The organism is Secundilactobacillus collinoides DSM 20515 = JCM 1123 (genome assembly GCF_001435975.1).
GTDB lineage: Bacteria > Bacillota > Bacilli > Lactobacillales > Lactobacillaceae > Secundilactobacillus > Secundilactobacillus collinoides.
Genome location: NZ_AYYR01000043.1, coordinates 57,672 through 115,342, shown reverse-complemented (window position 1 = coordinate 115,342; position 57,671 = coordinate 57,672). Strand labels below are relative to the sequence as shown.

Annotated in this window: 45 protein-coding genes (2 of these 45 cut by a window edge); 19 read left to right on the top strand and 26 right to left on the bottom strand. The window is 47.5% G+C overall.

What is annotated here, in order from left to right:
- The 6 genes from cas9 to ilvD all read right to left on the bottom strand — a co-directional run.
- Positions 1-2,027 carry the 5' portion of a type II CRISPR RNA-guided endonuclease Cas9 gene (gene cas9 / locus FC82_RS07850; protein ID WP_054758819.1) on the bottom strand. The gene continues 1,282 nt to the left of window position 1, outside the view, so 2,027 of the gene's 3,309 nt are visible here — the first part of the coding sequence; its start codon is at positions 2,025-2,027; the stop codon falls past the left edge of the window.
- 597 nt (positions 2,028-2,624) lie between these two features.
- Positions 2,625-2,939, bottom strand: coding sequence for a metal-sulfur cluster assembly factor (locus FC82_RS07845; protein WP_054758821.1), 315 nt, complete (start codon positions 2,937-2,939; stop codon positions 2,625-2,627).
- Between the two features lie 30 nt (positions 2,940-2,969).
- Positions 2,970-4,244 carry a multidrug efflux MFS transporter gene (locus FC82_RS07840; protein WP_056996669.1) on the bottom strand — a complete coding sequence of 425 codons (1,275 nt, stop codon included), beginning with the start codon at positions 4,242-4,244 and terminating at the stop codon, positions 2,970-2,972.
- Between the two features lie 404 nt (positions 4,245-4,648).
- Positions 4,649-5,632 (bottom strand): bile acid:sodium symporter family protein, encoded by a 984-nt coding sequence (locus tag FC82_RS07835; protein WP_054758823.1) that lies wholly within the window; start codon positions 5,630-5,632, stop codon positions 4,649-4,651.
- 162 nt (positions 5,633-5,794) lie between these two features.
- Entirely contained in the window at positions 5,795-6,136 is a 342-nt protein-coding gene (locus FC82_RS07830) for a metal-sulfur cluster assembly factor (RefSeq protein WP_082620263.1), read from the bottom strand.
- 23 nt (positions 6,137-6,159) lie between these two features.
- A complete protein-coding gene (ilvD, locus tag FC82_RS07825; RefSeq protein ID WP_056996668.1) occupies positions 6,160-7,917 on the bottom strand; it encodes a dihydroxy-acid dehydratase in 1,758 nt (585 codons plus the stop codon).
- Between the two features lie 705 nt (positions 7,918-8,622).
- Between ilvD and FC82_RS07820 the strand changes: the two genes are divergently transcribed.
- Positions 8,623-9,966 (top strand): MFS transporter, encoded by a 1,344-nt coding sequence (locus FC82_RS07820; protein WP_054758825.1) that lies wholly within the window; start codon positions 8,623-8,625, stop codon positions 9,964-9,966.
- An 834-nt stretch (positions 9,967-10,800) separates the two neighbouring features.
- Here FC82_RS07820 and FC82_RS07815 read toward each other — a convergent pair.
- The 4 genes from FC82_RS07815 to ilvB all read right to left on the bottom strand — a co-directional run bounded on the left by FC82_RS07815 (position 10,801) and on the right by ilvB (position 15,779).
- Positions 10,801-11,448 (bottom strand): LuxR C-terminal-related transcriptional regulator, encoded by a 648-nt coding sequence (locus tag FC82_RS07815; protein WP_054758827.1) that lies wholly within the window; start codon positions 11,446-11,448, stop codon positions 10,801-10,803.
- A 55-nt stretch (positions 11,449-11,503) separates the two neighbouring features.
- The gene (locus FC82_RS07810; protein WP_054758828.1) at positions 11,504-12,286 is read right to left on the bottom strand and encodes an ABC transporter ATP-binding protein; all 783 of its coding nucleotides are present in this window, start codon (positions 12,284-12,286) and stop codon (positions 11,504-11,506) included.
- 630 nt (positions 12,287-12,916) lie between these two features.
- Positions 12,917-13,939, bottom strand: a complete 1,023-nt coding sequence (gene ilvC / locus FC82_RS07805) for a ketol-acid reductoisomerase (protein ID WP_056996667.1) — start codon at positions 13,937-13,939, stop codon at positions 12,917-12,919.
- Between the two features lie 139 nt (positions 13,940-14,078).
- Entirely contained in the window at positions 14,079-15,779 is a 1,701-nt protein-coding gene (ilvB, locus tag FC82_RS07800; RefSeq protein WP_054758829.1) for a biosynthetic-type acetolactate synthase large subunit, read from the bottom strand.
- Positions 15,780-16,516: 737 nt separating this feature from the next.
- On the opposite strand from ilvB, the gene FC82_RS07795 reads away from it, so the two are divergent.
- Both FC82_RS07795 and FC82_RS07790 read left to right on the top strand, forming a co-directional pair.
- Entirely contained in the window at positions 16,517-17,218 is a 702-nt protein-coding gene (locus FC82_RS07795) for a hypothetical protein (protein ID WP_056996666.1), read from the top strand.
- Between the two features lie 341 nt (positions 17,219-17,559).
- Positions 17,560-18,747 carry a multidrug effflux MFS transporter gene (locus FC82_RS07790; RefSeq protein ID WP_056996665.1) on the top strand — a complete coding sequence of 396 codons (1,188 nt, stop codon included), beginning with the start codon at positions 17,560-17,562 and terminating at the stop codon, positions 18,745-18,747.
- Positions 18,748-18,799: 52 nt separating this feature from the next.
- Here FC82_RS07790 and FC82_RS07785 read toward each other — a convergent pair whose 3' ends face one another.
- The 5 genes from FC82_RS07785 to FC82_RS07765 all read right to left on the bottom strand — a co-directional run bounded on the left by FC82_RS07785 (position 18,800) and on the right by FC82_RS07765 (position 23,845).
- Positions 18,800-20,128: a replication-associated recombination protein A gene (locus FC82_RS07785; protein ID WP_054758831.1), complete on the bottom strand. Its 1,329-nt coding sequence runs from the start codon at positions 20,126-20,128 to the stop codon at positions 18,800-18,802.
- A gap of 97 nt (positions 20,129-20,225) precedes the next feature.
- The gene (locus FC82_RS07780) at positions 20,226-20,408 is read right to left on the bottom strand and encodes a hypothetical protein (protein WP_054758832.1); all 183 of its coding nucleotides are present in this window, start codon (positions 20,406-20,408) and stop codon (positions 20,226-20,228) included.
- A 178-nt stretch (positions 20,409-20,586) separates the two neighbouring features.
- Positions 20,587-21,006 (bottom strand): arsenate reductase (thioredoxin), encoded by a 420-nt coding sequence (gene arsC / locus FC82_RS07775; RefSeq protein WP_054758833.1) that lies wholly within the window; start codon positions 21,004-21,006, stop codon positions 20,587-20,589.
- A 242-nt stretch (positions 21,007-21,248) separates the two neighbouring features.
- Positions 21,249-23,009, bottom strand: a complete 1,761-nt coding sequence (locus FC82_RS07770; RefSeq protein ID WP_056996664.1) for a thiamine pyrophosphate-binding protein — start codon at positions 23,007-23,009, stop codon at positions 21,249-21,251.
- A 476-nt stretch (positions 23,010-23,485) separates the two neighbouring features.
- Entirely contained in the window at positions 23,486-23,845 is a 360-nt protein-coding gene (locus FC82_RS07765) for an iron-sulfur cluster biosynthesis family protein (protein ID WP_054758836.1), read from the bottom strand.
- Positions 23,846-24,190: 345 nt separating this feature from the next.
- On the opposite strand from FC82_RS07765, the gene FC82_RS07760 reads away from it, so the two are divergent.
- Positions 24,191-24,712 (top strand): acyl-CoA thioesterase, encoded by a 522-nt coding sequence (locus FC82_RS07760; RefSeq protein WP_056996663.1) that lies wholly within the window; start codon positions 24,191-24,193, stop codon positions 24,710-24,712.
- A gap of 237 nt (positions 24,713-24,949) precedes the next feature.
- Here FC82_RS07760 and mnmG read toward each other — a convergent pair whose 3' ends face one another.
- From mnmG to rpmH, 6 genes are all read right to left on the bottom strand, one after another.
- Positions 24,950-26,860, bottom strand: a complete 1,911-nt coding sequence (gene mnmG, locus FC82_RS07755) for a tRNA uridine-5-carboxymethylaminomethyl(34) synthesis enzyme MnmG (RefSeq protein WP_054758839.1) — start codon at positions 26,858-26,860, stop codon at positions 24,950-24,952.
- A 163-nt stretch (positions 26,861-27,023) separates the two neighbouring features.
- Positions 27,024-28,415, bottom strand: coding sequence for a tRNA uridine-5-carboxymethylaminomethyl(34) synthesis GTPase MnmE (gene mnmE, locus FC82_RS07750; RefSeq protein WP_056996662.1), 1,392 nt, complete (start codon positions 28,413-28,415; stop codon positions 27,024-27,026).
- Between the two features lie 563 nt (positions 28,416-28,978).
- Positions 28,979-29,755, bottom strand: coding sequence for an RNA-binding cell elongation regulator Jag/EloR (jag, locus tag FC82_RS07745; RefSeq protein ID WP_054758841.1), 777 nt, complete (start codon positions 29,753-29,755; stop codon positions 28,979-28,981).
- Positions 29,756-30,588: 833 nt separating this feature from the next.
- The gene (gene yidC / locus FC82_RS07740; RefSeq protein WP_056996697.1) at positions 30,589-31,395 is read right to left on the bottom strand and encodes a membrane protein insertase YidC; all 807 of its coding nucleotides are present in this window, start codon (positions 31,393-31,395) and stop codon (positions 30,589-30,591) included.
- A gap of 26 nt (positions 31,396-31,421) precedes the next feature.
- The gene (gene rnpA, locus FC82_RS07735; RefSeq protein ID WP_054758842.1) at positions 31,422-31,781 is read right to left on the bottom strand and encodes a ribonuclease P protein component; all 360 of its coding nucleotides are present in this window, start codon (positions 31,779-31,781) and stop codon (positions 31,422-31,424) included.
- A gap of 63 nt (positions 31,782-31,844) precedes the next feature.
- Positions 31,845-31,979: a 50S ribosomal protein L34 gene (gene rpmH, locus FC82_RS16485; RefSeq protein ID WP_054702263.1), complete on the bottom strand. Its 135-nt coding sequence runs from the start codon at positions 31,977-31,979 to the stop codon at positions 31,845-31,847.
- 478 nt (positions 31,980-32,457) lie between these two features.
- Between rpmH and dnaA the strand changes: the two genes are divergently transcribed.
- Together dnaA and dnaN are read left to right on the top strand one after the other, a co-directional pair.
- Positions 32,458-33,786 carry a chromosomal replication initiator protein DnaA gene (gene dnaA / locus FC82_RS07730; protein ID WP_056996661.1) on the top strand — a complete coding sequence of 443 codons (1,329 nt, stop codon included), beginning with the start codon at positions 32,458-32,460 and terminating at the stop codon, positions 33,784-33,786.
- A gap of 333 nt (positions 33,787-34,119) precedes the next feature.
- Entirely contained in the window at positions 34,120-35,259 is a 1,140-nt protein-coding gene (dnaN, locus tag FC82_RS07725) for a DNA polymerase III subunit beta (protein WP_054758844.1), read from the top strand.
- A 728-nt stretch (positions 35,260-35,987) separates the two neighbouring features.
- Here the strand turns inward: dnaN and FC82_RS07720 are convergent.
- Complete coding sequence (locus FC82_RS07720; RefSeq protein ID WP_162260937.1) at positions 35,988-36,242, bottom strand: hypothetical protein; 255 nt, start codon at positions 36,240-36,242, stop codon at positions 35,988-35,990.
- A gap of 213 nt (positions 36,243-36,455) precedes the next feature.
- Between FC82_RS07720 and yaaA the strand changes: the two genes are divergently transcribed.
- The 8 genes from yaaA to FC82_RS07680 all read left to right on the top strand — a co-directional run bounded on the left by yaaA (position 36,456) and on the right by FC82_RS07680 (position 45,555).
- Positions 36,456-36,701, top strand: coding sequence for a S4 domain-containing protein YaaA (yaaA, locus tag FC82_RS07715; protein WP_169790574.1), 246 nt, complete (start codon positions 36,456-36,458; stop codon positions 36,699-36,701).
- Between the two features lie 2 nt (positions 36,702-36,703).
- The gene (gene recF, locus FC82_RS07710; protein ID WP_054758847.1) at positions 36,704-37,879 is read left to right on the top strand and encodes a DNA replication/repair protein RecF; all 1,176 of its coding nucleotides are present in this window, start codon (positions 36,704-36,706) and stop codon (positions 37,877-37,879) included.
- Positions 37,880-37,897: 18 nt separating this feature from the next.
- The gene (gene gyrB / locus FC82_RS07705) at positions 37,898-39,844 is read left to right on the top strand and encodes a DNA topoisomerase (ATP-hydrolyzing) subunit B (protein WP_056996659.1); all 1,947 of its coding nucleotides are present in this window, start codon (positions 37,898-37,900) and stop codon (positions 39,842-39,844) included.
- A gap of 204 nt (positions 39,845-40,048) precedes the next feature.
- On the top strand, positions 40,049-42,721 hold the full coding sequence (gene gyrA / locus FC82_RS07700) for a DNA gyrase subunit A (protein ID WP_056996658.1): 2,673 nt from the start codon (positions 40,049-40,051) through the stop codon (positions 42,719-42,721).
- A 405-nt stretch (positions 42,722-43,126) separates the two neighbouring features.
- A complete protein-coding gene (gene rpsF, locus FC82_RS07695; RefSeq protein WP_054758849.1) occupies positions 43,127-43,414 on the top strand; it encodes a 30S ribosomal protein S6 in 288 nt (95 codons plus the stop codon).
- A 38-nt stretch (positions 43,415-43,452) separates the two neighbouring features.
- Positions 43,453-44,016, top strand: a complete 564-nt coding sequence (ssb, locus tag FC82_RS07690; RefSeq protein ID WP_054758851.1) for a single-stranded DNA-binding protein — start codon at positions 43,453-43,455, stop codon at positions 44,014-44,016.
- 25 nt (positions 44,017-44,041) lie between these two features.
- The gene (gene rpsR, locus FC82_RS07685; RefSeq protein ID WP_054710713.1) at positions 44,042-44,278 is read left to right on the top strand and encodes a 30S ribosomal protein S18; all 237 of its coding nucleotides are present in this window, start codon (positions 44,042-44,044) and stop codon (positions 44,276-44,278) included.
- Between the two features lie 806 nt (positions 44,279-45,084).
- Positions 45,085-45,555: a YbaK/EbsC family protein gene (locus FC82_RS07680; RefSeq protein WP_054758853.1), complete on the top strand. Its 471-nt coding sequence runs from the start codon at positions 45,085-45,087 to the stop codon at positions 45,553-45,555.
- A gap of 383 nt (positions 45,556-45,938) precedes the next feature.
- Here the strand turns inward: FC82_RS07680 and FC82_RS07675 are convergent, their stop codons facing one another.
- Positions 45,939-47,357 (bottom strand): DHA2 family efflux MFS transporter permease subunit, encoded by a 1,419-nt coding sequence (locus FC82_RS07675; RefSeq protein WP_054758855.1) that lies wholly within the window; start codon positions 47,355-47,357, stop codon positions 45,939-45,941.
- Between the two features lie 189 nt (positions 47,358-47,546).
- Between FC82_RS07675 and FC82_RS07670 the strand changes: the two genes are divergently transcribed.
- The 3 genes from FC82_RS07670 to dnaB all read left to right on the top strand — a co-directional run bounded on the left by FC82_RS07670 (position 47,547) and on the right by dnaB (position 51,736).
- Positions 47,547-49,571 (top strand): DHH family phosphoesterase, encoded by a 2,025-nt coding sequence (locus FC82_RS07670; protein WP_082620261.1) that lies wholly within the window; start codon positions 47,547-47,549, stop codon positions 49,569-49,571.
- Between the two features lie 100 nt (positions 49,572-49,671).
- Positions 49,672-50,124 (top strand): 50S ribosomal protein L9, encoded by a 453-nt coding sequence (gene rplI / locus FC82_RS07665; protein ID WP_056996657.1) that lies wholly within the window; start codon positions 49,672-49,674, stop codon positions 50,122-50,124.
- Between the two features lie 223 nt (positions 50,125-50,347).
- Positions 50,348-51,736: a replicative DNA helicase gene (dnaB, locus tag FC82_RS07660; RefSeq protein ID WP_054758857.1), complete on the top strand. Its 1,389-nt coding sequence runs from the start codon at positions 50,348-50,350 to the stop codon at positions 51,734-51,736.
- A gap of 1,328 nt (positions 51,737-53,064) precedes the next feature.
- Here the strand turns inward: dnaB and FC82_RS07655 are convergent.
- Entirely contained in the window at positions 53,065-53,760 is a 696-nt protein-coding gene (locus FC82_RS07655; protein ID WP_235809196.1) for a YczE/YyaS/YitT family protein, read from the bottom strand.
- Between the two features lie 39 nt (positions 53,761-53,799).
- Positions 53,800-54,228, bottom strand: coding sequence for a MarR family winged helix-turn-helix transcriptional regulator (locus tag FC82_RS07650; protein WP_235809195.1), 429 nt, complete (start codon positions 54,226-54,228; stop codon positions 53,800-53,802).
- A 686-nt stretch (positions 54,229-54,914) separates the two neighbouring features.
- Here FC82_RS07650 and FC82_RS07645 point away from each other — a divergent pair.
- Positions 54,915-55,928: a ketopantoate reductase family protein gene (locus FC82_RS07645; protein WP_056996656.1), complete on the top strand. Its 1,014-nt coding sequence runs from the start codon at positions 54,915-54,917 to the stop codon at positions 55,926-55,928.
- Entirely contained in the window at positions 55,925-57,151 is a 1,227-nt protein-coding gene (locus FC82_RS07640; protein ID WP_054758861.1) for an aminotransferase-like domain-containing protein, read from the top strand. Before FC82_RS07645 ends, FC82_RS07640 begins: the two co-directional genes overlap by 4 nt.
- A gap of 318 nt (positions 57,152-57,469) precedes the next feature.
- Here FC82_RS07640 and FC82_RS07635 read toward each other — a convergent pair whose 3' ends face one another.
- Positions 57,470-57,671: the end of a TMEM175 family protein gene (locus tag FC82_RS07635; protein WP_056996655.1), read on the bottom strand. It continues 641 nt past the right edge of the window; only the last 202 of its 843 coding nucleotides appear in the window; the start codon falls outside the window, past its right edge — the gene reads right to left on this strand; the stop codon is at positions 57,470-57,472.

Here is a 57,671-nt window from a genome sequence, read left to right as displayed (position 1 = left end):
ATATTTTGTGTAAAGTAGCGCTCCAGCAACTGGCATAAATCGCGTTGATCGCCAAGATGCCGAGCCCGCCAGCGTTCCCGGTCGCGAGCAGTCACTTCAGCCTTAAGGAGGTGCTGGCGTTTGCGGTAAGACGTAATTGTGTCGGTGACCCAAGTCACAAAGCGCTGGTGTTGATCTGTATGTAGAAATGCGAGCGGCAGTTGGTTACCCTTCTGCTGGTTACTATTGGTTGCCGTGACTACCTTGTTGCAATAGCGGTCATCAAAACTTACGGAATACGGCAAGATGTGATCGATCTGGTAGAACGCATCATTAAACAATTTCTCCGGGTCGATTGGCAGACCTGTGTAGGGATCAACACCCTGTTGCTCGGTGAACAGTTGTTGTTTCAAAATAGTTTCACCACTGGCAGGAATCCCCAATTGATGCAGGGTTGCAGTCAATTTCGCATGGGCCTTCGTAGTCTGTTGCTGGCGTTTACTGGCATCGACCCGTTTTTGAAACGGCAGGGTCATTGCAGGCGTCACACTGAAACGCAGTGCATCCGGGTGACCGTACTGATTTCGAATTGCCCTGACCACCTTCAAAGCCATGACAACCGCACGTTTGGCCACCGGATTTGTTAACCGGCCATAGAGGTAGTCCCGGTCGATCTGCTGGTCATTCAGTGAATAGCCGGCCGTTTCCAATGAAATCGCAAAGCTGCGACCTCGCCACAGAAATGGCCACAGTTGCCGCATAGTCTTCAGCGAATACTGGCTGTAAGACGTGTAGTTCAACGCTTCTAACCGTGTGATCTCTTGGTCGGACAACACGTCAAGATCTTCCAGTGCCTGCCGCTTGGACAAATCACTGGAGTAGTTGGTGAGAATAGTCCCCACCCGGTCGATGAGGTCGGTATCATCGGCGTAAAGACTGCTGCCGAGAGCCGTTTGAATCTCGTTGACCGGTTTGAAATCAACGATGACGGTTCGTTTTTCGGCTTTTTTTAGGCTGTTATTTTGGTAAGAGACCTGGTTGAACCGTACGTCTGCCGGGAGTTTGAGTGCTTGGCGTGCTTGGTAGAAGTCAAGTCGCTGCTGTTGTCTGGCCAGCGCCAAGAGACAGTGCCGCTGCCCGACATTCAATGTCGTCAGGCCATGGTATTCGCCGCCAATCAGCTGGATATCGTTTACCGTCTTCATTAGCCTAAATTCACAGTAGGTTCGGGTAGCCTTCGCCGCCCGCTTTTCCCGAGTATCCAGCGGGTCATTACCAACCATTTTTTCAATTAAATTGCCGCCAAAACGGCTCGGGGCACTCGGTCCAGTATCAAAGTCGCGTTGGCTCTTAAGTAGTGCTATGTAGTCTTTCTGAAATGTCCGGGTCAGGCGTGGATCAAATTGGCGCTGGTGGTTAATGATCAATCGCGCTTCCGATTCGATCCATTCGCGCAACGGGTGTACCAGATACCCCGCCATGTAATCCTTATTATGTTTACAGTCCCTAAACTGCGGGTCGCGAACCAGCATTTCACCGAACGTCCGGTAGTGCCCAGATTGGAACACCTGCTTAGTTTCCTGGATTGACTGCAATAGCCGCCCCAATTCTGCCGGTGACTGACTCGTCGTATCCGTGCGTGCATTGGATTTAAACCCCCGGTGCCCAGCCAGATAGTAGAGTACCGCAAACAGTTCCTGACTGGTCAGTTCACCATCCAGTCCCTGCACCCGCAACTGCCAAATATCTTCAGGCTGTGTCTGCTGTTTAAAGTAGGCCGTGACGTCGTCTTGAGTCAGCAACCCGTATTTCAAGAACAGCTGCCTAACCCGCTGTTTCCGGAATTTGGTGCGCCGATAACAGCGCCGCGAATGCCGTCGTTGCCTTGCTGGCAGTGCAAGCGACGCACCGTCCTTTGGATTTTCCGCCGGGTTGAACTGCACCGTGTTGAGAGCCAGAATTCGATTGGGTTTACCCCGATCATCTGTCTGCAACACCGCATAGCCCACCGCCGCGATATCAATAGTCAAACTTAGTAAATAACCCATATGCCACCTCTTTCATTTTGAAGCGGGCACGTCAATTAGGCTGGACAGATTCGTGCGGGAAATCCGCTGCGTGCCATAAATTGCGCACTGGAAACGCAGATAATTCCTGCCCAAATCATCGCGCACCTCTGCTATTGCTGACAAGTAATAACCTTAACTCAGCCTCTCATTAGTGCCAGTGCGCAGATGATCCACCCTGGACTGCCTTTATGGTTCCCATCTAAGTAACACTGTTACGTTTCATTGTGCTGTCTATTCAAAACTGTTTAACTTGCTTTGAATTTCTGTATCTTCATATACCGGTTGTTGCTATGTAATATACCTAAGTTGACCCGAGTTGTACCTAAATGATGCCTTTGTTGACTCGCAAGGATCCCGTCTTAAACAGATAGCCCCCACCTTCGATTATAAAGGAATAGGGGCTAGAGCTGTACGGCAGATATAAAATCGCCTTATCATGGTATCCTTACTAATCCTACAAAGTAAGTTTTCACGCTAATAAAAGCGCTTTTGCTTATTATACGAAAGATAGATTAGAAAGTCATCCTGTTTTGTTCATTTTTTAATTGTTTTTTAACTTTTGTTGCTAAAGCGTATCTAGCCATGAATTCCCAGCTCTAGTTTTGCCTGACGGGACATTTTATTGACCGACCAAGCCGGTTCCCAAACCAAGTTAATACTAACACTGGTGACTTCTGGTAGTTTATTCAGCACCATTTTGATGGCCTGATTCAAATATTCTGTGAGCGGACAGCCGGCAATCGTCAGCGTCATGGTGACCACACAATCGCCCTTGGTCAGTGATACGTCATAGATCAGCCCCAGCGCCACAATGTCGACACCCAGCTCAGGGTCGGTCACAGTTGCCAACGCAGTATAGGCTTTTTCATTAAAGGGATTCGTAGTCGTCATTCGCCTGCCTCCAGTCGGTATAGTCGTTGGTTAATTATGTGCAGTTTTCGGTGCCAGTTGACCCTGTTTGGCCTGTTCAGCTCGTTGCTGTTCGCGAATCGTGCCACCGTTTTTCACCAGCGCCCAGGTTGCAGGGACCAGGAAAACCAGATTGAAACCTTCGAGGATCGCCGTCATCATAAACACGCCCTGGTAGCTGAATGCATTAGCAACCAGTGACCCCAGCATGGGGCCACTAACGCTGCCCATGGCTTGAAACGACTGGTTGTAACTGAAGACACGACCGAACGCCTCTTTTGGTACATAGTGAGTCATCAGGGTTTGAATAGCCGGTAGCATCGCGGCATCCGAGAAGCCAAGCAACGTTCGCCAGATACCCAGTTGCCAAACGTTTTGTGCAAAACTCATGGGAACGAAACACACAATTGCCGCAACTAGGCCAACACCCAGCACTTTTTCGGGACCAATGTGGTCACTGAGACTGCCCAAAATCGGCGAGAAGATCAGCGTCACAACCCCGGGAAGTGATGAAATGATCCCACTGACCATCGCAACTTGCCCGCCATGGTGCATCAGCTGTTTGATCAGCAGACTAATGATTGGTGTAATCGACATATTGGCCGCCTGAATGACTAGCGTCGTCACAAACAAACCCCAAATCAACATCGGGTATTTCAAGGTATGGAAAACCTGTTTCATGGGTTGGAGCTGGACCTTGTCCACCGGGGTAAATTCCTCGTGAACAAAGAACATCGTCAATAGGAAGACGACCAGCATCATTGCACCAGCAACAAAGAACGAGCCGCGGTACCCAAATGAACTGGCCAGTGCCCCGCCTAACAGTGGGCCGACCAAGGTACCGACAACGTTCCCCGTTGCCAACGTTCCCAGTGCTTTCCCACTTCGGTCGACAGGCACACTAGCCGCCACGATGGCGTTCGCGTTGTTAATGTAACCAGAAAAACAACCCTGAATCGCCCGCAACACAATCAAAATGGCAACGTTCGGCGCGAACCCGCAAGCCGTAATCGTAATCGTCATCCCAAGTGACGCACGCAAACACATCAGTTTTCGACCATACTGGTCAGCCAATTTACCCCAGTACGGCGACACAATTGCCTTTGCCAAAAAGGTAATCGCAAACGCGAACCCGGAAAGTAAGTTCAACTGCGACGTTGTAAAGTGCCCCAACGTTGCCACGTACAGGGAAATGAACGGCATGGTCATTGAAAACCCCATCCCGGTCATGAAATTACCGACCCACAGAAAATACAAATTATGCTGCCAACTACTACTCTTTTTCACGTGTCCACCTGCTTTATATGTATGGCATCCTTGCCGTTATTGCTATTCTATGTGGTATTGCCTGGTTTGGATGCGATGATTACCTTTCATTTTACGCTTGTCGTTTCTGAAAACAATATTGGATTTTTGCATTAGTGATAGAAACACGGTTATGAGATTGATTTTCCTTTTTGCTGCACACCACTGACATTGAGCACAAAGAACGCTGAGCATCATCCCCATATGAGAAGCGCTTGGCGTTCTTTGTCCGTTGGACGTTGCATCCAACGCTACGTCATATTAATCAACAATCTTGTCAGTTACGCAAGTCTAATTCATCACGGTCTAACCGGTAGTCAAAGATGGTTAAGTCCGCGAGCTTCAGGTGTTTCTCAAGCATCGTAACGACCAATTAACTGCGCAAACTACCGACCAGCAGGTGCAGTCGAACTGCTCTGGTGTGCAGTAGCGCCGGCTTTGCGTTCGGTGCGGCCGCGCCAGTATGAAGACAGGATCGAACCGGAAATGTTGTGCCAAATACTGAAGATAGTTGATGGGATAGCAGCAGCTGGGGCGAAGTACTTCATCGCTAACGTTGCACCCAGACTGGAATCTTGCATCCCAACTTCAAAGGTGATGGCCTTACGTTGCGGATCCTTCAAACGAATCAGTTTGGAGAATAGGAACCCTAAGCCGTAACCAGAAAGGTTGTGCAGCATCACTACAGGGATAACCAAAGCAGTCGCAGCCGTGAACAAGCCGTCGTGGTTTGCTGAAACAACGGCGCCGATAATCAAGAGAATAGCCAATTGTGAAACAGTCGGCAGTGCCCGGGTGATGGTATCGATTCGTTTGCCGAAAATGGAGTGAATAACGACCCCAAGGATGATTGGTACCAAAACGATTTGAATGGTGCTAATAAACAGTGACTGCGTCGGGATCGTCACGTACTTGCCGGCGTAGAGCAGCAACAGTCCTGGCAAAGCAAGTGGGGCCAGCAACGTGGATAACGTTTCAATGGAAACATCCAACGCAACGTCACCACCGGCTAAGTATGCCATAACACTGGATGAGGTCCCGCTTGGGCATGACCCAACTAAGATAACCCCAACGGCCGTGGCGCCGGAAAGCTGGAAGATCTGGCACAGCGCCCACGCGATAAACGGCATAATGACGTAATGCGCAACTGTCCCTAGGATAACGGGTACTGGGCGTTTAACGATTCGGGCAAAATCTTCGCCCTTCAGCGTCAGTCCCATCCCAAACAGGATAATCCCCAGCAGGTACGAGGTATTTGGAACGACCCAGGTACTTGTTGCTGGCAATAAGTAGTTAAACGCGGCCCAAATAATAACGATAACGGTGAAGTATTTCCCCAGCCATTTACCGAAAGCTTCGATTTTATTCATATTGTAAACCCCTTTTTATGTAGTTCAGAGGCGGTGATGGACGCCTCTTTTTGTTTCTGATGCACAAACTATGTCTGATACTGATGTTGTTTAATTTGAAATCATGATGATTATGAATATCTGCTGCTGCGTTGGCTAGCCCAGCAAAGATAACCATAATTTCTAACCCATATGGTACCCAAGCGCCACGCGAGCGTACCGGCTCATTTTGCTGGGCGACCAAACGGGTTCCCAAACGATGTCGATCTTGACTTCGTCGATCTCGGGAAGCTTTTCAAGCGCGGTGCCAATCATGTTTTCAAGGACTTGGGAGATGGGGCAGCCGACCGTCGTCAACGTCATGGTGACCGTGGCAACACCGTCTGTCAGGCTCATGCCGTAGATCAGCCCGAGGTTGACCAGGTCAATGCCCAGTTCCGGGTCGATGACGGATTGGAGCGCTTCGATCATCCGGTCCTGCAAACTTGCGGCTGTGCCCATAGCGGTACTTGCATTTTCTGCCATCATCAACGCCACCTTTCATTGCGTTAGTCCGCGTCGTTTTCGTCTTCTTTACCGAAGAGTTCGTCGGCGCCTAACATAACGCCACCGGTGTTAGCTGACGTTACCAAATATTGATAACGTGCCAGGTAACCGAAACGAACCTTTGGCTTGAATGGTTTGAGTTCCTTGCGACGTTCTGCGAATTCCGCATCGGAAACGGCAACATCCAGGGTTCGGTTGGTCAAATCAATGGTGATCTGATCGCCGTCGTGGATGAGCGCAATTTCACCGCCGGAAGCGGCTTCTGGTGAAACGTGACCCACACAGATCCCGTGGGTGGCACCGGAGAAACGCCCGTCAGTAATGAGGGCAACGGTGCGACCTAAACCCCGACCGATAATGTCGGAGGTTGGGTTCAGCATTTCTGGCATACCGGGACCACCCTTAGGTCCTTCATAGCGGATAACCACGACGTTACCAGCCTTAACACTGCCATTATCGATGCCTTCAACAGCGGCATCGTGGGAATCAAAGCAGATCGCCGTGCCGACGAACTTGTGAATGTCGGGATCGACCCCAGCAACTTTGATAACGGACCCATCTTTGGCAATGTTGCCGTAGAGCACGGACAGCCCACCTTGTTCAGAGTATGGATTATCCAGTGGTCGAATGACCTCCGGATTGAGGGTGTGAGCGCCAGCAACGTTTTCACGAATGGTCTTTCCGGTAACGGTCATGCGGTCGGGATGTAAGCAACCCTTGGTGATAAGTTCGTTCATGATTGCGGGAATCCCACCAGCGGCGTGGACGTCTTCCATGTTCCAAACGGAGGATGGCGCGATTTTTGCTAAGTGCGGTGTGCGCTTGGCGATTTCGTTGATGTGTTCTTCACTGTAGTCAATACCGGCTTCGTGTGCGATTGCCAGCCCGTGTAAAACAGTATTGGTGGAACCGCCCATGGCCATGTCCAACGCAAACGCATCGTCCAAGGCGTCCTTCGTGATGATGTCGCGCGGCTTCAAGTCGTTCTTGACGTTTTCCATAACGCGGCGGGCAGCTTGGCGAACTAGGTCGCGACGTTGGTCGGAGATAGCTAATGCGGTCCCGTTGTATGGCAACGCGATCCCGAGAGCTTCCATCAGTGAGTTCATTGAGTTAGCGGTGTACATACCGGCACATGACCCACACGATGGACAGGCATTTTGTTCGAGCTTTAAGAAATCTTCCTTGCTCATCTTGCCATCCTTGAACGCCCCAACGGCTTCAAAAACGGATGACAGGTTAGCGGCTTTACCGTCTGGGGCTAAGCCGGCCTTCATTGGCCCACCGGAAACAAACGTACATGGCACGTTGGTCCGTAGTGAAGCCATCAACATTCCGGGCGTGATCTTGTCACAGTTTGGCATGTAGAGCACACCATCAAACCAGTGCGCGTTGATTACTGTTTCAGCTGAATCAGCAATTAAATCCCGGCTTGGTAAGGAATACCGCATCCCGATGTGACCCATGGCGATCCCATCGTCGACCCCGATGGTGTTAAATTCAAATGGAATTCCGCCGGCCTTACGAATTTCTTCCTTGGCAATATCGGCTAATTCTCTTAAGTGCACGTGCCCAGGCACGATTTCTATGTATGAGTTACAAATTGCGATGAATGGTTTTTTCATATCCTCCGGGTTTTTAACCATCCCAGTGGCATATAGCAAGCTTCGACCTGGCGCGCGATCAACCCCAACTGTGATTTCATCGCTGCGCTTCTGCATATCGTCGCCGCTTACGGTAAAGTTTAATGTATCGCTCATTTCCATACCTCCAATAACAAATTATTTGAATGTGGGAAATTATGTATATTCAAATTATTATGAATTTTATCATGAGATTTTAATTTGTCAATGGACGGCCTGACATCTTGACGGTAATTTAGCGTCGGTTATTTGACCGAAAACGCTAGCCATCAACGTATGACACGCGCCCCATTGGTTGCCAATTAAATTTTGATTTTTAGTAAAATCCGAATGATTTCTTCATTCTAAAGCAAAAAAAAGTGAAAAATAGGACAATAACACGATTGTGTGATGAATGATATGGATGAGACCGCAATCTATTTAAAATAATTCAAAAAATTTTTAGAGTTATTTTAAACGGGTTTGTACCACTTATGCCGAAAATTTGTGAGTGAGTAAAACTGCCTTTGTTCAAAATTTCTCATTTACTTTTAATTTTATCTCTGCTAAGCTAACAATCATTCTAGGAATTCGAGGACAGACAAATGCCAAACCAAACAGTTTTTGCCATTCAAATTATTATTAACGCCCACATTATTATTATTTAATATGCGGGACATTTTGAGTGCCCGCACACCGCGGGCCCTGTTTGGTACAGCCAAGGGCCGTTAGAGCTCTTGGCTTTTTTGTTTGATCCGGAACGATTCAGTCGGAGGTGACTGCTGCAACTATTCAGAACCATCGTTTCAAAAAAACTAAACAATCGTTAGGAAGGCGATAACTATGCAAGATACTGATGTTTCATCTGTCGAATCCGTTGCGCCCGTTGCCAAAGCGAATCCAGCTGCTACGCTGGCGCGCGATTCTGTTAAAACCGTTATTTTCGCGTCCATGATCGGGACCGCCATTGAGTTTTACGACTTTTATGCGTATGGGACCGCAGCTGCGGCCTACTTCCCCAAGGTCTTTTTCCCGGAAGTCACGCCAACCATTGCCGTTATTCTCAGTCTGTTAACCTTCGGGGTAGCTTTCGTTGCCCGCCCATTAGGGTCGCTGGTCTTTGGTCACTTCGGTGATAAGATCGGTCGGAAAAACACGTTGATCGTTTCGCTGTTACTGATGGGCTGTTCCACCGTTTTAATTGGTGTCCTACCAGGTTATTCCACCCTTGGCCTTGGATCGGTTATTTTACTGTGTGCATGCCGGTTCATTCAAGGTGTCGGGCTGGGTGGTGAATGGTCCGGTGCGGCCTTAGTCGCAACCGAAAACGCCCCCGAAAATAAACGGGCTTTATATGGTGCCTTTCCTGAATTAGGTGCACCGCTTGGTTTCTTCTTAAGCAACGGTCTCTTTTTCATTCTTGAATCTGTCTTGACCCCCGCCCAAATGATCAGTTTCGGCTGGCGGATCCCATTCCTTGCCTCAGCGCTGCTCGTCATCGTTGGCTTCTGGGTACGGGAACGGATGCAAGAAACCCCACTGTTCCGTTTGGCACAGGAAAAGAAAAACGTCACTAAGTCCCCACTGACCACAGTGTTCAAGACCAGCTGGCGTCAACTGCTTCAAGGAACCTTCATCGTTTCTGTTACATACACCCTGTTCTACACCCTAGCAACCTGGTCATTGTCATACGCCACGACCACGCTTGGGTTCTCGAATAAGGAATACCTGCTCATGCTGATGGCCGCCATCGTGGTCTTCGCCGTGATGATCGTGGTTGCTTCCCAGTTTGCTGACAAATTAGGCCGGCGCCGGGTTCTGATCACCGCTTCATCACTGTTGGTCGTTTTCGCCTTTGCTTTCCCTTACCTGTTACAAGGTCAACACAACGTCGCTGGCGCCATGACCTTCTTGATCGTTGGGTTCATCCTGATGGGCACGGCCTTTGGTCCCGTTGGTGCAGTCTTACCCGAATTGTTCTCCACTAAGGTTCGATACTCCGGCGCCGGGATCTCCTACAACGTCGCCGCTATCGTCGGTGCCGCTTTCGCCCCAACCATTGCCACTTGGCTATCAACCAACTGGGGCATTCAATCCGTTGGTGCCTACCTTGGCGTCATGGCCATTGCCGCTTTGATTTCATTATTGACTACTAAAGAAACCAAAGAAGTCGATTTTACTAAGTAACAGTGTTTCTTCTGCGTCACTGGATATCATTCCGGTGGCGTTTTTGTTTTCGGTGGGTTTTGTGCACTGTCAGCTGGATGTGTCCAAGTGTGGTGTGGGCGATTGTCCGCTCTCGACTGCTTGATTTCCGTCATTAGCGTAACCTTCCTTATTAAAAGGAGAGGAAAAAAAACTGTGAGGGTCCTGTTTTCGTATATATAGGCAGGTACGAATGCACAATCATCCTTTTGCGCCAAAACTCAAATTTAGCAGTGTTTTCTTCTACTACTCACAATAGAAAAAAGGACTGCCGGTTTGCTTCCGTACTTATAGGGTAGATGCAAATACACAATCAATGGTACTCTATGGCAGCTCCCTGGGTCTTAATGTCTCTTCCTGGTGCTTAAAAGTCAGTACATTAGCCCTATTTCAGGTTCAGGTACCCGCCATGGCTCACATTTTAGTGGGAATATTATGATTCAACTGGCCGCTATTCGTTTATCGATAAATATCCCTAGTAAAATAACCAATGCTAATCCAAAGGTCAGCGTTCATCAAATTTTGAATGAGTCCCAATTATAGGAAGACTTTTATCAAAATTTCGTCAAAAAAACGTCCTACAGTCACTTATATCGTGGCTGTAGAACGTTCACCGCAACTGCATCGCAAATTTCACTGCTGAAGACAGGCATTCGATCAGTGATAAACACTTGTCATTGCGTATTACCCATATAAATAGGGAGAAAGAAATCAAAAGTAGTCAAAACTATGTACCCTTATCGCTTTAACAGCGGGATTTTACACACAAAAGGACTTGGACTTGTTTCTTATTCAAATCCCCAGTAAAACACATTTCTAAAACGTCATCAAATGATGCTGCATCGCGTACTTAATCAGTTCACAATGACAGTCCAATGACAGTTTGCGCATGATGCTGGATTTATGTGCCTCTACCGTTTTGACCGAGATACAAAGTCGTTCACCAATTTGTTTGTTGCTGTGGCCCAGAATAATCAGCGGCAGGACTTCGCGCTCCCGGTCTGATAAGTTGTCATAGCCACAGTTAGTTACTGGGCGATACGCGTCCAATTGGCTGGCTTCCCGCTTGTTCAACAGCAGGTTGGCGTCCAAATATAGGCGGCCCTTCGCCACCGCATCCAAAGCCTGGTGAAATTCATTAGCGGGCGAATCACTCAGTAAAAACGCCAAGGCACCTTTCCGCACAGCTTCAGCAGGATCTGACTGGGCGCCCAAAGCACTCAGTGTTAAAATACCAACTTCTGGGAACTGCTTATGAAGCCGTTCCAACAGTAGCAAACCGTTTTCACCCCGAATGGTTAGGTCGATCAGTACCATATCAAGATTTTGTTGCTCAATATAGCTGAAGGCTGCCGCACCATCAGACACTTGTTCAACCACCTGAAACTCGGGCTGCTGATTAATCAGACAACTCACCCCAGCGCTGGTAATCGCACTATCTGCAATGACTAGAACGTTTTTCATCGACCTCATTCCTTTCTTTTAGTGAGATTTTTTTAAGTATTTTCTCATCATACACTTATTTTGGATAAACTGCCAGTCTATTTCCACGCATTGAAACAGTTTGAATCGGTTTACCGTAAAATTCCGAGAGCGTATCAGCCGTCAACATCTCTTCTCGTCTGCCCTTCTGCACAATTTCACCATGCCGCAGTAAAAGTACGTGCTTGAAACAGGGCAGCATTTCCTCAGTATAGTGCGATACCAGCAGTAAAGCGGGATGATTGGGCATCTCAGCGATCCCCGCCACGCGATTAAGCAGTTCCTCACGCGCAAATAAATCCAACCCGTTGCAAGGTTCATCCAAAATGAGCAGCTGCGGTTTGGCCATCATGGCCCGGGCAATCAAAACTAATTGCCGTTCCCCTTGAGATAAAACGGCATAGGGCTTCCCAAGCAATTTTTCACCACCAAGATCAATCAGTGTCTGCCGGGCCTCTTGCAGGTCGCGTTTAGTAAATTCCTGGTACACGCCAATACTGGCAAATTTCCCAGAGAGCACAATACTGTCGACAACATCACCGGCATGCAGCTGATCCTGCAAGGCAGTACTGACCCAGCCCACCTTCGTCTTCAATTCTGGAATACTAATGTGCCCGAAAACGCCGCCAAGCACTTCCAATTTCCCGCTAGTGGGCCAAAGATCTCCCTGGATCATCTTCAGCATAGTCGTTTTCCCAGCACCATTCAACCCAAGAATAGCCCAATTTTCGCCGTTATGGACCTCCCAGTCCAGGTGCTTGAGAATCTGTTTCTTCCCCCGAGTAACGGAGACATCGTCAAATTTTAAGATCCGGTTCATGTGATCATTTCCTTTCGTGGTGACTAAACTTTTATGTAGTGACGTTAGCACATTCAATTAAGAAGCACACACTAACGCCGAACGAAACAATGACTATCGTTATCAAAAAGCAACCAATTACCATCAATGGCGGCAACCCAGCCATCATTCAAAAGGTCACCCTAATAACAGAACAATTGGTTAAATATTAATTCTAACCATCAACAAATACCAATTGGTAACATCTTTATCAAACAACTGCAGTCGAGGGCAGATAATCTACGAACTAGGGCTAACGCTGGTGGGATACTTAAATCATGAATGCTGAGAATTGTCCCGTAAGTGACGTGATTTGGTGCGGAGTCGTGGTGTCGATGTCACTAAATGGCCGTCTTTTGGTCATTTAATGACATGTGAGACGAATGAGATTTACTCGAGAGCTGCGCAGCAGAAATCGAGTTAGCTCATTCGCGAGCCACTACGGCGGAGTGCCAAATCGCGGAACAGAACGGCCCGTTGTACAACGATCACAAATTCCTTCTGATACAAAAGAACAGCCCTAGCCCCCCAGACTGGAGGGACTGGGGACCTAGGCTGTTCTCATATGTTGTTGTTAGTGTTGTTGGTTGTTACTCAAGAGTAACGGGTTAACTAGTCAGCAGTTGGTGTGCTGTACTTGTCAGCTTCAGTAACGAATGGCATGTGAGCACGCAATTCGGCACCGACTTCTGACAATTGTGAGTGTGCAGAACGTTCGCGCATCTTGTAAAGATCCTTGAAGCCGTTCCGGTAGTCTGCCATGAATTCCTTAGCAAAGCTGCCGTCTTGGATCCGGGTCAAAGCATCCTTCATAGCTTGCTTAGATTCGGCACCAACGACCTTAGGCCCAACGACGTATGAACCGTATTCTGAAGTGTTTGAGCAATCTTGATACATCTTGTTGAAGCCGCCTTCGTAGATCAGGTCACAGATCAGTTTCATTTCATGTTCAACTTCGAAGTAAGCTAATTGTGGTGAGTACCCAGCCTCAGTCAAGACTTGGAAACCAGTTTCGATAAGGGCAGTAACGCCACCCATCAAGACGTTTTGTTCACCAAACAAATCTTCTTCAGTTTCTTCACGGAAGGAGGTCTTCAGCAAACCGGCACGAGCGGCACCGTTGCCCTTGGCGAATTCTTTGGATAAGTCTTCGGCGTGGCCAGAGAAGTCTTGGTCGAAACCGTATAATGCAGGAACACCAAAGCCTTCCTTGTATGTACGACGACAGAGGTTACCTGGACCTTTAGGGGCCATCATGATAACGTCAACGTTCTTAGGTGCAACGATTTCTTTGTAGTAAACGTTAAAGCCATGTGAGAAACCTAATACGTTACCTTCTTCAAGGTTTGGTTCGATAGATTCTTTATAAACGTCTGACATCACTTCATCAGGAGTTAACATTTGGATCCAGTCAGCTTGCTTGGCAGCTTCGGCTGGGGTGAAAACATCAAAGCCATCGGTCTTAGCGGCATCAAATGACTTCCCTGGGCGAACACCGACGACAACGTCGTAGCCTGAGTCACGTAAGTTGTTAGCTTGGGCATGACCTTGAGAACCATAGCCGATAAATGCAATTTTCTTACCTTGAAGATAGTTAGTGGTGACATCCTTTTCGTACAACATTTCTACGCTCATATAAATTTCCTCCGATATACTATGTTTTATATTAATATTTTAAAATCGAGTAACGCCTAAATATGTGGTTCGTAAATCTGTTCCTTGTCGTGACGTTCTGGCCTTATCAGCCCCACCTCCCTTAAGGTTATGAGTAGGGTTACATGCCAAACATATCATCGTTGGTGTGACCAGGTGCAACCATTGGGTAGGCCTGTTCATCAACGGGGACGGTCACTTCGATCAGGGTAGCGTGGGTGTCGGCAAAGATCTTGGTCATTTGCTCATCCAGGTCCTCATCAGGTGAGAGTTTTTGATACTGTAAATCATAGGCAGCCATTAACTTGTCGAAGTTTGGCTGACGGTCAAACAGGGACTTGTAACGGTGTTGACTGTAAAATTGATCCTGCCATTGGCGGATCATCCCAAGGGCGTGGTTGTTGAGTAAGAAGATCTTGATGTTCAAGTCCTCGTTAGCGATGACTTCCAGTTCTTCACTGGTCATCTGGAACCCGCCATCCCCAACGAATAAGATGACGTCCTTATCAGGGTTTGCAAACTTAGCACCGATTGCTGCTGGTAAGCCGTAGCCCATTGTTCCGAGACCGCCAGACGTAATAATCTGCTTGGTTCGGGTAAACGGATAGGCCTGGGCGACCCACATTTGGTGCTGACCGACATCGGTAACGACTGTTGCATCGCCATTGGTGGCCTTCCCGGCTGCGGCAATCACCGCTTGGGGATCAAATCCTGGTGCATTCTGTGCTGATTCGGCGCGATTCGGATGAGTGGTTGCCCATTCCTCGGTGCGTGCCCGCCAATCGGTCGTGTCCGGCTTTGCAGCTGAGCTGGCCGTCATTGCGGTTAACGCTGCCTTCGCATCCGCCTGTACAGCGAACTGTGTTGCGAACGTTTTGTTTAATTCTTTCGTATCAATGTCAATATGTAGAATTGTCTTATCGTCCGCGTACCCTGCTGGCTTAGGGACTAACCGGTCATCGAAACGTGAACCCACGTTAACGATAAAGTCGGTTTCGGCAAGGGCCATGTTCGCGGCGTATGTGCCGTGCATGCCGCCCATGCCTAAGAATAACGGATCGCTGTCCGTTACCGTTCCTAACCCTAAGAGGGTAGAAACTACTGGTAACTGCCAATTATGTATAAACTCGTTGAATTTTTCGGCACCGCCTGATGCAGCCGTCCCAGCACCAACAATGGCGATTGGGCGTTTTGCCTTACTCAGGGCTTGCATGCCGTCTTCCAAGGTCGCAGTATCGAAACTCTGGTCTGGCGCGGCGTGCGGTTCAGGTGTCGGTTGAAATTCAGCCGTCTCATCCAGGACATCCTTTGGTAAATCAATTACCACCGGTCCTTTGCGTCCTGATTGCGCTAATTCAAACGCATCGTTGATGGTTGTCTGCAAGTCGTTAACATCCATGATTTGGAAGTTGGCTTTAACAATTGGTTTGGTAACGTCCATGGTATTGAGCTCTTGGAAAGCTTCGGTACCGAGGACCTTGCGACCAACCTGACCAGTGAAAACGACCATGGGCACTGAATCCATCATGGCATCGGCAATCCCTGTAACCGCGTTACTGGCACCGGGACCACTGGTGACACTCACGACGCCCGTCTTACCTGTCGCTTTCGCGTATCCTTCAGCTGCGTGCGTTGCACCCTGTTCGTGACGAACGATCGTGATATTAAAAGCCCGGTCATACATCGCGTCAAACAAGGAGAGGATCGTACCGCCTGGATAACCAAACAACTGGGTTACACCCTGCTGTCTTAACGTGTCGACTAAAATGCGAGCACCTGTCTCTGTTGTCGTCGTTGCTGGTGGTGTGATTTCTGCATCCATCTATTGAGTCACATCCTTTCGGTAAATTCAGTTTTCAATGTCTTACGAAGACTATTGCTTGGATGAGGATTTGCCGCCTCAGCCTTGCTTGGTGCTTCGTAATGGTTAATACAATATCAACTCAGTTTTAAATTGTCAACAGGAATTCTAATTATTTTTTAATCGAAATCCAAGTTTAAAAAAGACATACTACTTTATAGGCGCAGTCAATTTTTTTGAATTAATTTTGATAAATCTGCGTTATACCGCCGATTATAACATCAACCCAAATCAAGGCATCATTTTTCCTTGATTTTATCCCCAGTAAAATAGCTTTTTGTTTGGTCATTTTAAAAGTTGCTCTCATTCTAATTTAATTTTCTAAAAAGCTAGGTTTTTCATTTTTATTGTGATATAGTTAGCAAAACTAACGTATAGCACAAAAGAAGCCACTTAGAAAAAGTAGCCTGCCAGTTCGGCTCAGAGAGGTCCGGATTGCTGCAACGGATCCCAACTGTCAGGTGAAAGTAGCTCTAAGGCACCCCGCTTCCTGGTACTGGCCATTATCCAGAGGATATGTGATTGCATATCCATAAGACACAGGCAACTGTAATCTAAGGTGGTACCGCGCGAAAACGCCCTTTGAGAATTAAATTCTCAAGGGGCGTTTTTTCTATACTAGGCTTTTACATATCGTTTAACTCGAAATTACACACATATGGCAACAGATCCGCATCATATCGGAAAGGAATGATTTTATGACATCACACATTATCCTCGCAACGTCCAATGCCCCCATGGCAGAATACTTCGAATCCCAAGGCTTCGACACTTTATACTTAGGCCAACGCTCGGTGGCCGCGCAATTATTAGGCACAGGCAGTGACAAGGTGTTAAGTCTGCCCGAATATGCCCAGTACCTTAAGTGTATGCGAACGACCACAGATGTGAAGTTGTTAGCTGAGGCGTCCTATGATCTAACCGAAGCCGACAGTATTGCCGACATGGTCAGCATGCTTGCGGAATGTGGTGCCAACAAAGTCCTGATCGACGACTCTGACCGCAACGGCCACCCCCTGACCCTGGCCAACCTTAGCCGCACACTGGATGACGTGATGCAGCGGGTCGCCGGTAAGGGCACGGGTATCATTTTAAATCTCTGTCACTACGATGATTACGGCACTGCCGGCATCAAGGAACGCGTTGCGCTGGCACACAAAGCTCAAATCGATAGCATCGCACTCAGCCGGCTGACCACGTCGACCCTCAGTTCATTGGCACCTCTATTGAAGGAAAATAACGATATTGGCCTGACACTGGACACAAAGGATCTCAATTTTAGTTTAATTCAAGCATTGAAACCGGCCTTCGTCCTGGATACATACCACCCGCAAGAAGCCTCGAACCAGTGGGTGCAAAAGACTGGGGCGTCGGTGATTACGAAGTTGTTTATGGGGTAGCGTGCGGAACACATTTCGGCACGGTAAATTCGAAGTGTCTCCATATAATACTTAACCAAAGCACGTAAAACAAAAGCCAACACCAAAGACCCAACTGTCCAGCAGATGGGTCTTTTTAAATGTCAGAATTCCTAACACATATAATAGGAAGAAACAGGTTCAAAAAAACAAAATCCCTGCCCTTTTATCCCTCGTAAAACAAGATTTCATCCGTCCGAACCCAATCGCAAAAAATAGTGAAACTTTTTTTTAAAACCGCCCTTTTTCAAAAAATTTTCGCCAATCTTTAACTTCGCTTACGTAGTATAGAGATAGAACGATAATTAGAAAGGACGGCTCTCATGACCAATTCCGCCAACCACCACCGGTTGCGATTCCTGCTCATTCTCGGCACTCTCAGCGCAACCGGACCACTTTCCATTGACCTCTATCTGCCAGCGCTCCCACAAATGGTCAGTCAATTTCATACCACCACTGCCATGATGCAGTTAAGCATTACTGCCTGTTTACTGGGCCTGGCTGTCGGACAACTGATCAGTGGCCCGCTTAGCGACCATTACGGCCGCCGCATGCCGTTGTTTGCCGGGTTCATTGTTTTTGGGTTAGCTTCACTCGCCATTGCATTCACACATTCTGTCAGCCTGTTGATTGGCTTGCGGTTCATCCAAGGCCTCGCAGGCGCTGCCGGGCAGGTGCTATCGCGCGCTGTTGCTCGCGACTTGTTCAGTGGCAAGGCCCTAACACAGTTTTACGCGTTGCTTAATTCAGTAAACGGACTGTTCCCAATTATCGCGCCCATCATCGGCGGTTACATGATCAAATTCGTACCGTGGACAGGTATCTTTATCCTTTTGGGCGCCATCGGCCTCCTATTGGCTGGTTTGATCCTCCTCGGGATTCCGGAAACACTGAAACCTGAGCACCGCTTGACCGGTCCAGTTTTTCAAAGTTTTCTGTCATTCGGAACGCTGCTCAAACAGCCTGGTTTCTTCGGTGAACTGCTGATCACCGGCGTTGTTTACGGCAGCCTCTTCAGTTATATCGCCGCATCGACCTTCATTTATCAGCAACTCTTCCACCTATCCGCACAAAGTTTCAGTCTCATCTATGCGTTAAACGGCCTCGGAATCGTCATCGGCAGCGCACTACCTGGACGCTTAACGGGCGTCAGTACCTACCGTCAGCTGATCAGCGGGCTCGGTTTCTGCATTGTCGATAGCGTAGCCCTCCTACTGGGTGCTTACCTGCAGTGGCGCTTAGTAACCATTGCAACGTTAATTTTCCTGCTAGTTATTGGTGTGGGACTGCTGCTGACACTGACCACGGCCATCATCATGGGCAAGACTAGTGAAAACGCTGGTGGTGCTTCGGCGCTTATTGGCTTATCACAAAACGCATTTGGCGGAATATCATCACCGCTGGTCGGTCTGTTCGGTACCAGCAGCTTGGCACCAATGGCGGGCTTGGTGCTCGTCTATAACCTCATCGCCGGTGGGGTCGCCTATCACATTCATCACCAAAATCGTTAATATAACGTTATATATAAAAAACACGTTGCATTTAAAAATATGCAACGTGTTTTTAGTTATCTTGATGGGTTGCCCGCCATTCTTTCAAATAGGCGAGCCGCTGTTTAAATCGTTTTTCATTTCCTTGTTCGGTAGGGTCGTAATACTCATGCCCCGCCAATTCATCCGGCATTGTGGTCATGGTCGTTAACTTATCCGCTGAATCGTGGGCGTATTGATAGCCTTCACCATACCCCAAGTCCTTCATGAGTTTGGTCGGGGCGTTACGGATCTGCATCGGCACCGGCACGTTGCCGGTCTGTTTAACATCCGCCTTGGCTCGGTTACGAGCAGCGTACACGGCGTTTGACTTGGGCGCCAGCGCCAGGTAGATCACCGCTTCCGTCAGGTGCACGTCACACTCCGGCATCCCAAGGAATTGGCAGGCCTGAAACACGTTCACGGCAAGGTTCAGCGCGTTGGTGTCTGCCAGACCAATGTCCTCACTGGCGAATCGCACCAGTCGCCGAGCAATGTACAGCGGGTCCTCACCGCCCTCCAGCATCCGTGACAGCCAGTAAATGGCTGCGTCAGCATCACTATTACGCATGGATTTATGAAGGGCAGAAATAATATTGTAGTGTTCTTCACCATGCTTGTCGTACCGCAGCGACTTGGTATTCAGCAGTGAGTTCAGGTCGGCAACCGTGATCGTGACAGACTTATTTTCCCGGTGACCGTTCAGAACCGCCATTTCAAGCGTGTTCAGCGCAATTCGGGCATCGCCATTCGCAAACTCTGCCATCATTTTGAGCGCATCCGCATCAATATTGACAGTCAAATCAGGAAACCCTGCCGGATTCTTCAGCGCATTATCCAAGAGGTGTTCAATATCGTTTACCGTCAGCTTCTTTAGCACGAAGACTTTGCATCGCGACAACAACGCTGCGTTGATCTCAAACGAGGGGTTCTCCGTCGTGGCACCGATAAGAATGATGCTGCCACGCTCAACAAAGGGCAGAAATGCGTCCTGCTGAGCCTTGTTGAACCGGTGAATTTCGTCGATAAACACAATGGTGCGCTGCCCGATCTTTCGGTTGCCCTCGGCCTCTTCCATAATTTTTCGAATTTCCTTGATGCCGCTGGTGACCGCGCTAAACGTGATAAAATGCGATTTCGTTTGGTGGGCAATGATCTGCGCCAGGGTCGTTTTACCAACACCAGGCGGCCCCCAGAAAATCATCGATGACAGTTGATCATTCGCGATAATTTCCTGCAAAATCTGACCGTCGCCGAGAATTTGCTGCTGACCGATAAAATCAGCCAGCGTTTCTGGCCGCACCCGGTTCGCCAGCGGACTGTTTTGTTGCTGCTGATCATCAAAAAGTGAGCCCTGCTGCATGGTGATGCCTTCTTTCTTATCGTATTAGGAACACGCCACCGTCTAAAAAAGGCACAGACTAAGCCCCTAAGTTTAGTCTGTGCCGATTATCAATTGATTACTTCTTTTGATCTCGGCGCATCTGCTCCGAAACTTTTTGTGCTTGCTCCCGTTGACGACTCAGATGGTTCGCTTTGTCGAGCGCGTACGCGTGGTACAACGCCCCATAGTCTAACTCATGACTGCTCAGCGAACCATCCCCCGCGTCAAACTTATTTGCGTGATTAAACCAATGTGCCATAGTAAACTCCCCCAATGTCCGTTTACCTGTATGATACCAAAGTTAGCGCTTAATTAAAGGGTTTCAGCGGAATTTAACCAGGAAACTTTAGATTTCAGGCAAAGTCTCTCCTTTTGTCGGGTGTTCAGGGTGCACTGGCGGGATTAGTTCCTGCGAGTTAACAAAAATGCGCACATCGCTATGCACGTTCCATCGTTTTTTTCAGTTCGATCAGACGTTGTTTGATCTCATCGCGAACTTGTCGAAAGACCGCCAATTGTTCGGCCTCGGATCCGCCCGCCTGCGCCGGATCCGGTAACGGCCAATGAACTTTCTTGACGCTAGCGGGTGTCACCGGACACCGGTCACGGGCGTCGCCGCAGAGCGTCACCACCAAATCAGAGGTGTTGAGATAGTCGGTATCGATCAGTTTTGACCGTTGCGTGGAAATATCTATGCCTACCTCTGCCATCACCTGAACCGCTTTGGGATTCAGCCCGTGGGTCTCAATGCCCGCGCTGGCAACCCGCCACTGCGGATCAAAGAGTGCTTTCGCAAAACCTTCTGCCATCTGACTGCGGCAGGAATTGCCTGTACATAGAAAGTAAAGTTGGGTCATTTTAGTTACCTCGCTTAATGGACGGATGCCCGTTTTAATAAGATGAAATGCCCTCTTGGCAGGTCAAATGCTGGTTTGGAAAAGATGCACCTTTATTTTGTTCTCTAACCATACAACTGGCAAGCAAAAACAACCACGAAATGATGAGGGCATCATTAATAGTATCAGGCCACGTTTCAAAAAAAGAAAGCGAGTAAGACAAAATACCGTTTTGTCTCACTTGCTTTCTTTTAAAATTACAGTTACAGTTCATCGCCCTCGGCGCGCAGCAGTTCTCCTAAAGCTGGTTGCTGCTTTGTATCGATGTGGTACTGTTCAGCAAACGCATCAACAGCTTCCTTGCCGTACAGTTTTTCATCTAACGGCATATAGGCAGTCGCCACCGGATCATCCGGTTTAATAATAGCATTGATGACGATCGGTTTCTTGTTGCCGTTGGCCTGCAGCTCCTTGACCTTAGCAAACACGTCGTCCAATTCGGCAATGGATTTGGCAGTAAAGCCAATGCCGCCGAGGCCGTCCGCCACTTTGGCCCAGTCAGCAGGTGTCAGATCAACGCCGTAGAAATGTTGTTTCGTTTCGGCTTGTTCATAGTAGATAAAGCCGTAACGGTCGTTTGAAAAGACCACGTTGATTACTGGCAGCTCATACCGATTTTCGGTGATGATGTCTTGTTCTACCATAGAAAAGCCGCCATCACCGGACAATGACCAAGCCTGCGCATCCGGCACACTCAACGCACCGGCTAATCCGCCAGGTACCCCAAAGCCCATTGTCGCAAACAGGCCGGAGATCGCGAAACGCTGGTTCTTGTTCATTGGCAACCCGCGCACGCCCCATTCGGAAACGTTCCCGGTATCCACGGCGAAGGTGTCGTTCGGCCCAGCAAGTTTAGTAATCTCAGCCGTGACCGATTCAGGGTTGAGACCCTGGCTGTCGTCCTTGGCCAGTTGATCCAGCCATGCATCCCAGTTCTTCTTGTTTTCTTGGTTAGCCTTTAACCAAGTACCAGCAGGCAGCGTTTCACCGGTATCGATCAAAGCCTGCAGATAAGTTTTCACATCCGCAATCACAGCGTAGTCAACATCAACGGTCTTGCCGATATCAAAAGCGTTTGTGTTCACTTCGATGATTTTCAGGTCCTTTGGCCAGAAGTTTGCAAACGGAAATTCGGACCCGAGAAACAGAATCAAATCGGTGTGCTGCAAGGCTTCAAATCCGGATTTAGTGCCCAATCGGCCAAACGTTCCAATAAAGTTTGGGTGGTCGGTGCTGATAACACCCGTTGCTGGTACGGTATTCATGACTGGTAAGTTGAACTGTTCTGAAAATTGAGTCAAAACGTCACGTGCGCCCAGCAACCCACGACCCGCATAGATTAACGGATGTTTAGCTTCCTTCAATAACTTCAGGGAATCGGTGATTGCTTGTGGATCGACCGTTTGGGTGAAGTTGTCAGCGACCACCTTAGGCGTCTTGCTCGGGACATAGTCGATCTCTTTTGTGGTGAGATCTTCTGGTAAAATCACAACGGCAACGCCGCTCTGACGGTACGCTTCACGAATGGCTTCATTGAAGACGTAAGGAATCTGTTCCGCGGTCGTTACAGTCCGGTTATAGACAGCAACATCGCCGAACATCGGCGTTTCGTCCATTTCCTGGAAGTAGTTGGTGTTCATTGAATCCTGTCCAACTTGGCCAACGATTGCCAGTAATGGCACGTGGTCCATCTTAGCATCGTACAACCCGTTAAACAGGTGGGTCGCACCAGGGCCAGCTGAGCCAAAGGCAACACCGATCTTGCCGGTAAACTTGGCGTCTGCGGATGCAGCGACTGCGCCGACCTCTTCGTGACGCACCTGAATATACTTGACATTTTCTTGTTCAAGATAGAGGCCTTCGACAGTGTGGTTAATGGACCCTCCAGGAATCCCATACACGTGATCGACTCCCCAATCAGCCAACGTTTTTACTAATGCTTGACCTGCCATCATTTTAGTCATGTGCTTCGCTCCCTAATCTACTGATCTCACTAGATAAAGGCTAGTGGTAACCTGAATCTGATTTACTGTGCACATTGTAAAACTTGGAAATTAAAAGGTCACGTATTTTGACTTACTTTTTGTAAGAATCTTGAACAGCTGTTTTTAATAAAACGCACTGTGCTAATAATATGAGACGGGTGTCGAAAATGTCGTCAAAGACATCCGAATTTCAGAACACAACGCCGAATAAACGACTTTTGTTTCTTTTGAAACGGTCATTCTAAATCAGTATAGCCGTCCAACATGTTCCACGTGAAACATGTGACCCGAACTGTCTGCAGTCATGACCCAGGTTGTCGGTAATGTCTTTAAAATCTGCAACGACTCTCTTACTTTTGTTTCTAATCTGAACAATAACAAAAGGCTTCAGCAGCGCGTCTTTACATGCGTTGCTGAAGCCTTCTCCAAGTCATTGTTTCACGTGAAACATCTAATCAATGCGTGCGTTCGTCAACAATTTCCACGTTCTCATCAATTTCATCATTATCATCCGCCAAAACCAGCGTATTATAGCGCGGCTGCAGTGTTAGTTTCATGTTATCGCCGAGGAATTTTTCTGAATAACCCTTGAAGTAAATGGTGCCAAGGTTGGAGTCCAATTCCTTATCATAATCGTTGTATGGCATATCCTTATTGATCAAAACCAATTGGAAAGACACTTGCAGTGCAACGAGGCCGTGGTGCGAATATGGTCCCACCCCATCGTCGTAACTGAGCAACAATCTAGTATCATCCGTTAAATGTGACTTGATCTTGTCGATAGCGCCCTGAGTTAATTCTAGATGCTTTGTCATTTTTTATACCCCTCTCTATTGTGCATTTTTAATAACTGTTTGGTCCTCATTATACAGCTTTCTACGTAACAATCGTCTTCAGGCAATAGTTTGGTTATAGCCCGCCATCTACCAGTTTTATCCACGCAATGCCACTTTCTAGCATGATTATGGGCTAGTTTTCACCTTTCTGAAGGTCGCATGTCGGCACCGGTTGTCGGTTTAACGGTTACGCGAACCACCTGAATACGAAAAGCATGTTGTTACTATTTGTCACACACTGATTTTCTCCCCTCAATCAAGAAAGCGCAACCAATTAGCCTTTAAACTATGCTACACTAGAAGTATTAGTTTGGAGGTCAGCTCATGACAACAGAAAAAATGACATGTCGCGCTACACGTTCCCTTATCAACCACCGGGTCTTTCTGGCAGATATTAACGAACACGGTACCGTTTTTGGCGGCCGAACACTTGCTTTGATCGATGATAGCTCATCCGTCTCAGCCGCCCGGGTCTCAAAACAGATTCAAGTCACCGCCGCTATGGATCACATGCAGTTTGTCAAACCCTTTGCAGTACCAGAAACCATGATCATCGATTCCTACGTGACCGGGACTAGTAAACGGTCGATGGAAGTCTTTGTGAAAGCTGTCGGTGAAGACTTGACCACTGGCAAGCGTTTCTTAGGTTTTACCTGTTTTGTGACCTTCGTAACGGCGGCCAGTCCAGCTGACCCAACGTTGCCGATCATCGTGCCGGAAACCGCGGAAGAAAAATTTCTCTGTGCTGGATATGAGGCGCGCGTACAAGAACGCAAAGCTGGCCGCGCAACTGAAAAAGAAACCTTAAGCCACATTGAACTTGGCGCACCTGAATTCAAGAAATAACCCGCGTTACTCATGGCATAAAGGCCGGTTTAGCCCAATCTCAGTTTGAAACAACGCGCTTTCTCAAACTTGTTATTGTATTTTTATACACGTATATACACTTAACATGATACAAGCAATATTATAACGTTTTATATCAGGCTTTTATTGCATAATAAAAAGGCAGTTCATCTTTCAACACGAAAGTGAACTGCCTTTTATATTACTCATTATTTCATAGAACTATCACTAATAATCCTACTTAACCTTCGCAATCTTTCCTTGTTCGATGTAAACGTCAAGGATCGCAATGTCAGCTGGGTTGACCCCGCTGATTCGCGTTGCTTGTGCCACCGTTTCCGGTCGGATCTTGTTTAGTTTCTGGTGGGCTTCAGTTGCCAAGCCATCAATGGCATCGTAGTCGATATTGTTAGGAATCTTCTTGGCTTCCATCTTCTTCATCTTAGCCACGTTGTCTTCGGCCTTCTTGATGTAGCCGGCGTACTTGATCTGTACCTCAACCTCTTCCATTTCCCGACGGTCCAAAGGTTCGTCCGGTGCTGGAATAAATTGCAACAAGTCCTTATAGGTCACCTGCGGCCGCCGCAAGAAATCAGTCGCCAGGACACCATCCTTCAATGGTTTCTCATTGTGTGACTGAACATAGGCGTTGACCGTGTCAGAAGGCTTGACCCGCACCGTATTCAACCGGGCGATTTCGTCTTCAATGATTTGGCGCTTCTTATTAAAAGCGTCATACCGTTCTTGCGAGATCAGACCCAGTTCGTAGCCCTTGTCTGTCAACCGCAGATCAGCGTTGTCGTGACGCAGGATCAACCGGTATTCGGCCCGGCTGGTCAGCAAACGGTAAGGTTCGTTGGTGCCCTTGGTGACCAAGTCATCGATCATCACGCCGATGTAGCCCTCAGAACGCTTCATGATGAATTCACCCTTGTTCAGCGCCCGCAGACCAGCGTTGATGCCGGCCATAATGCCCTGTCCAGCAGCCTCTTCATAGCCGGAAGTTCCGTTGGTTTGACCAGCAGTAAACAGATTCTTGACCTGCTTAGTTTCCAGTGTCGGCCGTAGTTGGTAAGGGGAAACGACATCGTATTCGATGGCGTATCCTGGTCGCATCATTTCGGCGTGCTCGAGTCCCTTGATGGAGTGGAGGATCTTTTGCTGAACCTCTTCCGGCATTGATGTGGAGAGTCCCTGAACGTACCATTCATCCGTGTTACGGCCCTCTGGCTCCAAGAACAGCTGGTGGCGGCTCTTGTCAGCAAACCGGACGATCTTATCCTCGATGGATGGGCAGTAACGGGGCCCGACACCTTCGATAACACCGGTAAACATTGGTGCCCGGTCAAGGTTATCGCGAATGATTTTGTGGGTCGTCTCGTTGGTGTACGTTAACCAGCATGATAGTTGATTTTTCAGCGCCAAATAGTTTTCATCCGGTGTTTCGTAACTAAAGTGGTTTGGTTCAACGTCACCCGGCTGTTCTTCGGTCTCATCATACTTGATGGTGTTACCATCGACTCGCGGCGGAGTCCCAGTCTTGAAGCGCTTGAGTTCCAACCCATACTTTTCCAGATTCTTGGTCAGTTTCATCGCAGGCTGGGAGTTGTTTGGACCAGAAGAATACATCAGTTCACCGATGATGATCTTACCCCGGGCAGCTGTTCCAGCCGCAATAACTACGGCCTTCGCACTGTACCGAGCACCGGTGTTGGTAATGACCCCTTCACAGACGCCATCTTCAACAATCAGGTCATCCACGATACCCTGACGCAACGTTAAGTTTGGTTCTTTTTCCAACGTGTGCTTCATTTCGGCATGGTAGGCGTGCTTGTCAGCTTGAGCCCGTAATGCGCGGACAGCCGGGCCTTTCCCAGTATTTAACATCCGCATCTGAACGTAGGTCTTGTCAATGTTGCGGCCCATTTCGCCGCCCAGTGCGTCAATTTCACGCACAACAATTCCCTTTGCCGGACCGCCCACTGATGGGTTACATGGCATAAAAGCGACCATGTCTAAATTAATGGTCATCAGCAGGGTCTTGTTTCCCATGCGCGCAGCTGCCAGCGCTGCTTCAACACCGGCATGGCCGGCACCCACGACAATGACGTCGTAGTCTTTTCCTTGGTATGGTTGAATCTCAGGCATGTCTTTCTCTCCTTGAATGTTTCGTTTTTAAACTCATAATCGTTATTAAATGACCATGGCGCTTTTTAAGACAGCATGGTCGTGACACTGCAACCGTGAATGCTACGCCGTTACTATCATTTAGTCAACGGATTTAGCTTCTGCTCAAACCTGCAGTGGTGTGCTACTTGCCGACACAGAACTGACTGAATAACTGGTCCAGCAGTTCATCTTGATAACTGTCCCCGGTGATTTCACCAAGGTAGTTCCAGCAACGGGTCATGTCGATCTGAACGAGGTCCACCGGCATCCCCGCTGCGATTCCTGTCATCACGTCATCCAGCGCCTTGCTGGCCTGGTGCAGCAAGCCAATGTGGCGCGCGTTCGTGACCATGACGTTACCCTGACCGCTCTCGATACCTTCATCAAAGAACAGGTGGGCAATTTCTTCCTGCAGCTCACTGACGCCCTGATTTTGCAGCATCGAAGTCTTGATCAGCTTGGTATCGCCGGCCAGATGCTGCAACTCGGTCATATCAAGCTTCAATGGCAGGTCTGTTTTATTTAAAATAATGATCCGCTTTTCATCAGCTGTATCCGCTAATAATTGCCGGTCACCGTCCGTTAGCGGCTCACTGGTGTCCAATACAAGGAGCACCAGATCTGCGGCACCGATAGCTTTTCTGGAGCGCTCAACACCGATTTTTTCCACCGTGTCATCCGTTTTGCGAATACCGGCAGTGTCGATCAATTTTAGCGGGACCCCAGCCACATTGACGTACTCTTCAATCACGTCCCGGGTCGTCCCGGCAACGTCCGTCACAATGGCTTTATCTTCGTTTAACAACTGATTTAACAGGCTGGACTTTCCGACGTTCGGGCGGCCAACGATGGCCGTTGCCAGACCTTCACGGAGAACTTTCCCCTGCTTAGCCGTCTTCAGTAACTGCTGGATCGACGCTTTAACTTCCTGCGCTTTTTCCAATAATAGCTTTGTCGTCATTGTCTCCACGTCATCGTATTCCGGATAGTCGATGTTGACCTCAACTTGGGCTAACACCTCCAAAATATCTTGGCGCAGGTTCTTGATCAACCGCGATAAGCTGCCATCCAACTGATTCAGGGCAACCTTCATCGACTTATCCGTTTTCGCACGGATCAGATCCATGACCGCCTCGGCCTGCGACAGGTCAATTCGGCCGTTCAGAAAGGCTCGTTTGGTAAACTCACCTGGTTCGGCCAGCCGGGCGCCGTTACTGAGCACCAGTTGCAGGATCTCATTGGTGGCCATTAGACCACCATGGCAGTTGATCTCCAGCACGTCTTCACGGGTGTAAGTCTTTGGTGCCCGCATCACGGACACCATGACCTCATCAACTTCAGACTGGGTCTCGGGGTCAATAATGTGGCCGTAATTAATCGTGTGCGTTTTCACGTTCTTTAAGTTTTTACCCTTAAATAGCGGTTCAACGACGTCAAAAACATCGTCGCCGCTCACCCGAATAATCGATATGCCACCCTCTCCAGGCGGCGTTGCAACGGCCGCAATCGTATCAAATTCACTTGTCGCTGTCATAGCGTTATCCCTCCTCATTGGATTTGTGACGAATTTCACGCACAAAAAAAGTGCGCACCCATGCCCCTAACAGCATGGATAAAGCACTTTGACTACTTTATCTATTTAAGATAAGAATGATTGTCTACAATATTAATGTGCTTCCACCCTTTTGTCAAGACGAACAGACAAAAACAAGTGTTTGTTTTTTGGATTTTGGTGGTCTTAATTTACTCATGAATGCGGGGGCAACGCTGTGCCATCATGTGCGTCAGCACACACTGTCATGACTCCTAAACGACCCTGAATCGACTTGCATTATTGCTGCAAGATTGAATCTCGTTTGTTGCGCATGGCAATAATCAAAATACGGCCGCTGACTACTTACTATTCCACGCCTCATATCAATATCAGCAATATCGGCAATATCGGCAAAACCGTAACGACTGTACTACAAAAAGCGGCATTATTTAGGTGCAAATGCCACCATTTCTGTCCTATTCACTTTAAAAAATTTGCTGACGTCCATGTGTTTTTAAGTCAGCACAAAATAAGCATCCGTCTGATGCGTTAAAATTTTGCTGTTACCGTGGCGAAATGACGACAGCACGTTTTGGTTCGCTGCCTGCTGAATACGTCATGACGTGGTCGTTATTGGCCAAAACGGCATGAATTTGCTTGCGTTCAAAAGATGGCATCGGGTCCAGGTAGACTGGTTTGCCCGTTGCGACAACCTCACGTGCCATGTTTTCTGCTAACCGGGTCAGCGTATCGATCCGGCGGCTCCGATAGTTCGCCACGTCCAATGTGACAACCAATTTAGAGAAGCGCTTATGGTTCAGATAAACTTGTGCTAAGCTTTGCATCGCGTTGATGGTCCGGCCATGCTTGCCGATCAGTAACCCTTCAGCCTCCGTGTTGAAGTTAACAGTGATTTGACGGTGTTTGATTTCAGTGGTGCTGGTAGCATCGATGCCTAATTGCGCAACAATTTCATCCAAATAAGTCTTTAATTCAGCAACAACTTCAGCGTAGCTTTCCTTGTTGGTGAGTTCAGTTTCAATTTCAATATGTGGTACGTTGGTTTCAGTAGTTTCTTTAACGTTCGTTTCGGTTTTTGTCCGGTTCACGGGTTGTGCTTGCGGCTGGGTTGCCGTTGCAGCGGTCGCCTGGACGTCTGAGTGCGCAGTTTCGGTTTGTTTTGGCTTAACGTCAACTTCTGCTTGACGAGCACCAATGCCGAAAAATCCGCGACGAGGCGTTACTTGAACCGTGGTTTCGATGTCAGTTCTGGTTAAGCTCAATGCTTTTAAGCCGGTTTCAATAGCGGCTTCCACGGTATCGCCTTTAAATACAGTCATGGTAAGTTCTCCCTTCAGGGGTATAACCCCATTAGATATAGTATATCATGGTCCCCGTCAATAATAGCGCAAAATTACGTGTTAGCGCTTTAAACTGGCCGTTTGTAATATTTTTTCGGTATTTTGTCCCGAAATGACCGGATTGCGTATGTATTTGTCCTGTAAAGGGCGGTTTTGTATGTCCATTCTATGACTTTCTGTTGCGGCAGTTGGTGTTCAGGTTATGCTTTTTATTCGATATTTCAGTGAATCGCTTTTGTTGATTGAAACAGTAGTGCGCCACGGTGTTTTTTCCTTGAACGCGTTTCTCAGGGTTAAGAGCTCCTGCGTATTTGACCTTGGCCCAAAAATCAGGCACGACTTTGCGGGTGTATTTGCCTGAGTGGGACTTGCGACACTCTTCTTGGCAACATAGCCTAAACGAGTTTCGCAAGGCACGGGGCTCCTGCAGAAGGGACTCTGGGCCAAAAAGTCAGGCCCGGACTTTTGGGGGAATTTGCCTGAGTGGGGTTTGCGACGTTCTTTTTGGCGACATAGCATAAACGAGTTTCGCAAGGCACGGGGCTTCTGCAGAAGGGGCTCTGGGCCAAAAAGTCAGGCCCGGACTTTTGGGGGAATTTGCCTGAGTGGGGTTTGCGACGTTCTTTTTGGCGACATAGCATAAACGAGTTTCGCAAGGCACGGGGCTCCTGCAGAAGGGACTCTGGGCCAAAAAGTCAGACCCGGACTTTTCGGCCCAGAGTCCCTTCTGCTCCGCCCCTAAACGCCTTGCGCCACTCTCTCCACAAAAAAACGCGCCATCGGGAATCACACCCAATGACACGATTTTTTAGTTACTTACGACGACTTTGCTTGGCACGCTTAACGGCTTTTTTGACCTTGCGATCATGTTCAAGCTTTTCACGTTCCTGGACTTCACGTTCACGCCGGATCTTCCAAGGGTTTTGAATGACCAAGGTCTGACCCACTTGGAAAGCGTTCGTCACAACCCAGTAAAGGGAAACGGCACTTGGCAAGCTTAAGGCGGTGATGAAAATGATAATTGGTGTCGTGACCGTCATCATGGTGGTCATCCCGTTTGATTCGGGTTGGCCTTTCATCATGAGCCACGAACTAAAGAACGTAAAGACGGCGGCTAAAATCGGTAAGATAAAGTAAGGATCTCGAGACCCTAATTGCAGCCATAAGAAACTCCCTGTCCGCAACACGTGCGTTCGAAAGATCGCCTGATACAGGGCCCAAATGATTGGTAATTGCACCAACATAGGCAAACATCCGGCCACGGGGTTAACCCCGGCTTCGCTATAGAGCTTTTGTTGCTCCTCACGCAGTTTGGCCATTGTTTCTTGATCTTTAGAAGAGTATTTCTTCTGCAGTGCTTTCAACTGCGGCTGAATCTCTTGGGTCTTGCGCATACTTCTGGTTTGGAAAATCATCAATGGCAGGATAATGATCCGGACGATGATCGTGAAGACGATGATCCCGACACCATAACTCCCATTAAAGAGGTTCGATAACCAGATAATTGCTCTCGAGAAGTTTAGTAAAACAACGCCATCCCAAAAACCGGTACTGTGACTTGTAATCGGCTGATTACCACAGGCGGTCAATAAAACGGCTAGCGCGACAATGCTACCCATTGTCGCAAAGCGTTTTAATTTTTTCACTAGTCTTCCTCGCTGTACTCAGTATCAAGCAATTTTGCAAGTTTTAAAACGTGAATCAAGTGCGCCTTGATGTCCGGCATGGACATCTCTGACGTGGTTGGCCGAGCGATGACGAGAATATCAACGTCCTGCTTCAAGAACGGTTTCAGTTCCAATAAGGACTGCCGAATCCGCCGCTTGACCCAGTTACGATGAACCGCGTTGCCGATCTTCTTACCAACGGAGATACCTACCCGGAAATGCTTCTGGTTAGGTTTCTCCATTTTATATAGAACGAATTGCCGATTAGCAACTGATTGGCGCGCTTCAAAGACTTCTTGAAACTCGGTCTCCTTTTTAACGCGGTAAGATTTTCGCATAGTGCATCTCCAAAGGTAGAATCTCTGGTCATAAAAATAAAAGACCACTGACGGTCAGTGGTCTTATGCAGACAATACTTTTCTACCTTTTTGACGTCTACGTGCTAAAACCTTACGGCCGTTACTCGTACTCATCCGCTTACGGAAACCATGTACCCGTGAACGATGACGCTTCTTAGGTTGATATGTGCGCTTCATTAGAACTAACACCTCCTGCGCTTTGTGGCGAAGAACCACTATATTTACATCGTAAAATGCATTTCTAAAATATAGTACCATACTCTCGACAAAATACAAAGACTGAATTTAAATTTCTCGTGTAATCAAAATTTGTTTCATGAATTCGGCCTGTGGATAACCAGTGGATTTGAATTTATAATTCACATCTTTTTAACTGAGTTATCCACCAATCCACAGCCTGTGGTTTCGCAAACATTTTCGGGTGTTCTTTCTGGGGACGAACGTGTGAAACACTTGTCATCACTGGTTTTGTTTTGCACACCCGCTTGTGGATAAAAATGTTTCACACACATTTATCCACAGTTATCCACACCCCTGTTAATAACTTCCAAACACCCTGTGAAACAATTATCCACAACTAAAAAAGGCTGTGGAAAACTTTTTTGTGGCATGCTAAACTGAATTTATCATTTCATATTGGGGAGGTAACAAAACAGTGCTTGATTTAGACACCCTGTGGGGAGATATCAAGGATGGTTTTCGTAGTGAAGTCGCACCAACGGCTTACACAACCTGGATCGATACAGCTGATCCAATCAAACTAACGAACCATCGTCTTACAATCAAGCTGCCATCTGAGCTGCATCGTGATTATTGGAAACGCAATTTAACCCAACCGTTAGTTGAGTTTGCCTACGAAGCAACCCATGAAGACATCCAGCCTGTCTTTGTCGTTGAAGATGAAGCGACTAACGCCACGGTGCCGCGAGAACCGGCCACCAATGCCCACAGCGTTAGCCAAGACGCCAAGTTGAACCCGAAATATACCTTTGACACGTTCGTTATAGGTAAGGGAAATCAAATGGCGCATGCCGCCGCCCTCGTCGTTTCAGAAGAACCCGGATCCATGTATAATCCACTCTTCTTCTACGGCGGCGTTGGTCTTGGAAAGACACACTTGATGCACGCGATTGGCAACAAGATGTTAAAAGATGATCCGAACACAAAAGTGAAGTACGTGACCAGCGAGGCCTTTACAAACGACTTCATCACTGCGATTCAATCCAAAACTCAAGAACAGTTCCGAGAAGAATATCGCAACGTCGACCTGCTCCTCGTTGATGATATTCAATTTTTTGCCGATAAAGAAGGTACCCAGGAAGAATTCTTCCATACCTTCAATGCTTTATACGATGATGGCAAACAGATCGTGCTCACGTCCGACCGTTTGCCGCACGAAATTCCGAAATTGCAGGACCGCTTAGTTTCTCGGTTCGCATGGGGCTTGTCCGTGGACATTACCCCGCCGGATCTTGAAACACGAATTGCCATTCTCCGCAACAAAGCCACCGCTGATGAAATTGATATCCCTGACGAAACATTAAGTTACATCGCCAGCCACATCGACTCCAACGTGCGTGAACTCGAAGGTGCTTTATCCCGGGTTCACGCTTATTCGAAGCTGATGCACCAACCCATTTCTACTGAGCTGGTGGCCACTTCGTTAAAGAGTCTCAAACTCGATAAGCACAGCAGTGAAGTCACGATTCCTTCAATTCAAGAAAAAGTGGCCAAGTACTACCACGTCTCACTAGCCGATTTGAAGGGTAAAAAACGGATGAAGTCCATCGTGATGCCGCGACAGATTGCCATGTATCTCTCGCGCGAACTTACTGACAGCTCATTGCCAAAGATTGGGAACGAATTCGGCGGCAAAGACCACACCACGGTCATTCATGCCTATGACAAAATTGCCGAAGCCCTTAAAACCGATAGTGACTTACAAAGTGAAATCAGCAACCTCAAAACGGAAATCGACCGGTAAGTCATTTCTTAAACGCATTGATCTAGAACCGAATTGCAGTTTGTTGCGCACCAATACAACAGGCTGTTAGATAAAAAGTAATCGATTGACAAGAATAGGAAGTCGACTACTTTTTTTAATGCGGTAAGTAAGCTATTATTAAACTAACAACCACTATTATAGAAGAAGATCACATGTGGGCTTGGGGATAAGTCCAAAAGTTTTCCACAAGTTATCCACAGGTGGAAAACCTAGTAACACGTTATCTTGAGGAAACTTATCCACAGTATCAACCGCCCTACTACGGCTATCTTTTATTATTTATATTATGGATATTAAGGAGTGTCACTCAAAATGAAATTTACGATCAATCGTGCTGCGTTTCTAAAAGAGCTCAATAACGTCTCACGGGCCATTTCATCAAAGACCACAATTCCAATTCTCACTGGGTTGAAATTAGTTGCCGATGACAGCGGCCTGACCCTAACTGGTTCCGATGCGGATATTTCCATTGAAGCCTTAATCCATGCTGATGATCCGGACAATCAGTTAGCAATCGAATCAACTGGTGCTATTGTATTACCCGCCCGATTCTTTGGCGATATCGTCAAACGATTACCAGAAGACAACATGACGTTAGATGTGACTGAAGGCTTTCAAACTGAAATCACTTCTGGTTCGGCTTCGTTTACCATCAACGGCTTGGATGCCAACAATTATCCACGGTTGCCAGAAATTGATGCCACCGATGCCATCACCCTTTCCGGAGATGTTTTTCGTGAACTGATCAATCAGACCGTTATCGCTGTTTCGACTCAGGAAAGTCGCCCAATCTTAACCGGGGTCCACTTTACTTTAGTTGACGACCAGTTGCTGGCCGTTGCTACGGATAGTCACCGGTTGTCGCAACGAAAAATCACGCTGCCCAAATCGGCATCGGCTACCTATGACGTCATTATTCCTGGGAAGAGTTTGACGGAACTCTCACGGATGATCAGCGACGATAACCCGGATGTTGAAATGCGGTTATCCGACAACCAAGTATTGTTCACGATCGGTGACAGTCTGTTTTACTCACGACTGCTGGAAGGCAACTATCCTGACACATCGCGCTTGATTCCAAAAGAAGCAACGACCAGCGCAGAATTTGATGCCAAGAGTTTATTGGCTTCAGTCGAACGTGCCTCACTGTTGTCTCATGAATCGCGCAACAATGTGGTAAAGCTGACCTTGAATTCAGCTGATGCTAAGGCAACGATCTTCGGTAATTCTCCAGATGTTGGGAACGTCGAAGAAGACCTGACGCCAAAGGAATTAACTGGCGACGAACTGGAAATTTCCTTTAACCCGGATTACATGAAGGACGCCCTGCGTTCCTTCGGTCAAACGGAGATCCGCATCGCCTTCACGTCACCACTGCGACCATTTACATTGGTCCCAACAGAAGACAGCGAGAACTTTATTCAGTTGATTACACCGGTTAGAACATTTTAGAGTGTGGAAGAAGGCGTTTAAGGAGTGGAGCCTAAGGGACTTTGGTCATAAATTCCCGACTCTGGAATTTGTGGCCGAAGTCCCTTAGGTGCAACTCCTTGCCTTCTGGAACACGTTTCGGCTTGAGGACAGTAGAAAGCCAACTTTGGTCATAAATTCCCGACTCTGGAATTTGTGACCGAAGTCCCTTAGGTGCAACTTCTTGCCTTCTGGAACACATTTTGGCTTGAGGACAGTAGAAAGCCAACTTTGGTCATAAATTCCCGACTCTGGAATTTGTGACCGAAGTCCCTTAGGTGCAACTCCTTACCTTCTGGAACACGTTTTGGCTTGAGGACAATAGAAAAACAAAAATGCGTAACCTCTAAACCAACTATCGGAAAAATGCCAAAAACCGCATAATAAAGGTCTTAAACCCAACAAATAAAACTAATTTGTTTCGAACTGAGCAAACAAATCACCAGTAAAAAGCGAGTTATTCCATTTTTGGAATAACTCGCTTTTTGACGCCGCTAAAGGCTTGTGAAATAGTTCAAGCCCTTTTCAGAAACATGGCGCAATCGGCGCTTGACTAACTACACGGACTAACAAAAACGCGCTCATCCTAACTGTGACTCACGTGATTAAGTGCTGCTGAACTCAAAAAAAACAAGCTATCTTTCGATTGGGCAGGATCCGAAGCGCAAAATAAGGATTGAAATAAAAACGTGGGACAACAGAGCGTTACTTCAAAACTTATCGTGATCTGGCCTGCCGGAAGCATACCGCTTCAAAAGCAACTTATCTTCGGCGGAAGTTTTCAAAAAAGACAACTTAGCCGGCAAAAATACATCGTTAGCATGTGGTTGATTAATTTGGCGAGAAAGTATAAATAACAAATAATCGCAACGTACCTGCCAAGTTTTCAGTTCCGTTTCAAAAAAGTCCGTTTTTGCCCCTGAATTACCGCGAAAAATATCAAAATTTGCCTCTTTTTTTAACACATCTCTCAACGTTTCGTTACATCCGTTCAAATTGAAGCGCCGAAAATCCAAAAACAGGGGTAATTTCGCCGGAAAGCATGGATTTTTAAATTCTAAGCGCATTTTGGCTGATTTTGATAAAAGACACAATCAAGTCAAAAAATCGCTCACATTGCTTGTACGTGATTGAAAGGTATACTTTTACCCTCAAAAAGCGTATAATTAGTAGAGAAAATGAAGGTGGGTGAAGCTGTGAAAAAGGAAGTTTTCATTGAGCCGCCATACATCACCTTGGGCCAATTGCTCAAAGAAGAAGCAATCGTTGGTTCCGGTGGTCAAGCAAAGTGGTATCTCAAAGAGCATGCCGTAGATGTCAATGGCGAACCGGACGATCGCCGGGGACGTAAGTTATATCCGGGTGATACGGTTGACGTCAAAGATGTCGGGCTATTTTTTATACGCTTAAATCAGGCTGAATAGTCATGAAATTACAGGCATTAGCGTTACACAATTTCCGCAATTATGACGACGTGACGGTGGCGTTTGGCGACGGGGTCAATGTCCTGCTGGGCGAAAATGCGCAGGGCAAGACGAACCTGCTGGAGGCCATTTATTTTTTGGCCTTAGCGCGCAGTCACCGAACGAGCAGTGACCGCGACCTGATCAATTGGCAAGCAGAAACCGCTCAGGTAAAAGGCCGGATCCAAAAAGCCAGCGGGAATACGCCACTGGAACTTGATTTGTCAAAGCATGGCAAACGCGCCAAGGTCAATCACTTGGAGCAGGCTAAATTGTCCCGGTATGTCGGTCAGCTTAACGTGATCTTGTTTGCACCAGAGGATCTGTCGTTAGTCAAAGGGGCGCCCCAGATTCGACGTCGGTTTATGGATATGGAATTCGGCCAGATGAGCCAGAAATATTTGTACAACCTGTCCCAGTATCGGACGATTTTAAAACAACGTAACAAATACTTGAAAGAGCTGGGCGCTAAGCAGCAAAAGGACCTGGTGTTGCTGGATGTGCTCTCAGATCAACTGGCCAACTATGGGTCGCAGATCATGTTTCAACGACTCACGTTTCTCAAACAGCTTGAGACCTGGGCAGCGCAGATTCACCAGGAAATTTCGCAGCACCGCGAAACGTTGAAGTTTCACTATGCGACCAGTATCGTTGACGATGCATTAGTGGACACGGCGCACATCTATGAGGCGTTAAAAGCCGGTTACGCGGCCAAGCGAGATAAGGAATTGTTTCAACGGACGACGTTACTGGGACCCCATCGCGACGATTTGAAATTTATCGTCAATGATAAGGATGTAGCCAGTTTCGGCTCTCAGGGGCAACAACGGACTACGGCGCTCAGCGTGAAATTAGCGGAAATTGATTTAATGCATGAACAGACCGGCGAGTATCCTGTCCTGTTATTGGACGACGTGCTGTCGGAGCTTGATGATATGCGGCAGACTCACCTACTGACTGCCATTCAAGATAAGGTCCAAACGTTTTTGACCACCACGAGTTTAAGCGGGGTGGCCCGGAAGTTGATTCACCAACCAAAAATCTTCACCATCAACAACGGTCAGATTATTTCTGAGTCGGATGAGACCGGCGGAGACACATCTGCGGATGCAGCTGATGACGAAACTAACGGTATTTAGCAAAAGGAGGAAAATCACTTGGCTGATAAGGAAGAAAGCAAGCAGGAAAAGGCCCGCGAATATGATGCCAGCCAGATCCAAGTGTTGGAAGGACTTGAAGCGGTTCGGAAACGGCCCGGGATGTACATTGGGACGACGAGTTCACAAGGTCTGCACCATTTGGTCTGGGAAATCGTGGATAACGGGATCGATGAAGCCTTGGCAGGGTTCGCCGATGCCATCCATGTGACCGTTCACAAGGACAACAGTGTGACCGTTGTTGATAACGGTCGTGGGATTCCCGTGGACACCCAAAAGAAGACTGGTAAATCCGCCTTGGAAACTGTCTTTACGATCCTGCACGCCGGCGGTAAATTTGGCGGTGGCGGGTACAAAGTTTCCGGTGGTCTGCACGGTGTTGGGGCCTCCGTTGTTAACGCGCTGTCATCTGAACTAGACGTTAAAGTCGTTCGGGACGGCAAGCGCTACTACATGGATTTTGCGTACGGCCATGTTAAGACGCCAATGAAGGTTATTGACGAGGGCTTACCTGAAAACATCCATGGGACGACGGTGCACTTCCAACCAGACCCAGACATTTTCCGTGAAACCACCACGTATGACATTAAGATCCTGACTACCCGAATCCGCGAGCTGGCTTTCTTGAATAAGGGCTTACGCATCACTATTCGTGACGAGCGTCCTGATGAGCCAACTGAACAATCCCTTATGTACGAAGGCGGGATTCGCCATTACGTCGAATACTTAAATAAAAACAAGGATGTCGTTTTTCCTGAACCAATCTACGTTGAAGGCGAGGAAAAGGGCATCACGGTGGAAGTTGCGCTGCAATACACCGACGACTATCACTCCAATCTATTAACGTTTACCAACAACATTCACACCTACGAAGGTGGGACCCACGAAGAAGGGTTCAAACGTGCGTTGACGCGGATCATCAACGATTACGCGCGGAAACACAACCTCATGAAAGACAACGAAGACAATCTGAGCGGGGAAGATGTGCGTGAAGGTCTGACCGCCGTTGTTTCCGTGAAGCATCCGGACCCGCAGTTTGAGGGTCAAACCAAGACTAAACTTGGGAACTCGGATGCGCGGACGGCCACTGATCATATTTTCAGCGAACGGTTCTCGAAGTTTCTGTTGGAAAATCCCGACGAAGCCAAAAAAATCGTCGACAAGGGGACTTTGGCTTCCAAAGCGCGGGTCGCTGCCAAGCGTGCCCGGGAAGTTACCCGGAAGAAGAGCGGTTTGGAAATCAGCAACCTGCCTGGGAAGTTAGCTGATAACACCAGTAAGGATCCTGAAATTTCCGAATTGTTCATCGTCGAAGGGGATTCCGCCGGCGGTTCTGCTAAGCAGGGTCGGTCGCGATTGACGCAGGCCATCCTGCCTATTCGTGGGAAGATTTTAAACGTTGAAAAGGCCAGCATGGACCGCATCTTAGCCAACGAAGAAATTCGGTCACTATTTACGGCCATGGGAACCGGCTTTGGCGAAGACTTTGATGTCAGCCAGGCCAACTACCACAAGCTGATCATTATGACCGATGCCGATGTCGATGGTGCTCATATTCGGACACTGTTGCTAACGCTGATCTACCGCTACATGCGGCCATTGCTTGAAGCAGGCTACGTCTACATTGCTCAGCCACCGCTGTACCAAGTGCGCCAAGGTAAGATGCACCGTTATATTGACTCCGATGAAGAATTAAAGGACTTTGTCGGCCAGCTGCCACCATCACCAAAACCCGCCATTCAACGCTACAAAGGGCTTGGTGAAATGGATGCTGAACAACTGTGGGAAACGACCATGGATCCAGAAAATCGTCGTTTGCTGCGGGTCGATGCCAGCGATGCCATGGATTCAAACGATGCCTTCACCACCTTGATGGGGGATAAAGTTGAACCGCGGCGTGAATTTATTGAGAAGAATGCGAAGTACGTTGAGAACTTGGATGCTTAGTTGAGCGTTTGAACCTGAGTGCGGTTGACGTTTTGAGTCCGGTATGTGCGACAGAGCGGCACGCCGTTGTCGTCTTCTCCATGAAACCGGACGGACCGGCACTTCTAACTTCAAAAACACACTAAATTATCAACACAACGTAGATACTTACAAGCCAGAGGTTCAGACTTTATGTCGCGGCCTCATTGATTGGAGGTTACTGATTTGGCTGATCAAGATTTACCAAATCGAATTCAAGATGTCGACTTGGCTAAGACCATGCGGACATCATTTCTAGATTACGCCATGAGTGTTATCGTGGCGCGGGCCCTGCCCGACGTTCGTGACGGGTTGAAACCCGTTCACCGGCGGATCTTGTACGATATGCACGAACTGGGTGTTACGCCAGACAAGCCGTACAAGAAGTCGGCCAGAATGGTGGGGGATGTTTTAGGGAAGTATCACCCCCATGGTGACACGGCGGTGTACGAGTCGATGGTCCGGATGGCCCAGGACTTTAGTTACCGCTACCCACTCGTTGACGGTCACGGAAACTTCGGGTCTGTCGATGGTGACGGTGCCGCTGCCATGCGGTATACCGAAGCCCGGTTAAGTAAAATCGCGTTGGAAATGCTGCGTGATATCAACAAAGATACCATCGATTTCCAGCCCAACTACGATGATACTGAAAAAGAACCGACCGTCTTACCAGCACGCTTCCCGAACCTGTTAGTGAACGGGGCTTCAGGAATCGCCGTTGGGATGGCGACTAACATTCCACCGCACAACTTAGCCGAAGTTATCAGTGCCATTCACATCCTGATGAAAAACCCGGATGCAACGACGGCTGATTTGATGGAGGCACTGCCAGGACCTGACTTCCCAACCGGGGGTGTGGTTATGGGCAAATCCGGAATTCGGAAAGCCTATGAAACTGGTAAGGGCAGCATCACCCTGCGTGCGAAAGTCGAAATCGAATCTGATAAGAGCGGCAAGCAACGTATCGTTGCCACTGAAATTCCATACATGGTCAACAAGGCTAAGCTAATTGAACGTATTGCTGACTTGGCGCGTGAAAAACGGATCGAAGGCATCACGGATGTTAACGATGAGTCTGACCGTGAAGGTATGCGGATCGTGGTGGATGTTCGCCGCGATGCAAGCGCCGAAGTTATTTTGAACAATTTGTACAAAATGACTTTGATGCAGACTTCGTTTGGATTCAACATGCTGGCCATTGTCAACGGGTCGCCGAAAGTACTCAGTCTCAAAGAAATTCTGCAGTACTATCTGGCGCACCAGTTGGAAGTCATCCAACGCCGGACTGCTTTTGAATTAAAGAAGGCGGAAGCGCGGGCGCACATTCTGGAAGGGTTAAAAATTGCCCTGGACCACATTGATGAGATCATCTCGATCATCCGTGGTTCGCAAACAGCCGATGTCGCTAAGACTGAATTAATGTCACGGTTCCCACTGTCTGACAAACAAGCGCAAGCCATTTTGGACATGCGGCTCGTTCGTTTGACCGGTTTGGAACGTGACAAGGTTGAGCACGAATTTGATGAGTTGCAAAAATCGATCACTGACTACAAAGCAATTTTGGCAAGTCGTGACCGTCAAAACCAAATCATCTACGAGGAACTGCTTGAAATTCAAGAGAAGTTCGGCGATGCTCGGCGGACCGAATTAATGGTCGGTGAAGTCCTAAGTCTCGAAGACGAAGACTTGATTGAAGAGGAAAACGTCATGGTTTCCCTCACCCACAACGGGTACATCAAACGGCTGCCAACGACCGAATTCAAAGCACAAAATCGTGGTGGACGCGGTATTCAGGGAATGGGCATCCATGATGATGATTTCATTGAACACCTGATTTCCACTTCGACCCATGATGTTCTGTTATTCTTTACCAACGCAGGTAAGGTTTACCGGATGAAGGGGTACGAAATTCCTGAATACGGCCGGTCCGCTAAGGGAATTCCAATTATTAACTTGCTGAACATCGATTCCAAGGAACGTATTCAGGCTGTGATCAACGTGTCGGATGCTGCTGGCGATCAAGCGAAGTTCCTGTTCTTCACTACCTTGAAGGGAACGGTTAAGCGGACACCTGTTGACGAGTTTTCAAACATTCGCAGCAATGGTCTGAAAGCCTTGAACTTAAAAGATGATGATGAGCTGATCAACGTTTCCATCGTGGACAGTACACAGAACATGATCATCGGGACCCATTCCGGGTATGCAGTCAGCTTCCAAGCAAGCGACGTGCGGTCGATGGGTCGTTCCGCTACCGGTGTCCGCGGGGTTCGTCTCCGGGATGACGATTATGTGGTCGGTTCCGCCATTCTTGGCCCGACCAGCAATGTATTTGTCATTTCTGAAAAGGGATATGGCAAACAGACCCCAGCTGACGAATACGCCATTAAAGGCCGTGGTGGTAAGGGTATCAAGACCATCAACATTACTGAAAAGAACGGCCCATTAGCCGGTCTGACCACCGTTAACGGTGAAGAAGACATTATGTTGATCACCGATAAGGGTGTGATGATCCGGTTCGGTGTGGAGAACGTCTCACAAACGGGTCGGGCAACCTTAGGGGTTCACTTGATTCGGTTGGACGATGATTCCAAGGTCGCAACGATGGCGGTTGTCGAAAAGGAAGAGCCGGATGATGGTGACGACGCTGAAGGTGCCACACCAACGGATGGCGGCGGCTCTGACGGTGATGCTTCGACGATCACTAACGAAACCACTTCCGGCACTGACACCTCGCTTGACCGGTTACTGAACGCCGCTGATGCAGATGACGATGATGACACCACGAACGATAGTGATGACACTAACGATTCTGATTCAGGGATGCTTGGTAATCCAGACGATACGGATGATGATGAATAACATTTGAAACGACTAAAACGTCACTGGTTTCTTCGGTGACGTTTTTGTTTTGCCATTAATCATTATAATAGAACAATCATTCTGTTTTAAGATGGCCTACACGCCGGCCAATAAAACCGCGGTTTATTTCGTTGACTAGAACTGGTTGGGTAGGATTATTTTCGGGTGGTTGCCGGGGAATAAGCATGCTCATTTTCGTAAAAAAAATTAAAAACAAAAAAACTGCGCTCGTTTTGAAATCGTATATATAGGGTATACGACATCTCTTGTCTAAATTAAGCGTTGCATCTTAGCCCAAAATTTGCTAAAATACTAATTTGTGAGTATTCCGTTCTCGGATAACTCTCCTTGCTCTCTTAAATCTAAATCAAGAGGGCCTGAAGTCCATAAGGAGGTGCAAATTTCATGAAGTATGAAATTACTTACATCATTCGCCCAGACCTTGACGACGCAGCTAAGACTGCCTTAGTTGAACGTTTCGACAAGGTTCTGGCTGACAATGGTGCAGAATTAATTGATTCAAAAGACTGGAAGAAGCTTCGTTTCGCTTACGAAATCGGCGGCTACAGTGAAGGTGTTTACCACATCGTTAACTTGAACGCCAATGACGACGCAGCTTTAAACGAATTCGACCGTCTTTCAAAAATCAGTGACGATATCTTACGTCATATGATCGTTAAACGCGAAGACTAATTTAGACATTCAACTATAACTAGAGAGGAGCAATTCCTATGATCAACCGAGCATTGCTAACTGGACGCTTGACAAGAGATGTTGATTTACGGTACACCCCAAGTGGGGCGGCAGTTGGAAACTTTACGTTAGCTGTTGATCGGCAATTTACCAATCAAAACAACGAACGTGAAGCAGACTTTATCAACTGTGTGATTTGGCGGAAATCTGCTGAAAATTTCGCTAACTTTACCCATAAGGGTGCGTTAGTCGGAATCGACGGTCGGATTCAAACCAGAAACTACGAAAACCAACAGGGTCAGCGTGTTTACGTTACCGAAGTGGTTGTTGATAACTTCGCACTGTTAGAACCGCGTTCTGCGAATAATAACAGTAACAGCAACAACGGAAGTTATAATAACAACAACCAAAACGGCGGTAACAATAACTACAACAGTGCGCCTGCTGGTAATAATAGTGCTCCTCAGAACAATAATCCGTTTGGTGATCCAAACACCAATGGTGCGGCTAACAATAATCAAAACAGCGGACAAAATCAGGCTGACCCGTTTGCAAACAACGGTGACAGCATTGATATTTCTGATGATGATTTGCCGTTCTAAACGGATCTGAACAGGAGGGAATAACATGGCTCAACAAAGAAGAGGCGGACGTCGTCGTCGTAAGGTCGACTTCATCGCTGCCAACCACATCGAATACATCGATTACAAAGATACTGACTTACTGAAGCGTTTTGTTTCAGAACGGGGCAAGATTTTGCCACGTCGGGTTACTGGTACTAGTGCCAAGAACCAACGTAAGTTAACCATCGCAATCAAGCGTTCACGCATCATGGGCTTAATGCCTTTCGTTGCCGAAGACTAATTGCAAAATGAAAAAGACCGCTGACCGGGAAATCGGTCGGGGTCTTTTTTTGTAGCGCGGGTTGCTGACGTGGCCTTTTGCTTGATTTTAAAAAGGGTATTAGTTCGGTACATGAGGGCATTAGCGTAAACTCGAGATCGTTAAAATAATAAAAATTAAAACCACCCTACAAAGTCTTTTATTGGTTTTGTAGGGTGGTTTTTGGTAAGCGCTGGCTTGTCTATCGCCACGTCTATTTTGATGGCGGAAAATTCTAATAGCGTGGGCGCGTTACTGCTATCTAGCTGAAACGTGCTGCTAAGGGCAGGGGACTACTACATAAGGCGAGTCTGATACAAAATCCAAAACCAGGATTTTATATCAAACTCGCCTTATGCTCCGTCCCCTGAGCGCCCTTAGCAGCACTCTTATTAGTTTACTTGCGAAAAGCTTTCACAACATTTGTACACTACTGTCATCTAGCCGAAACCTGCTGCAGAAAGCAAAGACTTGCACAGAAGGCGACTCTGATATAAAATCCAAACCCGGGATTTTATATCAGAGTCGCCTTCTGCTCCAGTCTTTAAACGCTTTCTTCCGCACTCTTATTACTATGTAGTCGGCAAGCCGTCTCGACCTTCGGAACGCATTGCTGCGCCGATCGTTCTTGCTTGCCATGGTTTGGCACCGTGGGTAAGTATCGCATGTTGGTGCGGGTGTGTCAAGATGTAAATGATTTAGAAATTGAATCTTGTTTTTTATTAAAACTCGCTATAAAAATTAAAATAAAATGATAAAATATAAGGCAACGAAAGGGAGGTAACGCTATGTCACTTGAAGCTGTTGAACACTATTTTGAACCTTATCATCTTACCGACCGGATCCATGTTTTTCATGAGTCTACGGCCACGGTTGCTGAAGCCGCTGCCACCCTTGGAATAGAACCCGATCAGATTGCCAAAACGCTCGCCTTTGACGTTGGCGGCGAAAACGTTGTGGTGGTTGCCAGCGGGCTGTCACGCATCGCTAACGGCAAATTTAAGCGCGCATTCGGCAAACGTGCAGACATGATTGCGCGCGATGAAGTTGAAACACGAATTGGTCACGCGGTTGGCGGGGTCTGTCCCTTTGCTGTGAAACCTGATGTGAAAGTTTATTTAGACGAGTCACTGAAAAAGTACGATATTTTGTATCCTGCCGCCGGGGACACCAACGCTGCGATTCGCTTGTCCCTGACCGAATTGGAACGCTATTCGAATCCCGTTGGTTGGGTGGATGTTGCGAAGGATGCTGGTTAAAGAGAACAGCACAAATCGATTAAAGAATGGAACAGAGGTGGCCTATTTATAAAATTACATGTTTAGGGCATGCAATATATTCCATTCCTGTTCAAGTTTTTGCTTTCTGGAATTCGTTTCCACTCGGTTGCCAGAAAGTGTCATTAAAGACAAAAACAAAAATAATCGCAGAAAACGAAAGTGGTTAGAAAGCGTTTTTTTCAAAAAATAAACGCCCCAGACTAACAATCCAGTTCGGGCTTGTTAGTCTGGGGCGCTTATGTGGCCATTGTGGCCGTTTGTTGCACGTCTAGGATAGAAAACCAAGACGTGCGAAAATGACATTTTATTTGCCTGTAATCATTTTTAATTCAGGCGCTTTTGTGAATGATACTTGCTGTTGATTAATCTTGTTTCTTAAACGAACGGGTTGTAAAGGCAATGATCAAGGCAATCACTGACAGAACCACTGGCAGGTAAACGGCCATGTGTACGCCGGCAGTGAAGGCACCTTGTTCGTTGGCGTGGCTGGCAGCCTCACCGATACCTAGCAAACTAGTTGCTAAAGCGGTTGAAATGGCACCGATGATTTGTTGCAGCGTGTTCATGATGGTACTGCCGTCACCTGACGCAGGACCCTTTAAAGCGCTCAGAGCGTGCGTTTGAGACGGTGACATAGCCAGAGGACAGCCAATCATCAAAACAACGTGAGCAGCGATTACAAAGGATACAGCGGTGTGGGTGCTGGTTGTCAGCAACATGATTGCGCCAATCAGCGCAATCAAGAAGCCTAACCGTGACAGCCACTTAGCGCCGAAGTTATCGAACAGGTTACCGGAAACAGCTGAGACCAGCGCGTTGACGATACCACCAGGGAGCATGATGATCCCGGTCATCGCAACGGGTAAGAGCAAGCCCTTTTGCATGTACATTGGTAAAATATACATGGCTGACAGGATGATCCCAAAGTCCAGCATGACCATCAAAGCACCGGCCCGGAATGCGGGATTGGCGAAGATCTTCAGGTTCAAAATGGGTTCTGCAATGTGTACTTGACGGTAGGCGTAAACGGCTAACACGATGATGCCAAATAACAACAGACCCAATACGACTGGCGAGCCCCAGCCCTTTGAACTGGCGAAGCTGACAGCGGTAACGATGCTGGCAAAACCGACGACACTTGTTAGGATCGAAATAACGTCGATCTTTGGTTTACTGAGATTACCCACGTTTTCCAGTGATGTAAGCGCAAAAATCAGTGCAATGACAAGGAAGGGAACGAAGGCCCAGAAGATCCAATGCCAAGATAATTTGGCGAGAATTAACCCAGTTAAAGTCGGGCCAATGGCGGGTGCGAACATGATGACCATGGCGCAGGCCCCCATGGCTGCCCCGAGTTTTGCGGGCGCGAAGACCTGCATGGCAACCGTAAACATCAGCGGCAAAATCAAGCCTGTAGCAATTCCTTGAATCATCCGACCGAATAACAGGATTGGGAAACTTGGTGCCAGGGCGGCAATTACAGCGCCGACGAGGAAGTCCAACAGGCCGAAGATAACGACCTGACGAGTGGAGAACCACTTAGTAATCAAACTGTTTAATGGGAGAACAATCCCGATGATCAACATGTAGCCGGTCACCAACCACTGAACAGTGGCCGTCGAAATGCTCAGACTGGCCATTAATTTTGGCAGGGCAATATTTAATGAGGTTTCACTAAACATACCCACAAAAGCGCCAATTAGCATACTGGCCATGGCGAGAGCGGGGTGCTTAACCACGACACGGGGTCGCGACGCACTCATTGTTGCTTGTTGTTCCATGAATAATACCTCTTTCTTAAAATAGATGTTTTTTCACAATTGGTTACACTACCAGAAAAAAACAATCTTCGTAAGTTTTTTTTTCAAAAACTTTGAAAATAGGACTGAAAAGCCACCAGATTTATATGAGTGATGGTTTGTGCTAAAATAAGGCTATCATTATTAGCGAATGAAAACAGAGGACTTAGAATGAACGGTTTTTTCTCAAGGGATAACTTACCCGAATTTTTAAGAAATAAACGATTGCGCGGGTTAGCGTTATTTATTATGGGCTTGTCCCTAATAGGTGTCGTGATGGCCTTCATCTTTTCATGGATCCTAGGCGTTGCGTTTTTAGTGCTGATCATCATTAGCTCGATTTTTGCGTTTAACACGATGAACGAGATCAGTACTGATATGAACCGGTACATAGCCGACCTGTCGTTTCGCATTAATCGGGGCGAACAGGAAGCGCTGATCGACATGCCCGTGGGGGTCATGATGTTTGGTGACAACGATGCCATCGAATGGGTCAATCCTTACCTGCAGCGCTATTTTGGTGACGAAACAGTCTTGAGTCGCCGGTTAAACGACGTGGATCCAGAGCTTGAACAGCTCATCGAGACCCATGCCAGTGATGAGCACGCCCAAACGGTGACGTGGCGGGAACGGCAATTTTCGTTTCTCGTTCAAAAAGATGTGCGGGCCGTCTACCTCATGGAAGTGACCCACTTTGCGCAGATCCAGGCGCGTTACGACAACGAGCGGTTGGCTATTGGCCAAGTCTTTTTGGATAATTACGATGAGATTACGCAATCCATGACCGACCAAGACGTTTCCAACCTGCGGAATTACGTGACGAATGAACTGTCCGTTTGGGCGCAAAAATTTGGTATGTACCTTAAGCATCTGGATGATGATCATTTTTTGGTCTTCCTGTATGCTCGGTCGCTAACGGCCATCGAAGAGGATAAGTTCAGTATTTTGGATACTGTCCGTGAGAATACGTCGAAGCAAAACTTCCCGTTGACCCTCAGTATGGGGATCGCGTATGGCGGTGCCGATTTGGCCAAACTAGCCGATCAGGCACAAGCCAATCTGGATCTTGCACTGGGACGTGGCGGCGACCAAGTCGTTGTTCGAGCGCAGGATGAAGAAGCGCGGTTCTACGGCGGTAAGACCAACCCAATGGAAAAGCGGACCCGGGTTCGGGCGCGGATGATCTCTCAAGCACTGCAAGAACTGATGTCGCAGGCCGACACCATCTTCGTGCAGGGCCATCAGCAGCCTGACATGGATTCTATCGGTGCCTGCATGGGGATTCGACGGATCGCGCAAATGAACGGCAAGGAATGCTACATCGTTTTGGACCAGGAAAAGATCCACTCAGACGTCCAGCGGCTCATGGTCGCGACCAAGGACTATCCGGAAATCGATGACGCGATTATCACGCCGGATGAAGCGCTCAGCAAGGTGACGAAACAATCCATGCTGGTCATGGTCGACCACTCGAAGACGTCACTTTCTATCTCGCCCGAACTCTACGAGCAGTTGGAAAATCGAACCGTCATCATCGACCATCACCGGCGGGGCGAAGAATTCCCTGAAAATCCGATGCTGGTTTACATTGAACCGTACGCAAGCTCAACCTGCGAGCTGATTACTGAAATGTTTGAATATCAGTCACAAGAAAGCGAACCGGTCAACAAAATAGAAGCCACCGCAATGCTGACGGGGATTTTTATCGATACGAAGTCGTTTTCACTGCGAACCGGGTCACGGACGTTTGACGCTGCCAGTTATCTGCGGTCGGCCGGCGCCGATTTGGTTCAGATGCAGCAATTTATGAAGGAAAACGTTGACAGTTATCTGCAGCGGAATCACCTGATTGAACTGGTGGAATTCATTAACGGCGACCTCGCTGTGGTCACTGGCGAGGAAGAACAGATTTACGATTCCGTCACCGCAGCTCAGGCGGCTGATTCGTTGCTTAACATGTCCGGTATCGATGCGTCATTTGTTATTACTAAACGTGACGATGGTCGTATCGGTATCTCCGCACGAAGCACTGGTCAGATCAACGTACAAATTATTATGGAAAAAATGGGCGGCGGCGGTCACTTATCTAGCGGCGCTACTCAAATTTCAGACAGTACTATCAGTGATGTAAAAGCACAATTGATCGCCATTTTAAACGGCGAGGACGAAGAAGAACCGACTCCCGAACCGGAGTAGGTTCTCTTTAGTTAGGATTTATGATAGAGTATTTGTTGAGACCCTTTTGGGGTGATATGAGGCGGTCAACCAGACCGCCCTTTAAAAGGAGGACTTACCTGTGAAAGTTATCTTTTTACAAGACGTCCGCGGTAAAGGTAAACGCGGTGAAGTCAAAGACATGCCAGATGGCTATGCCCAAAACTTTTTAATCAAGCAAAACAAGGCTAAGGCCGCTACATCAGCAGCCATGAGTCAATTAAAGGGTCAGCAACGCGCTGAAGAGAAGCGTGAAGAAGAGGAACGGCAGGAAGCCATCAAACTGAAGGCTGTTTTGGAAGACAAGAAGACCGTTGTTTCATTGTCTGCCAAAGCCGGAACTGATGGCCGTCTGTTTGGCGCCATTTCAAGCAAACAACTGATTCAAGCCCTCAACAAGCAATTTGGTATTACCATCAACAAGCACAAGCTTGAAATGAAGGAACCCATTAAAATGCTTGGTTTCATTAACGTGCCGGTTAAGCTGCACAAGGACGTTACTGGGACGATTCGGGTTCACGTTGAAGAGAAGTAACGACCAGACCCTGTAACAACGCTTATAGGGGTTCCGTGTTGCAATTTAGCAAGCTGCCTTAGCGTCAATGGCGTGCCAGACGCGTGGACCGCAAGTTATTTCAGATAGAGAAAGTTTGTGTTTCATCGACGGGGTCGACGGCAAATCCGATGTTTGTCGCGGCCTCGTTGTGTTTAGTTCGGCAACAAAGTCGAACGTGTTCTAGGAAGCGGGTGATTTCAAAATGAGTGAAGGGTTGCGTGATCAAACACCACCACAAAATATTGAGGCTGAAAAAGCCGTTCTCGGGGCGATCTTTTTAAACGGTGATGCGTTAGTTGATGCCATGGAATTGGTTCAAGCTGACGACTTTTATCGGCGGGCACACCAGTTGATTTTTCAGGTCATGGTGGACTTAAACGACCGGGATGAAGCGATTGATGCCGTGACGGTTTCCGATGAACTCAAGCGGCAGAATCAGCTGGAAGACGTGGGCGGCATGGCCTACATTGCCGAGCTGGCTTCATCTGTCCCAACGGCGTCTAACGTTGGCTACTACGCGAAGATCATTAGTGAGAAGGCCACTTTACGGCGTTTAATTCAAACGGCCACGAAGATCGTGACGGATGGTTACGCGGAAGATGAGTCAGTCGATGACATTATTGACGGCGCTGAACAAGCCATTATGAACGTTTCTGAAGCCCGCAGCCAATCCGGTTTTAAAGTGATCAAGGACGTTTTGAATACGACCTTTGAAGAGATCGATAAGCTCTCGCAACAGGGGGATACCGTTACTGGACTGTCCACTGGCTACAAGGACTTGGACGACATGACGACTGGGTTGCATGAAGACGAACTGATGATCCTAGCCGCGCGACCAGCTGTTGGGAAGACCGCGTTTGCGTTAAACATTGCGCAAAACGTTGGCACGAAAACGGATAAAGCGGTGGCCATTTTTAGTTTGGAAATGAGTGCCGAATCGCTGGTCAGCCGGATGCTGTGTGCGGAAGGCAGTATCAATGCCAACCATTTGCGGACGGGGCAACTAGAAGAAAATGAGTGGCAAAATCTGATTGTGGCTATGGGCAGTCTGTCCAAAGCAAAGATTTTCATCGATGATACGGCGGGTATTAAAATGTCTGAAATTCGGGCTAAGTGCCGTCGTTTGGATAAGGAACAAAACGGGAATTTGGGCTTAGTCGTGGTCGATTACCTGCAACTGATCGAAAGTTCCGGCGCTGAAAACCGGCAACAAGAGGTTTCCGCAATTTCGCGGCAGTTAAAGAAACTGGCCAAGGAATTGCACGTGCCGGTTATTGCACTGTCGCAACTGTCACGTGGTGTCGAACAACGGCAGGATAAACGACCTGTGCTGTCCGATATTCGTGAATCAGGATCAATTGAACAAGATGCCGACATCGTTTCCTTCCTGTACCGTGACGACTATTACGAGCGGGACGGCGACGATGATGACGATAACAACGGTGGCGGCCAGGATGATGAGACCCAAGATGTGGGTGAAGTTGAAGTCATCATCGAAAAAAACCGGTCGGGTCCTCGTGGGACGGTCAAGCTGTTGTTTGTGAAGTCATTTAACAAGTTTTCTTCGGTGGCCTATACGCCTGAGGGGTAGAGTGCCGAAGAAGACGGTAAAGGGCTGCTGTGGCACGTTTTGGCTATGTGGCCTAAAAGCGCAGCAACCAAGCACCTCCAAGAAGGAAAACAAACCAACAACTGCTGAATCGGTCTGAAACGGCCCAATCAATTAATACGTAAAATAAACCGAGCACGGGAACCGTGCTCGGCTTTTTTTGCTTATGTATGAAATTAGATAAACGTGTGACGGGTGCTCGAATTGGGCCATCTGCCGTCGTGAATGACAGGGATGATCAATATTATCACAGTTTAGTGAGCTGGAACCAGTAGTGTGGTTTTTTTGGCGCCAGATTTTGTTGCTCATTTTGTTGGTGTGTCAAGACCGTCAGCTTGAAATTGTCATGTCTTTAGTTTGGAACGAAGCAGCCACCTGTTCTAAATTGTACCTAGTTTTGCACGCCGCAAAAAAAGACCCACCGTTAGGGGACGGTGAGTCTAGGGGGGAGTGGATAACGCTATTTTTTAGTTTTCACTGTTTAGGGGGAGAAAAAACATGAAAACATCGCTATCTATTTTAAGGGGTAGTCAATTATCTTGGTAATTGACTATACATCTATCATAAAGAAAAAATATGATAAAAGTATGAATTTTTTGATAAAGTTAGTAAAGATTTGGTAAAGAATTTTGACAAGTAAAGTGACAACACCTATGGATGCCTATTATACCGGTGATTATTGACATATATATTTATTCAAACGATAAGAAATTATTTTTTAATTTTGAAAAAAATCACGTTTTTCCATGGCATTGAAGCGTGAATGCGACACCCTGTTGCATTTCGTTGATGAAATGAAAGCAGAAAAAATGCGATTTTGTTCGAACGTTTTAATTGATTAGTCAATTAAATGACGAACAATTGACCGTTGAAAAGAATCACTGGGTTGATTGTTTTCACCTAAATGTTTCACATGAAACATTTTTACTCGCCAGGGGTTGAGACAAAAGAATGTCAATCAATAAGACAATAGTGAAATTCCAGTCCAATCTATTGATCTGATCCAAGCGTGTGCCGGTACACGATCACTCTCGGCCACATAAAGCGCCCCCCTCTGAAAGCTCAAGTTTGAGCGCTTCAGAGGGAGCGTTTATATTCTGCAGAACAGAGACGAGGTCTTTCCCACGTGCTGCTCCTAAGTTTAGTCAAGGCGATCATTTGCAAAACCGTTCTTTCCGGACCCACTGAGTGGAAATAGTGTCCAAAAAGAAGAGACTTGAACGTAAATGCAATTAGTCAGAAATCAAAGACTGAAATTTCCTACTAACTGCGCTTACGTTCAGGTCCCTAAACGCTTTCTTCAACTCGCCTTAATTAGTTGATGAATCTTCTTCAGTGATAGCCTCGTTTTCAACTTCTGGCTGGTCCGGTTTGGCCATCCAAGAGGTGAACCGATGAAATTTGTTGGTGTAGTAATCAACGAAGCGACCGGTTAAAATGGCTGTGATGACCGTTCCTTCACGGATTCCTGACAGTGAGTGGCGGAAGACCAGGGCGAGGATGGCTGCGATGACCATCATTGTGATGTCTTGACGCACCTTGATTTTTGGGAAAGGAATGTGAGTGACGATGCTGATTGCTGTCGTAATCCCTTCGCCGGACATAATAATAGCTTGCGAGTTCACTTCCAGGTAGACGCCAAACGATAGCAGTAAGATGCTGATTGCTGTGAAGAACAGCTGCCACCAGTAAGTCGTCATTGGCAGAAAGCTGAAGATTTTTACAAATGCATCAATGAAGAACCCGAAAATAATGCCTGGAATCAACTGGAGAACGTTTTGCCAGGAGAACTGACTGCGAAGAATGATGGCTTCGAGGATGATCAAGACAATCATGAAAACGATGGTTAGCTGCCCTAATGTGAAGCCGGTAATCATGCTTGTGACGTTAGGAATACTAGATATTGGCGAAGTTCCTAACTGGGCAAGTCGTGATAGGCCGACACCGGCAGACATAAACAGAATACCAAAGAACAGCAACGAAAAATGCTTCAAAATAGCACGCACGATAAGACTCCTTTGAATGAGTTAAGTTGTGAAAATAAATTAGTGTTTGGTCCGTTGCAGGGCCTCGTAGACCTTCTGCAACTGATCAGTGAAAACGGGTTGATCGATTTCAGGGTGTTGCGTGAAAAAGCTGTCCCACCAACTGATCATGGTGTGCTTTACTCGCTCAGCGGCCCGGATACCGGCGGGTGTGAGATTAATGCGGTTAACCCGTTTATCAGCGGTGTCACTGGTACGTGTGACTAATTTTTGCTGGGATAATTTGCGCAGGTCGCGCGCTAGTAGACTTGGGTCGATCACCATTTGGGCGGCAATCTCCCGTTGTACCAGATTTGGATTGTCATAGATGAACAATAGGAGATCACTCTGGGTGGCTCTGACATCTAATCCGGCGATTTGCTGGTTGAATTCTGTTTTGGATTGCCGGTAGATTCCCGCAATAAATTTGCTCAGTGAATATAGTGGCACGTGGCACCCTCCTTTTGTGGACATGTCCATTAAATACCCAGTCGCATATAGTTGTCAAGTTGTTTTCATTCACAAGCTAGTCATGAAAGCCTAAATTATCAGGGAAATAATCAAATAGTAGCTTGCTCATTAGGACATAAAAATGACAATGATATGCGGCAACTGCTCGCTTTCATCGGCCACGCTTCACGTTACTCAACGGATTGCGCGACGCAAAACGTTAAAAAAAGTTTGACCGGCCAACTGGCTTACTCCGCCAATTGATTACCGGTGATTCGGACCATCCCCAGTAAAATTAATTTATTAAAAATAGTTGACATATTCTCATCTTCGGGGTTATGCTACATGCAACATTTCAAATACGACAACTTGACTAACCCAATGGAGTACCGTCATAGCTTTACTTAGAGAGTATCGGCACGGTGAAAAGATACTAAAACTACGATGAGAAAGATTGCGTTGAACAACTTCACTTTTCGAGGTGAACTGGGTGCACCCATTATCGTGCCGCGTATCGCAGAGCGAGTCTGCTGTACGTTTGAGGAATCAGCTGTGAGGCTGAGTCGAAAAAAGGTGGTACCACGTGAAAACGTCCTTTGGTCTTTGTGACCAAAGGGCGTTTTTCGTTGTCGTAGCGAATGTATAGTAGATCAAGCATACAATACATAAATTAAGGAGTGGTTATTATGAAGTATGGCATTATTGGCGCAGGAGCAATGGGATATCGGTACGGTGTCATGTTACAGGAAAACGCCGGCGTAGATGTTGACTTTATTGATACTTGGGAACCAAACGTTGAACAGGTTCGCAGCCAAGGCGGTGTCTCCGTAGCCCGTGACCACGAAAACCGGCATATCGTGCCGATCAACATTTTTTACCCAGAAGAATACACCGGCCATCCAGATGTTTGGATCGTCTTTAAAAAACAGATGCAACTGGCAGAAGAACTAGAACGCGACAGCAAGGCTGGTATTTTCCACGATGACCAGTACGTCTTTTCAGCCATGAACGGCATGGGTCACTTTGAAAAGATTGCCAACTACTTCCCAGCAGACCATATTGTTTGTGGGAGCGCGATGATCGCCACTCGGTTAGATGGTCCCGCAAACGTTGATTTCATGGGCGCAGTTGATTCAGAACAGATGCACATGGCACGCTACAACAACGCCAAACCGGACGAAACAGTTCAAGCCATTTTCGATGATTTCACTAAGGCAAAATTAGGCCCGATCTTCTCCGATGAATGGAAGGGCATGTGCATGTCCAAAGTTGTCTTCAACGCTGTTACCAACACGCTTTGTACGATGTTTGAAATGCAAATGGGTCAGTTCATTGAATACGATGGTGTTCGTGAAATGTCAGCCCAGCTCTTCAATGAAGCCTTTGATGCCTGCGAACGTGCCGGTATTCACTTAATTGAAACACGTCAGCAGGAAACAGATTCTGTTATCACCGTTTCTAAGGCTTACAAGTACCACTATCCATCAATGTACCAAGACTTCTCAAAGGGTCGCCCGACTGAAGTTGACTACATTAACGGGTATATCGCAAAGATTGGCCGCGAACACGATTACGTTTGCCGGACCCACGAATTTGTTGTTCACGAAGTCCATATGGCTGAAATGATGCGCAAATATCACAAGCCTGCTGAAAACACAGCGGACGCTCAAACCACTGAAAAGGCAGGCGCAAACGCATGAAATATCAATACTCAGACCGTGTTCCAGAAAGTGACGAAGACCCCGTCGGCAACATTTTAAAGGTGGCGGGCTCTGATAAGATCATCTCGTTTGCCGGTGGCCTGCCTGCACCAGAATTGTTTCTGGTGGACGACCTTAAAAAGGTGACCGATGAAGTGTATGACGAATCTGGTCAGGCAGCGTTGCAGTACAGCGTCGCCAACGGGTTACCTGAACTGCGTGACCAAATTGTGAAACGCATGGTGAAATCCAACATTCACACGACTGCCGATAACATTATCATTACTACCGGTTCTCAACAGTCCATTGATTTAACTGCCAAGATGTTTGTGAACCCCGGCGACACAGTGATCGTTGAACAACCGACTTACCTTTGTGCCCTGGACGTTTTCCGGACCTATGGCGCGCACTTAGTCGGCGTTGAAATGGACGATGACGGCATGAAGATGGATGCTTTGGAACAGGCATTAGTTGATAATCCAAACACCAAGTTCATCTACACGATTCCAAGTTTCCAAAACCCGACTGGCCGGACGATGCCGTTTGACCGGCGCCAACAGATGATCGACATCGCTAAGAAGTACGACGTCATTATTCTTGAAGACGACCCATACGGTGCCATCCGCTATGCTGGTGACGACGTTGCGCCGATCAAGAGCGTTGACGATGATGAGCGGGTCATCTACATGTCCACTTTCTCAAAGATCTTAGCACCCGGGTTGCGGATCGGCTGGATCGTTGCTGAAAAGAAACTCGTCAAGAAGTTTACTTTAATGAAGCAATCGGCCGATGTGCACTCTGATAATTTAACGCAGCACATCATTGCTAAGTACATGGATGAGTACAATATCGACGACCACATCGCCAAAATTAAGGCCTGCTATCGCGAGCGTGAAGGTGTTATGATGGACGCCATTGAGAAGTATTTCCCAAAGAACGTGCACTACAGTCATCCTGAGGGCGGGCTGTTTATCTGGGTCGAAGTGCCCGGTGATATCAACACCCAGGAGCTCTTTAACACCCAGGAGCTCTTTAACACCTGCATTAAGAACAACGTTGCCTTCGTTCCCGGTGAACCATTCTATGCCGATAAGGTCATTCCTGGGACGTTCCGGTTGAATTACTCCAACATGACTGACGAGAAGATTATTACTGGGATCCAACGGCTTGGGAAAGCGATTGAAGAGACCATTGCTTCTCAAAAGGTTGAGCAAGGGGCTTAGGGTTTCTAAATACGGTGCACCTCACTCGCTTTGAGATTGCGTTGTACCAATAATTAAGTATCGCAACGTGTTAAACCGAATTTGCAAAAAATTCGTACGAGATTGCCTGTCAGTGCACTAACTGCCGATTATTTCTTGCTACCCGAGCCGTAACTACTGATTAACAGGTTACAGGCCAACACAATGTGGTTTATCATCGATTGTAAATGATACCTACAGAGCCGACCCACGCAACGGTACGGTATCAGCTAGCACGTGAAACACAAAAGCGTTCATCATCATTCTCAGAATGATTGATGGACGCTTTTATGTTTCGGATTATTGCTTAGATTGATGACGATTACGGCCTTGATTATTGACCTTCATCCACTTTGCCAGCGTGCCATCTGAAATACCGAATTCAGATTTGGCCTGTTCGGAAAATTTGACCCAGGCGGCGTGTTGCTGATTGCGATCATTGCTGGCGTGTCTGGCTTGTATTTGATAGTTGCGGATGAGATGACGAAAATCGCGTTTCTTG

What these genes read in the sequence shown, in the direction of transcription:
- FC82_RS07845 (WP_054758821.1), bottom strand. Translation starts at nt 2,939, where the DNA reads ATGACGACTACGAATCCCTTTAATGAAAAAGCCTATACTGCGTTGGCA.
- FC82_RS07835 (WP_054758823.1), bottom strand. Translation starts at nt 5,632, where the DNA reads ATGAATAAAATCGAAGCTTTCGGTAAATGGCTGGGGAAATACTTCACC.
- FC82_RS07830 (WP_082620263.1), bottom strand. Translation starts at nt 6,136, where the DNA reads ATGGCAGAAAATGCAAGTACCGCTATGGGCACAGCCGCAAGTTTGCAG.
- ilvD (WP_056996668.1), bottom strand. Translation starts at nt 7,917, where the DNA reads ATGAGCGATACATTAAACTTTACCGTAAGCGGCGACGATATGCAGAAG.
- FC82_RS07820 (WP_054758825.1), top strand. Translation starts at nt 8,623, where the DNA reads ATGCAAGATACTGATGTTTCATCTGTCGAATCCGTTGCGCCCGTTGCC.
- FC82_RS07815 (WP_054758827.1), bottom strand. Translation starts at nt 11,448, where the DNA reads ATGAAAAACGTTCTAGTCATTGCAGATAGTGCGATTACCAGCGCTGGG.
- FC82_RS07810 (WP_054758828.1), bottom strand. Translation starts at nt 12,286, where the DNA reads ATGAACCGGATCTTAAAATTTGACGATGTCTCCGTTACTCGGGGGAAG.
- ilvC (WP_056996667.1), bottom strand. Translation starts at nt 13,939, where the DNA reads ATGAGCGTAGAAATGTTGTACGAAAAGGATGTCACCACTAACTATCTT.
- ilvB (WP_054758829.1), bottom strand. Translation starts at nt 15,779, where the DNA reads ATGGATGCAGAAATCACACCACCAGCAACGACGACAACAGAGACAGGT.
- FC82_RS07795 (WP_056996666.1), top strand. Translation starts at nt 16,517, where the DNA reads ATGACATCACACATTATCCTCGCAACGTCCAATGCCCCCATGGCAGAA.
- FC82_RS07790 (WP_056996665.1), top strand. Translation starts at nt 17,560, where the DNA reads ATGACCAATTCCGCCAACCACCACCGGTTGCGATTCCTGCTCATTCTC.
- FC82_RS07785 (WP_054758831.1), bottom strand. Translation starts at nt 20,128, where the DNA reads ATGCAGCAGGGCTCACTTTTTGATGATCAGCAGCAACAAAACAGTCCG.
- FC82_RS07780 (WP_054758832.1), bottom strand. Translation starts at nt 20,408, where the DNA reads ATGGCACATTGGTTTAATCACGCAAATAAGTTTGACGCGGGGGATGGT.
- arsC (WP_054758833.1), bottom strand. Translation starts at nt 21,006, where the DNA reads ATGACCCAACTTTACTTTCTATGTACAGGCAATTCCTGCCGCAGTCAG.
- FC82_RS07770 (WP_056996664.1), bottom strand. Translation starts at nt 23,009, where the DNA reads ATGACTAAAATGATGGCAGGTCAAGCATTAGTAAAAACGTTGGCTGAT.
- FC82_RS07765 (WP_054758836.1), bottom strand. Translation starts at nt 23,845, where the DNA reads ATGACAAAGCATCTAGAATTAACTCAGGGCGCTATCGACAAGATCAAG.
- FC82_RS07760 (WP_056996663.1), top strand. Translation starts at nt 24,191, where the DNA reads ATGACAACAGAAAAAATGACATGTCGCGCTACACGTTCCCTTATCAAC.
- mnmG (WP_054758839.1), bottom strand. Translation starts at nt 26,860, where the DNA reads ATGCCTGAGATTCAACCATACCAAGGAAAAGACTACGACGTCATTGTC.
- mnmE (WP_056996662.1), bottom strand. Translation starts at nt 28,415, where the DNA reads ATGACAGCGACAAGTGAATTTGATACGATTGCGGCCGTTGCAACGCCG.
- jag (WP_054758841.1), bottom strand. Translation starts at nt 29,755, where the DNA reads ATGACTGTATTTAAAGGCGATACCGTGGAAGCCGCTATTGAAACCGGC.
- yidC (WP_056996697.1), bottom strand. Translation starts at nt 31,395, where the DNA reads ATGGGTAGCATTGTCGCGCTAGCCGTTTTATTGACCGCCTGTGGTAAT.
- rnpA (WP_054758842.1), bottom strand. Translation starts at nt 31,781, where the DNA reads ATGCGAAAATCTTACCGCGTTAAAAAGGAGACCGAGTTTCAAGAAGTC.
- rpmH (WP_054702263.1), bottom strand. Translation starts at nt 31,979, where the DNA reads ATGAAGCGCACATATCAACCTAAGAAGCGTCATCGTTCACGGGTACAT.
- dnaN (WP_054758844.1), top strand. Translation starts at nt 34,120, where the DNA reads ATGAAATTTACGATCAATCGTGCTGCGTTTCTAAAAGAGCTCAATAAC.
- yaaA (WP_169790574.1), top strand. Translation starts at nt 36,456, where the DNA reads ATGAAGGTGGGTGAAGCTGTGAAAAAGGAAGTTTTCATTGAGCCGCCA.
- recF (WP_054758847.1), top strand. Translation starts at nt 36,704, where the DNA reads ATGAAATTACAGGCATTAGCGTTACACAATTTCCGCAATTATGACGAC.
- rpsF (WP_054758849.1), top strand. Translation starts at nt 43,127, where the DNA reads ATGAAGTATGAAATTACTTACATCATTCGCCCAGACCTTGACGACGCA.
- ssb (WP_054758851.1), top strand. Translation starts at nt 43,453, where the DNA reads ATGATCAACCGAGCATTGCTAACTGGACGCTTGACAAGAGATGTTGAT.
- rpsR (WP_054710713.1), top strand. Translation starts at nt 44,042, where the DNA reads ATGGCTCAACAAAGAAGAGGCGGACGTCGTCGTCGTAAGGTCGACTTC.
- FC82_RS07680 (WP_054758853.1), top strand. Translation starts at nt 45,085, where the DNA reads ATGTCACTTGAAGCTGTTGAACACTATTTTGAACCTTATCATCTTACC.
- FC82_RS07675 (WP_054758855.1), bottom strand. Translation starts at nt 47,357, where the DNA reads ATGGAACAACAAGCAACAATGAGTGCGTCGCGACCCCGTGTCGTGGTT.
- FC82_RS07670 (WP_082620261.1), top strand. Translation starts at nt 47,547, where the DNA reads ATGAACGGTTTTTTCTCAAGGGATAACTTACCCGAATTTTTAAGAAAT.
- dnaB (WP_054758857.1), top strand. Translation starts at nt 50,348, where the DNA reads ATGAGTGAAGGGTTGCGTGATCAAACACCACCACAAAATATTGAGGCT.
- FC82_RS07645 (WP_056996656.1), top strand. Translation starts at nt 54,915, where the DNA reads ATGAAGTATGGCATTATTGGCGCAGGAGCAATGGGATATCGGTACGGT.
- FC82_RS07640 (WP_054758861.1), top strand. Translation starts at nt 55,925, where the DNA reads ATGAAATATCAATACTCAGACCGTGTTCCAGAAAGTGACGAAGACCCC.